This is a genomic window from Neisseria sp. P0001.S007 (assembly GCF_051963655.1).
In the GTDB taxonomy this organism is placed as follows: Bacteria; Pseudomonadota; Gammaproteobacteria; order Burkholderiales; family Neisseriaceae; genus Neisseria; species Neisseria subflava_A.
The window spans coordinates 56,315-108,710 of record NZ_JBQCUB010000008.1 but is presented as its reverse complement, the minus strand read 5'-3'; the positions used below and the strand labels follow the sequence as shown (position 1 = coordinate 108,710).

Sequence of the window (52,396 nt, the reverse complement as noted above, 5' to 3'; positions counted from 1 at the left end):
TTGGCTGGGGAGGAAGGATTCGAACCTTCGCATGCTGGAATCAAAATCCAGTGTCTTAACCGCTTGACGACTCCCCAACTTACTAAATCATATGAAACAGCGGATGAATATCTAATCCTTCCACACAATAAGCTTCATATGATTGAGAAACCTGTTGGTAAATTGTATTTGCTTCTTGATGAGATGTACTTGCTATAAACAAACAAGCCCCGGAACCGGTCATTAATGCATAACCATATTGGGATAACTCAACATAAGCCTTCCAAACTTCAGAATATTCCTGAAATACAACCGTCTGCATATCATTTTGAAACGGCTGTAATGATTGGAAAGTCGGCATTATGCTGGGTTTGGAATCCCGTGTCAAGCCTTCATGTGCAAAAATTTTAGCTGTTGCCACATGAACAGGGGGCTTAACGATAACATACCATTGTTTAGGTACATCTATTTCAGCCAATTTCTCGCCTACGCCTTTGGCAAAAGCACTTTTTCCAAAAATAAAAAAAGGAACATCTGCACCAAGACTTACGCCTAAATCAATCAGTTGCTGCCTGCTCAAGCCGCATTGCCACCATTGGTTTAAAACCATCAAGACAGTGGCTGCATCAGAGCTGCCGCCGCCCAATCCGCCTCCGGTCGGAATCACCTTATCCAACCAGATTTCGACACCATACGCCACGCTTGCATATGGCAGCAATAATTTAGCCGCCCGATAAGTCAAGTCCTGTTCGGGTTCAAGCCCTTCTACCGGCGTATGCAGAATAATCTGCCCATCAGTACGTATTTTCAGATGAACGGTATCATATAAGCCGATCAAACAGAAAATACTTTCCAAATTATGATAACCATCGCTCCTGCGGCCGGTAATCCTCAAATCCAAATTTAATTTGGCCGGGGCAGGAAAGGCTTGGATTTCCTCTGAAACATACATGGCATCCTCTATTTGCGTGCTGCGCATCGGGTTTTTCCATTCTTATCCAAAGAGTGATTTACCGTGTCAAACACCAAGCGGATATTAAACTTGGCATTCTCAAGTTGAAGCGTTTTGGGTTGTCCTGAACTATTTAAAGTACGCGATATTGTCCAGTCAAACTGCTCCAGACGGCCATCAGGCAGGATTTTGTATGGCGCATTGGCAACGCGTTTACCATCAGCCCAAATATGCAGATATTGAACCGGCAAAGCAAAGCCTAAAAGCTGTCTGCTCAATTCCTCAGCCGTTTCCGCCTGATAAACCTTACCCTTACTGTCTACTGCCAATACGCCTTCGCTATCTTGACACAGCTGGCCAACGGTATTGCCCAATGGTGTATTCACATCAATGGTTTGAACCGCGTTCTGATAAGTCCAGTCAAAATTGGCATAAGAGCCTTTTCCTTCCACTTTGACAGCCAATCGACCGTCTGCGCTAAAATCCTGCACCTGCTCTGCTGCTTGCCAACTGTTTTGCTGAGGTAAGTTTGGCTGTGCACAAGCGGCTAAAAGCAATAAGGCTGCAACCGATGATAATTGTTTTACATTCATAGATATTCCTTCATAGGCCGTCTGAAATCAAACGCTTTTCAGACGGCCTTTCGGTTTTATTTGTGTTTTTGAGTATGCGGCTTACTGGACGTTATACCGAATTTGGACATTGTCTCTTTTAATACTCGGAGATTGCTTCCGCGTTTCAAACCGTCATTCCAGATTTCTTTGGCCTTCTCTTGGTCGCCAAGTGCCCATAGGACTTCGCCCAAATGTGCGGCGACTTCGGCTTCAGGTTCTTTTTCATAGGCATATTGGATATACGGCAAAGCCATTTGGGCATCGCCTTTAAGATAATATGCCCAGCCTACACTATCATTAATTGCTGCGCTTTCCGGCTCCATTTGATAGGCCGTCTGAACCATTTTAAACGCTTCTTCCAAATCCTTGCCGTTGGACAGCAAGGTATAGCCCAAAGCATTCCAACCGTGCGGATTATCCGGATACAACTCTACCACACGGCGCAAATCGGCAATCGCCTTGCCTGGCTGATTCAGCTTCTCATAAACCATCGAACGCTGATACAACACATTAGCAAGCAACTCCGGAGAAGCTTGGGTTTTCAAGGATTTTTCGGTGGAGTTTACCAAGCTGTTCAAAGCGTTCAACGATTCTTGAAGATTGGTGTTTTTAGACAATACAAACAAAGCCGTACTCAACAAATCCTTAGCTTCAAAATAACGTCCTCTTTGCTCGGGCATTTTTTGTGCGCGTTGTACCAATGCCCAAGCCTCTTTATGGTTACCCTGTTTGGCTTCGATAGAAGCGGCCAAAATGGTTTTATCAAACGTATAAGCAGTTGCCGTTACCTTGTCCAGCCATTGTTTGGCTTTGGCCAATTCTTCAACATCATTGTAAGAAACCGCGCCAATCAACGCCGCACGGCTGCGCTGCTCCTCCGTACCGGCTTTATAAGCCTTTTCTAGATAGCTGTTTACCGCAGAAATATTTTCTGTCTTGCTGGCTGACAATAAGGCGGCCTGAATATACAAATCAGGGTTGGGATTTTCTTCTAACAACGTCTGCAAGCGCTTGAATGCCTTATCATTTTGACCATGGGCGATCAAATTGGCGATATCCAATTCCTGCCAAATCGGAGATAAGGTTTTGGTGTCTGTCTCTTTGAAAAAGCCTTCCAGAATATCAGGATGCCGTTGCGCCATCAGCCGCAGGGTAACAAAAGTCGGCGGCAGAATTTCGTTGTCCAACTTGGCCAAGCGTTGCAATGCGGCAATGGCGTGTTTCTTTTGACCGTCTTTTGCACTAAAAATTGCATCTGCAATCGCCGCTTCAGGGAAGTCTTTATAATTCAATGCTGTTTTATGTACTTGCTTGACCGCATCGCTGGTCAGATTCGGCTGTTGTGCTGCGGTTTGTGCCAAAAGCAGGAACACGCGCTTTTGCTCGTCTTCACTACCGCCGGCAATCACCTTATCCAATCCGCTCAAATTCTTATCGGCTTTGCCCAGCAGCAAATTTCGCAACCAAGTCATACGCTTTTGTGTTTCACCAGGCTCCGGCTCGATTTCGCGCCATTTTTGGTAAATGGCTTCAGCCTGTTCAAAGGCATTTAAAGAAACCGCCATCTCCAAAGCGCGTTCGGCCACTTCGGGAGATTTAGTGCGATGCAACGTTAAAATATAAGTAAACAGCGCAGAAGCCGCATCACCCTTTTGCAAGGCTAGTTCTGAATTTAACAAAGTAAAAACCTGCGAAGTGCGGTTTTGTATACCCAACAGACGTATCCGCTCCTGCTCGCGCTCTTCAGGAGAAAAACGGTCAGCACGGCTTTTCTTTTTAATAATCTTAGCCGATTCAAAAACTGCATTTGAATCGCCGGGCGCTGCAAAAGTTTGTGTAGCAAACAACATCATGACAGCCGCAGCTGCCACTCGAATACGGGATGGGGAAAACAACATAACTATCCTTTTTGAGAACCTGCCGGCATTTTCAGACGGCCTAAGCACTTGCAGAACAGATGCAAAGCTTTATTTATCATTCAGGCATAACTGTAACACACGCACCCTATTTTGTTGACACGGTAACCGTAAACCTTGTGTAATCCTCATCTGCATAAAACGATCAGCGCTAAAAATGAATACCGACCAACTTATCCACTTCCTAACTCAAGCTTCACGCTTCAGCAGCCGTATGCAAGCAGAGCGCAATCAATTAGTTACCGCCCAAACGGTCAAAGAAGCAGCCGTTTTGGTCGGCATTGCCTTGCATGAAGGTGCGTGGCAAATCTTACTGACCAAAAGGGCCGAGACCTTAAGGCAGCACACAGGACAAATCGCCTTTGCCGGCGGGCGCAAAGATGTTCAAGACGACAGCCTAACGGCAACGGCGTTAAGAGAAGCATATGAAGAAACCGCCATTCCGATTACCGCATGGCAAACTTTTGCACCGCTACCCTTTTATGACACGCCTTCCTGCTACCGTGTTACGCCTGTTCCGGCAATTTGCACCCAGCCCATCAACCCAAAAGCAAATCCCGATGAAGTAGCAGAAATTTTTTATCTGCCTTTGGACTTCACCTTAAACCTGCAAAACTACACATTCCGCCAGCTTCATCACAACAATCAAACCCTCGCCCTCCCCGCCCTGCCTTTCCGACACTACGACATTTGGGGGCTGACAGCCATCATCCTATATGGACTGGCAGAACGTTATCAGCAATATTGCCAAGCTTTTAAATAAGGCAAGGCCGTCTGAAAACCAATATTCAGACGGCCTTGTTTGATCAATCCTCTTTATGCAGCTTCTTCATAGCATTCGACAAATTCTCCAAACCATTTCATCTCATCGCGCAGGGCAACCACTTCGCCAATTACCATTAAAGCCGGACGCTCTGCTTCGGCAGCCAACAAGCCCAAATCTTTCAGACGGCCTGTCCGCACGGTTTGATTGGGTAAAGTGCCATTAGAAATCACGGCAACGGGCGTAGAAGGCTGCCTGCCATAAGCCATTAGTTTTCCCGCAATCTCAGCCGCTTTAAGCGTGCCCATATAGATTACCAGCGTTTGACGGCTTAAAGCCAAAGTCTGCCAATCAGGCTGATTGCCCTCGTGTTTGCTGTGGCCGGTCACAAATAAAGCACTTTGGGCGCAATCGCGATGGGTTAACGGAATACCGGCATAAGCAGTAGCTCCAAGTGCAGCAGTAATGCCCGGCACAATGCGGTAGGCAATTCCGGCCTGATGCAGGGTTTGCACTTCCTCCCCGCCGCGCCCGAAAACAAAAGGATCGCCGCCTTTTAACCTTACCACACGCTCGCCTTTTTGAGCGTGTTCAACCAATAGACGGTTGGTTTCTTCCTGCTGAACATGGTGCGCACCGGCGCGTTTGCCCACGCTGATTTTCACCGCATCTTTGCGTACCATCGCCAAAATCTCATCCGACACCAAAGCATCGTAAAACACCGTATCCGCAGCCTGTATCGCCTGCAAAGCATGTATGGTCAGCAAGCCCGGATCGCCCGGCCCTGCACCCACCAAAACCACTTCGCCGCCAAACGGCGTTTCCTGATTCAACTGAGTTATCAACTCGCGTTCTGCCGCTTCGATATTGTTTTGAGCCGCAAAAATACTGAAACGGCTGTCGAACAACTTTTCCCAAAAATAACGGCGTCGTTCGACATGATGAATAGTCTGTTTAACCTTTTCGCGCCATTTTCCTGCAATACGCGCCATCGTACCCGTATGCAGCGGAATCAATGTTTCAATAATCTGCCGCCATTTACGCGCCAATACAGGCGCAGTACCGCCGCTGGATATGGCTATCTTCAACGGTCCTCTATCCACCACAGCAGGCACAATAAATGAACACAAATCCGCCGTATCCACCGTATTGCACAATTTTGCCTGTCGCTCCGCTGCTTCAAAAATACGGCGGTTAAACCCATCATCATCCGTCGCCGCAATAACGAAATACACCTCGTCCAACATGGCTTCTTCAAACAAGCCGCCCAGCCAAACTATTTTTTCTTCAACCGCCCATTGCTGAAACTGCGGATTCAAAGTTTCCGCAACAACACGCACGCGCGCTCCGGCAGACAACAGACTTTCCGCCTTGCGTTCGGCAACCTTGCCCGCGCCTGCCAGTAAAACAGGACGGTCTCTCAAATCGGCAAACAAAGGATAATGGCTCATGGTCGTGCTCTTGCTTTATCAATGATTGTCCGCCGATATTAAAGGCCGTCTGAAAAAATGGGAAAGAATGGTTTCTGATTTTCTTATGGTGTTTGGTTATATACCTGCCACAACAAAATAAGTTATAGCGGCAAACATAAAACAGGAGCAGAAAATTTCAAAATAAATGATTGGAAAATAGTGTAACGATATAAAAATTCATTTTTTAACAAATATATTGCGCTCTCTTCATTTTTCAGACGGCCTTTGCCTGCGTATAATATCGGTCTATTTACAATTCAAACGAGCTTAGCCCAGCCATGACCGAATCCATCCGCCTGCCCGCTTCCACACTCAAGCCCTCCATCGTTGCCCTGCCTGGTTCCAAAAGCATCAGCAACCGCACGTTGCTCTTGGCAGCACTCTCCGACAACGTTTGCGAAATCCATTCTTTGCTCAAATCCGACGATACCGACCGAATGCTTGAAGCACTCGACAAACTCGGCGTACACATTGAATCTTTACCTGAAGGCCGTCTGAAAATTCATGGCACCGGAGGCCGCTTTCCCAACCAAACTGCCGATTTGTTTTTAGGCAACGCCGGTACGGCATTCCGCCCTTTGACTGCCGCGCTTGCCATTTTGGGAGGCGACTATCATCTGCATGGCGTGCCGCGTATGCACGAACGCCCCATCGGCGATTTGGTGGATGCGCTACGCATTGCAGGTGCAGACGTACAATATCTGGGCAATGAAAACTATCCGCCGCTTCAGATCGGCAAACACCAAGACAACGGCGAGCGCATTATTCCGATTAAAGGCAATGTGTCCAGCCAATTCCTGACCGCCCTATTGATGGCTTTGCCGTTGACCGGACAAGCATTTGAAATCCACATGGTAGGTGAGTTGATTTCCAAACCTTATATCGACATCACGCTCAAGCTGATGGCGCAGTTTGGTGTGGACATCATCAATGAAGACTACCGTGTATTTAAAATCCCGGCCGGTGCAAAATATCATGCGCCCGAACATTTATATGTAGAAGGCGATGCCTCCAGCGCGTCTTATTTCTTGGGCGCAGGCCTGATTGCGGGTACACCCATCCGCGTAACCGGTATCGGCGCACACAGCATTCAAGGCGACGTTGCCTTTGCACGCGAACTGGAGAAAATCGGTGCGGATGTCATTTGGGGCGAAAATTTTGTTGAGATTTCCCGTCCCGCCGAGCGCAAGATTCAGGCTTTTGATTTGGATGCCAACCATATTCCAGACGCGGCCATGACTCTGGCTATCGTCGCACTGGCCACTAAGCAACCATGCACCCTACGCAATATCGGTTCATGGCGCGTCAAAGAAACCGACCGTATCGCCGCCATGGCAACCGAACTGCGCAAACTGGGTGCAGAAGTCATCGAAGAAGCCGAAGCCATCCATATTATGCCGCCCGAAACGCTTACACCTGATGCCGTCATCGATACTTACGACGACCACCGCATGGCCATGTGTTTCTCTCTGGCTTCGCTTTTGGGCGCCCCCATCATCATCAACGACCCAAAATGTACGCATAAAACTTTCCCCGACTATTTCCAAGTTTTTGCATCATTAACCAACTGATTGATTATTCAACATTTCAGACGGCCTGTTGCATACAAAAAACACAGACCGTCTGAAAAATAAAAATAAAACTATACTTTTTCTTAATTTATGCGATAATAGCTAAATAAATTCTTAGCGATTCATATTTCCTTTCGGAGAGAAAACATGTCAGACGAAAAAAGCAAAGCCTTAGCCGCCGCCCTTGCCCAAATCGAAAAAAACTTCGGCAAAGGCTCCATCATGAAAATGGACGGCAGCCAACAGGAAGAAAACCTTGATGTTATTTCCACCGGCTCCCTCGGCGTGGACTTGGCACTCGGCGTTGGCGGTCTGCCCCGCGGCCGCGTGGTTGAAATTTTCGGCCCGGAATCCTCCGGTAAAACCACACTCTGTCTCGAAGCCATTGCCCAATGCCAAAAAAATGGCGGCATCTGCGCATTCATCGATGCCGAGCATGCTTTTGACCCGATTTATGCCCGCAAACTCGGCGTAAAAGTCGAAGAACTCTATCTCTCCCAACCGGATACTGGCGAACAGGCATTGGAAATCTGCGATACCTTGGTGCGCTCAGGCGGTATCGATATGGTCGTTGTCGACTCCGTAGCAGCACTTGTGCCTAAAGCCGAGATCGAAGGCGAAATGGGCGACAGCCACGTCGGCCTGCAAGCCCGCCTAATGAGCCAAGCCCTGCGCAAACTGACCGGCCACATCAAACGCACCAATACATTGGTTGTTTTCATCAACCAAATCCGTATGAAAATCGGCGTGATGTTTGGCAGCCCTGAAACCACAACCGGCGGTAACGCGCTCAAATTCTACGCCTCCGTCCGCCTCGACATCCGCCGTACCGGTCAGATTAAAAAAGGTGATGACGTCATTGGTAACGAAACCAAAGTCAAAGTCATCAAAAACAAAGTTGCGCCTCCATTCCGTCAAGCCGAATTCGATATTCTTTACGGCGAAGGCATCAGCTGGGAAGGTGAATTGATCGACTTGGGGGTCAAACATAACATCGTTGAGAAATCCGGTGCATGGTACAGCTACAACGGTGCAAAAATCGGCCAAGGTAAAGACAATGTACGCGTTTGGCTGAAAGAAAATCCTGATATCGCCAACGAAATCGATGCCAAAATCCGTGCAGCAGTCGGTATCAATGTCGATATTACCGAAGGTAAATTAGACGATACCGACGGCGAACGTCCTGAGGAATAAGCCTGTTTGAAATTAAAGGTTACAAAAAGACCAAATAAAGGCCGTCTGAAATCCGACCATTAATCGGATTTCAGACGGCCTTTTATTTAATATAGTTTAAAGCCCTAATGCCTGAGCGTGAAACTCAATATGCGAATCGATAAAACTGGCAATAAAGAAATAGTCATGCCCATAGCCCGGACGTACTTTATATTGGATATTGAAACCTTTTTCGCGTGCTGAGCGGACAAACGCTTCCGGTTGCAGGACTTCAGGATACAAAGCATCTTCACTGCCGACATCAATCAAAACAGGCAATTTATGCGAGGCCGTCTGAAGCAGCTCTGTACTGTCATAGCGTTTCCATGTTTCCACGTTTTGCCCCAAATAAGCAGAAAACGCCTGCCTGCCGCCTTCCGTATCGACGGGATGACATAAAGGCGCAAAAGCGGAAACCGCAGCATATCGACCAGAATGCTTCAAAGCCAAATGCAACGCACCATGCCCGCCCATACTGAAACCTGCAATGCTGCGCTCTTTCATTACCGGGAAATGATGCTCGATCAAATCAGGCAATTCTTGGCTGATATAGCTCTCCATTTGGTAATGCTGCGCCCAAGGTGCTTCAGTTGCATTGACATAAAATCCAGCGCCCTGTCCAAGATAATGTTCACCGCTGTCGGCAACATGCTGACCGCGTGGCGAGGTATCCGGAAAAACCACAATAATATTCCATTGCGCTGCAAAACGTTGGATTCCGCTTTGCCGAACCAATTCAGAACCATCACTATTTAAGCCGGAAAGAAAATATAAAACAGGCGCGGGATAACCTTTTAAGACTTGTGGCGGCAGATAGACATCAAATACCATATCCGTCCGGCAGGTTTGAGAAAAATGGCGGTACCGTTCCTGATACCCGTTAAACATCTTTCTGCGTTCCAGCAAATGCAATTCTGAATTTTTCATTTTATTCCTTGTAAGGAAACAACAATAAGCAGAATGTTAGCGCAAAACCTGCCCATCGTGTTGTTGCCCCATCTTTTTAAGGCAACCAAATCTGCTTTAAACAAGGCTTGCCAATCATGCGAAATCATTACGCCGACAGCATTTAAAATCTATACACAATCTCTGTGGATAAATCTGTTGATAAGCTTTGGGTAATCGTAAAATTTTCTTTAGGAACAAACCAAGTCTTAAATTGACTAAAATTTAATCAAATAAAATATAATAAAATCAAATAGTTATATTTATAATATTTTACTATAATCATACAGTGAAAATTTATAGGTAAAACAAGGTTATGCGGCTTTGTGCATAAATTAGGGTTGACATCCCTAAAAATCGCCCCGAATCAAAAGCTGCGTAAAACAACGGCCGATTTCATCAGGTGCCATTCAAAAGACACGCGGCCATACATTTTGCGTTACAATACGCACTTATTTTTAAGAAAGAAAAATACGCCATGAAAGCCTCCCAGTTCTTCATTTCTACCCTTAAAGAAGCCCCTGCCGAAGCCGTACTTGCCAGCCACAAGCTGATGATTCGTGCCGGCTTGATCAAAGCCAACGCATCAGGTCTTTATACTTGGATGCCGATGGGTCTGCGCGTATTGCGCAAAGTTGAAAATATCGTGCGCGAAGAAATGGCCCGCGCAGGTAGCGTGGAGCTGCTGATGCCGGTGGTACAACCTGCCGAACTGTGGCAGGAATCCGGCCGCTGGGAGTTTTACGGTAAAGAACTGCTGCGCCTGAAAGACCGTCATGACCGTGATTTCTGTATGGGTCCTACTTGTGAAGAAGTCATTGCCGACATCGTGCGCAAAGAAGTCAACAGCTACAAACAACTGCCGAAAAACTTTTATCACATCCAAACCAAATTCCGCGATGAAGTGCGTCCGCGCTTTGGTGTGATGCGTGCGCGCGAGTTCGTCATGAAAGACGCTTATTCCTTCCATGCCGACTATGCCTCGCTTCAGACGACCTATCAAGATATGTACGACGCTTACTGTCGTATCTTTACCCGTCTGGGCTTGGAATTCCGCCCCGTCGCCGCAGACACCGGCAGCATCGGTGGTACCGGCTCTCACGAATTCCAAGTATTGGCAGAGAGCGGCGAAGACGTTATTGCATATAGCGACACTTCTGATTACGCCGCCAATATCGAATTGGCACCTACCTTGCCACTTAAAGGCGAACGCGCCGCTGCTCATGCCGAGTTGACCAAAGTACATACACCAAACGTCAAAACCATTGAGTCTTTGGTTGAATTCCTCAATATTCCGGTTGAACAAACCCTCAAATCCATCGTGGTTGAAGGCGAAAACGAAGGCGAACTCATCCTGCTGCTGTTGCGTGGCGACCATGAATTTAACGACATCAAGGCAGAAAAACTGGCCGGCGTGAAATCACCGCTGACCATGGCAAGCCCTGCCGCGATTGTTGAACAGTTCGGTGCAAACGGCGGCTCTCTCGGCCCTGTCGGCTTCAAAGGTAAAGTCTATGCCGATTTCGCCACCGAAAAAGGCGCAGACTGGGTTATCGGCGCGAACGAAGACGACTACCACTATACCGGCTTCAACTTCGGCCGAGATGCTGCTGAGCCTGAATTTGTCGATTTGCGCAATGTCATCGAAGGCGATATCAGCCCTGACGAACAAGGCCGTCTGAAACTGGCGCGCGGTATTGAAGTCGGCCATGTCTTCCAATTGCGCGACAAATATACCCAAGCCATGAATGTCAGCTTCTTGGATAATAACGGCAAATCCCAAATCATGGAAATGGGCTGCTACGGTATCGGTATTACCCGCGTTGTTGCCGCCGCCATCGAGCAAAACAACGACGAAAAAGGCATTGTTTGGACCAAAGCAATGGCGCCGTTTGAAGTCGTTATCGTGCCGATGAACTACAAAAAATCAGAAGCTGTACGCGAAGCCGCCGACAAAATCTATGCCGAGCTTTTGGCTGCCGGTGCAGATGTATTGTTGGATGACCGCGACGAACGTGCGGGCGTATTGCTGAATGACTCCGAGCTGTTGGGTATTCCTCACCGCATCGTGATCGGCGATCGCGCCTTAAAAGAAGGCAATGTCGAATATGCCGAGCGCCGTGACAATCAGGCTCAAGCCGTTGCCGTATCAGAAGTTGTCGCCAAGGTTTTGTCCGCATTGAACGCTTAAGTTTTTTTCAATAATGAAAAGATGATATATTGACCTGTCAATTATTAAAATAAGTTAATTTATTATATCATTGTTTTTAATAGATATTTAGTTATTGCATTTTCAACAGAAACGACAAAGAACGGCTGTTTTTACAGCCGTTTTATTTTGTATAAATTCGTTAAACCGTCTGATGTCGCGCTTTATCAAACGGCTTTTTAGTCTTGTGTATATAAAAGGCGATTTTCGCCAATTTCCGCATTAGTGCAACGATGATTATCATCTTAGGCTTTTTTGCCGCTTCCAAATTGCTTACAAGTTGAGGAAATGCATTCATTCGGTAGGCAACAAGGGCAGGCATGAACAAGGCGCGTTTTAATTGGCGGTGTCCGTATCGGCTCAATCGGCCTTTTTTATTGACACTTGTCCCTGATTGTTCAATTTTTGGACTTAGACCGGCAAAGGCTACAAATTTATTCGCTGTTTCAAAATTTTTATCTGTCAGGTGTCTTAGTAGGATCACTGCGGTTTCTTTTCCTATTGCCGGTATGGTTTGCAGGTTTTGATATTCGATATTTAGACTTTCTTTCTGTTTTATCATGCCTTCTATCCGCTTTGATGTCTGATCTATTTTTTCTTCAAGTAGTTCTATGATTGATTCATGGGTTGATTTTATGTATATGTCTTTTGCGGTATGCAACCTGTTTTGTGTTTCTTTTTGCTGCTCCTTAAGTTGTTGCAACAGATTTATCAGTTTGTAGAGGGTAGGATTTTCAGACGGCCTAAACGGTGTCAGTTTGTCTAAGTGTTGATTTGCAAATTCAGCGATAAGTTTTGAATCTGATTTGTCTGTTTTGGTATGGCTAAACTGACTTTTTGCGTATTCTTTTATTTTCAAGGGATTAATAACATAAACGGTGTATAGTGCGCTCAAATATTCTGCCGCCTGTTCGTAGTAAATGCCTGTTGCTTCCATACTTATGGCAATTTTTCTAATTCGTTTTGTTTTTATCCAATTAATCAGATTCTCAAATCCTTCTGTACTATTGGATATTTTTATATAGTCTTTGCTTCCTTTAGTTGTAATCAATGTTGCGTCCATGGTGTCTTTTGATACGTCTAAACCTATTACATTCATTTCATTTTCCTTATTTATTCAGCCTGTAATGGCTATGATGATATTCAATCTTTAAGGTAATTGGACGGTTCGACATATCTTTTCTTCAGTTTTTAACTTTGGCTGTTATACTGTCTAAACCGCCCAGGCTTTTGTTTTGCGCTTAAACAAAAACCTGTAAACCGTCTTAATTAAAACGATTTACAGGTTTCAATTTAATTTACCCAATTTCAAAAAGGCGGGAGTTCCCGCACCCCATTGATATTTATTTAACCGTTGATTCCGCTTAGGCTACATCAACAATTAAATAAATATCTCTTAACTGCCGACCTTAGCACCGTTTTGAAATCCTGTTTTTTCACCTGCTTCAACATAGCCGTCATACATCAGGTTTTGAGGGCTTTTACCGCCCATCGTAAGAACTTGTCCATTTTCAGGTGCGTAGGCTGTCTGCGATGCTGTTTGTGGCTGTTGCGCTGTTTGATGCTCATCCTTATATGGGTTGAACGGAAGGCCGTTTTTCACGTAGTCCTTGCACATGGTTTTAGAAACTTCTTTTAGCGGCGTGCCTTGGGTGCTATAACAAGTACAACCACTATTACCACCTTCAACGCAACCGGCGATGTATTCAAACGTTTTAACTTGTCTTACATTGTCATAAATGGGTTTACTTTCAGGTTTTTCGGCTAGGGTAGGTACAAAATCTTCAGGCTTAAGATTTGAATTTATATCTTGTGTACTTTTAGATTGATCAGTTTCATTTATTGCCTGCGGTTCACTTGCAGAGGAATCAGAAACAGATTGAACCACTTCAGATTGGCCGCTACCCTGTTTATAAATCTGATAGACGTTGAAACCTTTCCAAGCCATAAAAGCAAAAATAGCTACCAAAGCCCAAACAGCAAGCGGAATATTCTTTTTAAACTTCTGATGCTGGCTGGATGATTTGTAATACTTGAAAGCATCTTTAGGCGGCTTCCAACTAGCTGATTCAACACCGCTGACACCGGCGGGATTATCAAGGTTTGTAACACATTTATACCAAGAATACTGCTTCATGCCCACGGCTTTGCGTTCAAGATGAGTATGTTTTGAAACAAGATTACGTACAAATACGTCAAGCTGACTTGGGTGTTGGGTCATCAAGATAACTGTATGGCCGTAATGGCGAAGTTCGGTTAATTCTTGGATATAGGGAGGAACGGGGCGACCGGCAGCACGAACAGGATAGGTATAGTGCGCTTCATCTACAATCAAGACGGCGCCTTGCGGAATAATATCTCGCAACGGTGCAGACATGATTTCTTCTTCAGTAAGTTCATGCGCGTTAAATTTACGTTTATCCAAGCCGTCGATATGGCAGAAGTAAAGCGGACGATCTACTTCCGTACCGTCTTCAAGCTTCATTTTGAATAAGCCGTCTTCGTTATTCAGAATCATGGATACTACTGTAAGGCGGCGGCGGCTTTTGCACAATTTCGCGCCAGCTTTTGCACTTTGTGAGATTTTAAAATTCTGTCAGCTTTTGCACAAGAAAGCCCGTTTAAAGATGATTTAAACGGGCTTTAAATTTAACTAACCATTCCACTCTTCGACATACAAGTAAACGGAATAGGATACGTCGATTTTAGGCTTATCATATATAAGGCGGCGCGAACTTTAGCACCTTTTCGGAAAATCTTTGACACCTAGTTAGGCCGCGCTATAAGGTGGAACTTTGATACCGCCCGCCGTTTAGGCGGGTTAATCTATTTTATAAATCATATTGTCCTGATACTCGATTCCTTTACCCATCTTGGCATCTAGTGAAACGATATTGTAGCCGCTGAAGCGCCGGTATTTGTCCGGTTCGCACTCTTGCAAAAATTGGAAGTAGTCCAGCGCCTCGCTACGGGTGGAGCTAAATAGGATAAACGGTGGGCGCATATACTGAATCATACGCAGGAAGCTAACCATATTAAAGTATTTATCAGCGGCATACGCACCCTGAGCAGTGGACACATAAGGCGGGTCTAATACCAGCAGAGTATTGGGGTTATGCTGATGCTCAGCCATCAAAAGATTATAGTCTTGCCGGGTGATTTCGAGGCCGTCTAAATAGTCGGCAGCGATGGAGTACGGGGATTGGCGTACCTTATTGTAGAACTCAATCCCCAGCAATTGTTCAAGCGAATTTGCCTGTTTGGCACTAAATAAAAGCCATGATGAAAGTACGCGCACATCAATGTGGCCTTGGAAATTAGTGATTGTTTGTTGCACTGATCGGGTGCGTTCAGGGTCTAGCCTTGAGCCTTTGGGGATGCCGCCAACTATCTGCGCGATTTGTTCACGCAAACGGTTGTAATCTGGGATGTGCCGCAGGCGGTCTGAGTAGTTGTCATAGTCGTTGTAAATTACCCGCGCCTGCGGTTTGATACGTTTTGCAACGTGTGCCAACAAGCCGCTGCCGCCGAATACGTCTACAATTGTCCAATGTTTGCCGTCAGCGGGAATTTGCGACAATACTTTAGTGAAGTGTTTAATGAAATATCGCTTCTGTCCGACAAATGGCAGCGGGGCCGTTGAGTGGTATTTTTGCATCATTTTTACTTACTCTCCGACACTCTCGCTGGTGTTCTGAAATCAGTTTTAAAATGATGCTCGACGACATTCTTAGTAATGGTTGTCTAGCTGAAAGTATTAACCGTTTTACAACGGTTACACTTGATTTGTACGTTACCGCTGCCCTTGGCCAACAGTTTTTTGCAGTAGACACAACGTAATTCACGATAATAAACCATGTCGCATTAACTCCGTTTAGGTTAGAATTACCGCCGCCTAGCTAGGCAAAGCGGCCTTGAAGTCAATGCAGGGTACATCTGCTTGGCTGGCGTGCCGGTGCTCGCAACACAGACACGTCGCCGCTCCTCTTTATTATTTAAAACTTTCTAAATTACTTTGTTTCCTCCATTTTCTCAGACGGCCTATCTTTAGTTGATACCGCGGCATACAGGGTTTGCGGGCTGTATCGGCACGGGTTAGTGTAGCCTATTACATATGTGCACCATTCGCTGCAAAACCAGCGGCTTTTGCTGTGTGGTGATTTGAGTACTACGCCAATCGCACCTAGCCAGTCGTAACCTGCCCCGTGTGTACGGTGGAACAAGCGGCTGGCCGATATGGCAACAGATTGCGGCAGCGGGATTAAGTCCCATTTATCAGCAGGCAGCGGCATAGTTTTAATGCGCACCCCGCCGTCTCTCGCGCTAGACGAATAACAATCAAACAGGCCGTCGCGTGGGTGCTTAACAGCGATTTCACAATGGCTGTACGGGCTGCATGTTGCCAATCGTACAACGCTGTCGGCAATGCGTTTAACCACATCGCGCGGGGTGTTGATTGTATAGAGTGCCAAATAGACTTGAACCATTCAGACGGCCTCCGGCAGTGTGAATACGACTGCAATCTTATCAAGCGCGGCCTGAGTTTTCGCTGCTTCGATTTTGCTTTGCAGCGCTTGTCGTTGACCTGCCACATGTGCAGCGAGTTGTTCGTAAGCCAGCGTTTTACGCAAAGCCGCTGCTTTAAGCGTGTCTGCTGACATACCGCGGGCGGTGGCAATGCCGTCAAGCACTGGCGTTGGCGCGGCTTTATCTTCCTGCCAAGCCTTCGCTTCAGCGGCTTGAATTGCCCAGCTTGCAAACTCAAAGTCTGGAACTAGGTTTGCTCCTGAATTTGTGTCGATAAAAGCTTGGGCAGAATTATTCAGGTCTTTTAATTTTTGTTTTTTAGCAGCCGATAAAATCATTTCGGTATGATTTTCAGGCAATACCCATTCTCCATTTTGGAGGATGTAATCCACAGAAGGAGGCGGGACATCTGTCGACAAGACGGCGCGGCCATCTGAGAATAGGTACTCTCCCATCTCTTTCGAATCAGCTACTTCCAAATAAAAATATTCGGCCGGCAATACTTGTGGCTTGAATGCCATTTGCTCCACAAAATGGCCATTACTACTAAAAATATAAAACATAATTCCCTCTGAATCTTGTATTAATCACTTACTGTTTTTTGCATGCCACGTCGAATATCCATATGCATAAGGGGTGTCTGACAATGGCTTAATGCTGATGTATGTACCACTCCACCAAGGAACGATCGCACCGCCAAAACCGCAAGCGATATCTCGAATCGGACGGTAGTCTTGATTTCGGTATCGTTTAGGGATCTCTTCTGTTGTAACAATTGTCTCAACACCTGCCTTAAACCCATAAACTGCATCAATTCTCAGTTCAATATCACCACCAACTTGTCGATATGCAATTGCAGCTCCGTCTTGACCATCGCTACCAGCAGTCAATCCATTAATGACAGACACTGGAATCCACCCAGTGTTATAAGGTTCAACCACATCGGCAATAATTTCAATTGCCGAGGGAATTGCCCGACCAGTTTGAAAATTGCCATCAGAAGACGGACATGCGTAGGCATCACCGTACCAAACTTGTGATGAGCCTCCTGCATCTAAGGCAATGGCAGTTACACATTGTTCATCCGCCATAATTTGGGCAGACTCCTGAAGGGTTGCCCCATAAGAGCCACTAACGCCTTCAAGATTCAGGAATACAAGGCTGCGGTCGGCTCGCTGGCCGATTGCGGCTCGCGCGCTTAAATAAGTGTCTGCATTTGGAACAACACGACCATCCTCTACAAGCACGGGGCCACGGGCGAAACTAGCCGTCCACTCTGCCCCTTCATCGACCCATTTTGCTGCACTTTTCCCATCCTTACTTTTCGCAGCCTGCAGCTTGCCGTTACGCAGCCAAACTGCTGCCGCGTTAGTATCGAAATCGGAGGTTGCCCAGTCTCTATGCACTTTACCATCGACAATTTGCAACCCTTGCAAAGCTGCCTTTCCGTCAGCAGGCGGAGTTGTCCACCCGTCGCAACTCAATAGGATGCGGGACTGGCTTTTACCGACATACTCATGCAGTTTTTCCAATTTAATTTTTTTCTGTTCATCTGGGGTACCAAGCAGAATTTTCTTGACACAACCCGGGCGTGGGTTGATAACTTCCGTGATATTCCAACGCTTCCCACCCTCCGTACGGTAACGGCATCGAACAACTGTCGGCAGGTTAGACTCAGTATAAGTATCATCGAAATGCCCGAATGACTCGTTGATTGGCAACCAGCCGGGCAGGTCCGGAATATAACGGCTGCCAGCTTTCTTTTGATAGATATAACCTTGCACCACAGCCACCGCACCATCAGGAAGGCCTTTGATTTCTTTAGTTTGTTGCTTGGCGATAAAATCTGCCCTTGTAACTGCATAAATTACCATAGGTGCATTTTTAACAATTTCACTGCTACCTTCTTTGCTAATCTTGCGAATGGCCTGCAATAGCTGCGTATCATCGTCTTTATCTGGCTCAATTCCAGCAGCTTTAATAACGTTTAAGGGCTCCGCCTGTTGTTGATTAAGCCACCAGGCAGGCACTGGAGTGCCGGGAATACGGCGCGTACCGTCAACGAATTGGCCGTCGTGGGTTTCGATTTGCTTCATATCATTCCTCGTATTCAAAGCGGCACAATGTCCATGCCGGTTTTAATTCTTCAAACATAGTTTCGATGATTGGATCCATATAGACACTGATGCGGTCGCCTGCACGGCTTTGTCCGGCTCTGAAAATATAAGCGGTGGCTTTCCCGTCGGCGATGTCGACGCACCAACGCCAAATAGCATCTTCAGTATTCAAACAATCTCCGGCACAGCTTTCTCCGGCACGGAATTGGTCTTCTTCATAAATGTTTACGGTGTAGCCCGCCGATTCGGCGATGGCGGTAAAGTAGGCAATGCTCAAACCACCCAAGGCGTTGAGTTTGGCCAGCACAGCATCAGTACGTTGTTGGGTATTGGCTCCGGCAGGCGGGGTGATGGCCAGCAGCTCTTCCCAGCGGTACAGGTAATCGTTTTCCGCGTCAGGGAACGGCGCATTTTTCACTCCTTCCGCATGATCGGCCACAATATCAAACACACCCGCTTCAGCTTTGATTTCTGCCGTATCTCCTACGGTGTCGTAGCTGACAGGCGGGCGCATAGCGGCAAGTAAGGCTTGATGGCTCACGTGGTGTACTCCACGCTAATACTGCCAGGACGCAGCCAGTAAATGTCTTCGGCACTTTCCTGGGGCTTGATATTGCCTACGGGTGTGGTTAAGACACGGTCATGCACGCCGTACACTTCGCTTATTAAGGTTTCCAACTGGCTTTTAATTAGGGCGTCACCAGGCTTTAAAGCATCAAAATAGGCGTTCACAGCTGATTTGATGGCGGCAGTGGCCGTATCGGTATCCGTGCCGTTGCTTAAGGTAATGGTGACGGTCACATTTACAGTCTGGATACTGGGCGCAAGGGCTAGAAAGCCGTTTTTACGGGTAACAGGTCGTACCGCATCGACATGAGCTTGTACGGCGGCCAGTGTTTCCGCGCTGGGAATACCGTTTTCACCCAAAATAACAGCATCGACAAAGCCGTTGCCACGACGTAACGGGTAAATGAATGCATCAATCACACCCGGCACTTCCAAGCACCAATTGCGGAAATCGTATTGGTTACCGCCCGCAGCTGGTCGGCGCAGGCGTTCTTCATATCGTGCCAACAGGCTCTCATCGCTTTCGGCATCTGTACCGCCAACCATCGTTAGCAAGACGGCAGAACTGTCAATCCCCGCAGGTACGCTTTGCAGCGTAGCCGCGGTTTCGGCGGTTTGATTTTGAGCACTACCCGAAATAGTGGCGATAACGGCTATCTCGGTGCTTCCAAGCGTACCGATAACGGCAGATTCGGCGGCTAAATACACCTTATCGCCCACATTGATTTGTTGGCCAACAGGCACCGTTGCACCGACCGCGCCGCGAACACGCACCTTACCGCCCGCAAAGGTGGCAGTTTTTCGGTAAATCCCATATTTGGCAGCGTGTTTTTCGAGGTAGGCACTGTCGGCGGTATCGGCAAACGCTTGACGCAAAATCCACTCTTGATGCTGGTATTGGCCTTCACCCACAGCAGCAATAGCGGTAGCACGTACATGGTTGTCGCTGCCTGCGTGCACATGGGCGGCAGGGTTTTGGTTTTGTAGGTCGCGCAGATAATTGGCGCGGATTTGCTCGAAATTAAGTGCTTGCGTCATATCACGGCCACTTTGTGACTAAGGGTTACGGTATCGCCTGCGGCATCGACAGCTTCAATATGCAATTTCAGCCAGCCACGCTGCGGCGTGGATGTGGTTACTTGGATGGATTGGGCGCGTTTAGACTGAAGCACAGGCTGTAATGCTTGCTCGGCGTATTGCTTGGCCAGCACTTCAATGCGCTTTAAATGCTTTTGGCGGCGCAATTCGTGTAGGCGGCTGCCGAGCGTGCGATCTGCCCAATAACTGCCCAAGGGTGTTACCAAGCGGATATACAGCTCGTTTTCGATGGATTGGGCGGATTGGTTGACCACATAGCCGCCCGTTTGTGGGTTGAGTAAAGCGTCCATACCTGAATTTTCGGATATGGACGCTCTTTCTTTGAGTGGATTGATGTCAGACAAATATAGAAAGGCCGTCTAAAAACCCAATAAGGATTCTGTTTCAGACGGCCTTTAAAAGCAGTTTAAATGACTTCACCGGTTTCCGAACCGTTGGTCTCAGTGTGTTTGTGATTACTGCCGACATCTTTACCGTTGTTGGTTAATGCGCCGGTAGTATTCAAATCGCCGATCATATCCACGTTGCCGATAAATGTCGTACCGCTACCGCCTTGCACGGCCATACCCCCATTGCCGTTGATTTGGCCTTGCGCGGTTACTTGAGCAGAGCATTTCACATTATCTGCTGTAATATCTACACCGGCAGCAGCTTTAATATTTACACCGCTTGGGGCTTGGATATTCAGCATTTCGCAGTCTATTTCGATAACCCGGCCTTTCTTTAACACCATCTTAGCACCGTCAGCGTTATAAACAGCCGTTTCGCCATCAGACAAACCGGTAATGCGGTACGCGCCGTTTGTCGTGGTAACGATAATACCGTGGCTGGTTTTACCCCCCAACGGCACAACAACGCAATCACTCCCGGCAGGCGGATTGCTGGTAAAGCCGAAGTTTTCGGCATGCTCCAAGTCTTGCACGGTTTCGCCGTCCAAGCCTTCGACTTGGATTTTTTGCACACCGCCACCTGCCTGGACTCTGGCAACCTTTCCGCGAAAGGCTTGCCGGACTGTGTTAAACGCCTGTTTGATACGCTTATCTATGGTTTTAATATCCATTTAAATAACCTGCAATTCCTGTTTTGGCTTTTTAGCCTGACGGCGTTTCTTCGGCTTGACTGGCGTTTGGCCGTTGGCTTTTCTATTTTCAGACGGCTTGTGTGCAGTTTTCTTGCCATCTTTTTTGCCTGCGCCTTGTTTTTTCTTAGGCGGATCGGCATCCAACACCCATGCACCGTCTTCTTTAAGCGTTAATACAGTTTCCGTGCATTGGCCTCTGCCTCCGACAAAGGTACGCGCCATCAGGAAATACACCGAATCGATGCCGTCCGGTTCGCTCAATACGTTGATTCGTTGACCCGGTTGCCACAATGTACCGTCATCGGTTCGGTGTCCCTGTACCACCGCCGTGATGGTCAAGCCTTCCAAGCGGCTGTCCGCCAGGCGTTTCTTTGCTTTACGTTCCGCTTCCGCCTGACTGTCAACATCAGGCTCTGTCACAATTAAAGGCCGGCTCAGCTTAAGGGATTCATCTTTCACCGTCGCTTTGATATTGTGCTTGCCGGTATGACTTTACCCCAATACCGTGACCTCACTGTACCGAGCGGCCATATTGCGCTCGACTTCCAAGCTCTTGATATTGTTATTGTCGCCACTGACCCGTAAGACCAACTCGGCAACAGGTGCCGTGGTGTAGTCAGGACCACCGACAACCAACGTGCCGTCAGGCTCCACCCAAGGCCATACACCGTTGGCTTCGGCATATTGCGTCAAGGCATCCCATGCACGGCTTCCGGGCTCGATTTGAACTTTATGGGTTTTATTGGTTTTGGCTGCATCGATACGGATTTTTGACAAACCCAAAGGCTTGACGATTTTTTCAATAATTTGGTTTAAATCCATATCCTGCGCATTAAACAACGGTGCAGAACAGTCCAACAGGATACCGGCATCATCGCGGCCCTGAATGGTCAGCGTTTTATTGCCTTTCTCCGTCGTAGTGTGCACACGGTCGATACGGCCGCTCAATACCGTATCCCCACCGACACGGACTTCTACTTTATCGCCTTCTTTCACAGCAGTTGGAACAGCATCCACAGGACGGCCTAGAGTGACTGAAAAGTCATCGGCGGGGGTGAGCAGGTCAGAAACGATGTCGTAATTCGTCCACTGCCCATGAGTTTTGCCGTTAATCATCAGAGTGACAGTATTATTTGGCGTAGGCATTTAACACCTCTCCTTTACTGAGAAAGTTCGGATGCCGGATTTGCGGATTCAGACGCAACAACTCGCCAAAACGGCTGTAATCGCCATACCATTCAAAAGCCAACAGATGCAGGCTGGTATCACGTCCTACAATTTTCTGTACTAACGGAGGGCGCATATTCAAAACGGCAAAAGCCTGTTTTTGCAGCTTGTGCGCCGTATCACGCAAACTTTCAGTCAGTTCGGCGGCAGTTTCAAGATATGGTGTTTTCGGCAACAGACCGGCCGCTTCGATACGTTGGTACACGTCGTCGGCGCTGTCTGCCGGTGTTTGGTATAACCTTAGCAGGGAATAAGCCATCTTCTCGGCCTTTGCCTCATCCGCCGACATCATCGCCAAAATACGGTTTGCGGCCAGCGTGCGTTGCAAAGCAGCATGGGTATCGGATAATAGGCGTGAGATTTCCACGGGCGTCAAAGTTGGCGCATCAATTTGTGTTGCCAGAATATCTGCGGCCTGTTCTGCCAAAGCACACGCTCCAACAGTTGCGGTGAACACTGTGAAAGCAGCGACATCTTCAACCTTTGCACGCTGAATCAAATCGATTGCCGAAACGCTGCCTTCTGTCCCGCGACTTACCTGCCACGGCGTAGTGGCGGCTTTTGACACTCCGCCAACCATATCGCGCCAGCCATCCAGCCCACTTTTACCTACGACGTGCATATTTGCCAACACACCGAATACTGATTTCAACTCAGCCACCAATACGCGCGGGTTGTTAAGAAGATTCATGGAGCCGGTGAATACGCCGTTTACCTGACCATACATAACGCCGACTGCCGTCAATACTGTGGCATGAAATGCGTTCCAACGGCTTTGTGCCTTTTGAATCTTGCCCAAGGCCGTCTGAAACACCTCAAAACCCTGCCATGAGGCCAAATCTGCCAGCCAATCGATTTCGTCGGCCAGTGCAGACGGCAATTCACGGTCAAAGAACGGGGCGGCTTTGACACTTTGCTTAAAGGTCATCCGCACCGTACAGTAATCGGGATTTTCTTCATTATGAGCGGCTTCAAAATCAGCCACCACGCAATCGGGCACGCTGCCGTAAATCGGGTGGATCAATTCGCCCGCACCAGTCTCCCGCAAAATACCTAACAGGCTTTGCAGCCTGCTTTCATAATCATCCCCCCATAATACCGTCGTCAGGCTCATATCCATTGCCGATACGCCCGTGTCCTCAATATCCGAACCCTGAACAAACGGGTATTCGTGTTCGGCTAAGGCGTGCGTGCCACGCAACGTATCATCGATTACATCAAAGCCGACACCCTTGAAACTGGCATCAAGCAAAGTATCTTTCCAACTCATCACGGATCCTTAATTTTTAGCTGCCGCACGCGCCGCTGCTTGATTGATATAGGCCATAATATTGCCGTTTTGAACGGTGACTGTAACGGGTATCGGCTTACCTGCCGCCGCCCGCATTTGCGCCGCCGCCGCAGTCATCTGGGTGGCCGCATTGGTAAGCTGGGCAGTTGCAGCCTGATTTTCAGTTGCCGCTGTGACATACTGTTGGCTGGCTTGCTGATTGGTTTGTGCAGATTGACTGAGCTGCGCCATACTCTCTTTGAGAACAGGGCTGTCGAGCGGAGAGTTATTCCCACCCAATTCCTCCCGTTTTCTCATGTATTCGTTTTTGGCAGACGACATAAAATCAGGCAAAAACGACTGCAAGCGGTCGGCGAAGGCCACCAACGGTTTACTCCAGTCGTCATATTTATCCCGTTGCGCCGCCAAATGTGTTACGCCGCCCATAGCGGCCAACGGAGCAGCACCTAAAGTAAAGGCACCCATTGAGCCTGCAGAAGGCAGAAAACGGCCGGCACTGGCAACACCTTGACCGCCTTGGAAGAACCGCCATCCGCCGCTTACCATTGAGCTTGTCCCCACAGTTGCGGATACTGCCGCAGCCCCTTGACCCGCCGCCACCGCTGTCTGCGCGGCTTCCTGATTACCTCTGGCCCAGTCGGCAATACCTTTAAGCTTATTGGCCACCATGTCGGTAAAGCTTGAGAATGCGCCATATTCAGCTTCGCTGTATGCCGTTTTGAGCTGTTCTTTTTTGAATCCGGAGCCATCGGCCACAAATTGATAAGCCCCATCTACTGCACCGGCGGCGTTGGCTTGTCCTTGCTGCAGTCGTGCGGCTTCTTGCTTGTTGTTGATGAGCGAGAGCAACGCCATTAAGGCTTGGCGGTCTGAAACCAACTGGCCGACAGCCGTACCGTCAACCAAAGCTTTCTGGTTTTCCAGTAAAGCAAACTTAGCCTCATCGCCTTGAGCAGCGGCCATTTGTTTCATTAATGCCGCACTCTTTTCATCCTTGCTCACGATTTCACTGACAATATCGACCAATGCGTCCAGCGAGTTCATGCCTGCAGCCTGACGCTTATTCATACTGGCCGTGAAGTCAAAACCCTCTTGGCCGTTAATGTCGATTTTCTTTGCCTTAGTAACGATGTCCTGACTGCTGATTTTCGCCAGCAGGTTGACCAGGTTGTTACCGGCTTCGTCTGTACTGCCTGCAGTCATAAACGCCAGTTGGTTTGCATTTAACAAACTGCTGAAATTATCCAGTGTCGCGCCCATACCTGCGGACTTCATTGCTGCCAACTGTTGCGGCAACCATCGCGCCATGTCTTTCAGCTCAAAACCGCCATCCGCGCCCGATTGCATGGCTCGGTCAAGCAAAGCAGGAATATCGGCTTCTTTAAACCCTGCCTGCTTCGCCTTGGTCACAATATTGGCAATATCATCGGCATCGGCATTGGCGGCCAGTGCTGTTTTCATTACGGTTGGCAACATCTGCTTCACGGCAGCATCACTCAACGAACCGCTGGCCACCATGGTATTCATTGCCTGCAAGGCTGCTTCCTTAGATGTTCCGCCAAGATAAGCGGCATCGTTTACCGTTTTATTAATTTCCTCCATGCCGGCACGTTTTTCCGCCAAAGTCTTGCCTGCATACATGGTATTGGTCGCGTGACGCAGCTCCGTGTCATAGTCCATTGTCCGGTTGACCGGCTGGGCCAACACATAACCGCCGGCCATGACACCGGCGGCAACCGAAGTCGCACCGCGCGCCAAACTTTTACCTCCTTGGATCATTCGGTTGAAACGGCTGCCGCTGTTCATTTCGGCATTTAACTCACGAATACGGCTGCGCGTCTGTTGAGCGGCTCGCGCCAGTTCATTGTGCGAAGCACGGCCGCTTTTGGCCATTGCGTTGTAGGCCGCTTGAGTACGTTGGATTTCACGGCGGATTTCACGCTCTGTGCGAATGCCCAAACGGGCGGCAGCTGCATACATCAGCTGTTGTTGCCTGCCGGAAGATGATGCCGCACGGCTTTGAATCTGCATCGTACGGTTGGCCTCGGTCGCCAAGCGGCGCAGGCCGACACTTGCGTCATCTCGGAACTTGGCAACTAATTCGATTGTATTACGGCTCATTTTTTCTTCCGTTTACTGATAAAGGTTTGAGTGTGTCCGCCAGATGCAGATGGGGTTGAAGTTTTGGCAGACGGCGCAAACCAGGGCAGCACCACGGGAGCGGCACGGCCACGGTCAATCAAATCGGCCTGTTTGAGCCATCCATCAAGCTCCGGCTGAGTCATCTTGCCGATATCGTCGGCAGAGATACCGTAGCTCCCCAGCTTCAAGACTGCGTATCGGTAGCGGTCGGCACGGGCTGAACGGACAGACGCTTTTTTGCTAACAGCTCTTGGGCGAAATAAAGCGCGTCAAAATCGGTGGCGACCAACTCATCGGCCAAGAAGTCTAGCGTTAAGGCATCAGGTTGAATCGTACCGATATGGTCGAGAGAGGCTGAATAGGCTGCCAACATACGCGCCTGACCCTCCAGCGTTGGGTCAATAGCCATATCTTCGCGCACGGTCAGCAGATGCATGGAAAAATCACGATGGACAGCGCCGTCAACAGAGATACCGTACTTCAGACGGCCTGAAACGGTTTTCAGGTCGGGAGAAACAACCAGCTCATACTCTTTTGCGGCATGTTCGAGTTCTTTGGAAATTGAAGACATAATAAAAGCCTCTAAACGGTTAATCGGATAAAAATCCAATTATCGTTTAAAGGCTATTTAAACCGTCTTTAACAGGTGTCAGTTTCGGATGGCTTACTCAATCACTTTACGGGTTGCAAAGCCGGTCACATCAATGACCAATTCGTTGTCCACCGTATAGCTTTCACCGGCTTCCTTCGCGCAAAAACCAAGATAGGAGGTTGGGCGCGCACCATTGATATCAGGGACCAGCGAGATTTTTGCGTCTTCGATTTTGTCCCAATCGATAACCGTACCGTCTGTCGGCACGACGGCGGTAAAAGAAATATCATACTGGCCGACACCGCGCGTAAAGCCTTTGACGCGGCGTGTGCGGTTCATGGTTTTCACTTCTTTTTTGCCTGTGATGTTTTTCACATCAATCTTGGTGACTTCCACCTCGGTCGCACCGACATACAGCGTTACGCTGCCTACATATTCTGTACTCATGTTCTTTCCTTTTTACAAATACAGGTCGATAACCATGCCTACTTGGTGCAGGCCGTTAACCACATCGGACGGCACGCGGCAGTTGAGCATGCCGGTGTTTTGCGCATCGCGTTCCACAATCAGGTTGGCCAAATTGTTTTCAACGTTTTCGACGATTTCCAACTCTTCGCATTTCATCAACACGTCAATCAACTCAGAGCGGACACGGGCAATGGTGCGCTCGGTCATTTTGTCACGCGGGAAACGCAACGCGATACGGTCGGCACACGCGCCCGATACATAAATCAATGTGCGCACGGTAGTCATGTCGAGCAGGCTTTCATCTGCCGTACCGTTGCCTGACTTGGTATAAGTCGAAATGGCGCGGACGATTTGAGCGGATGTGCCGTCGGGACTGGTTTCAATCGGGGTAACGCCGTTGTAGAGCGCGTTTTCCTGTTCGGTACGCATAGTCTTGTCTGCGCTGTCGCACACACCGATGCCGTTGAGTTTCAGGGTATTGAGCGGACGAGCCGGATCTTCCTCACTGGCCACGACGGCTGCAAACGCGGCTGCCAGCTCACATGGCAGGCTGGGTGTTTTGCGATACCAGGCCGAATACAGATAACCGCTGTTCAGACGGCCTGCCTGTGTCGTTGTTTGCGCCAATGCACCGGTTTGGCCATAAATACCCAATGCCCAGCGTTTTTCTTCAGGCGCGCCGACAGTTTCCAAATGTGTGCGCAACTTTAAGAGGTTCGCCTCATCGGTACAGCCTACCGCAATCAAATTATGACCTTCGGCGATCACGGCATTTAATGCGGGGCCGATATCGGCATCGGCATCGCCGCCGCTCATCGCTTTGACTGCAACGGTAATCCCTTCGGCGGTATTGCCGGTACGGATACGGATATGGTTGCCGTGCGTGCCTTTATTTTTAGCCGTCAGCGTTACCAAGCCTTCAGAGGCTGTCGCCGTTACCGGCAATGATGTTTCGGCATCAATAGCGGCTTTGACGGCAGCGGCTACGGTTGCGGCGGTTGCATTGGCGGCGACACCGACGGTCAGCGTATCGGCATTGCCGATGTTGACGCGTAAAACGCCTTGCGTATCGGCAGTGCCTGTAATCGTGATATTGCCGGTGGCCGCAACGCCTGCTTCATTGTCGGCAACGGTAATCAGGCTCAAATCTGCATATGCGTAAGCCTTGATAGCGGCCAATGCCATCAAATGCGCCTGAGAGCCTGCACCATACGCAGCGGCGACATCGGCCGCAGAATAGATATTTGCCAGCGCAGTCAGCTTGCCCGCCTTGGGATTGCTGTGTTGCGCAATGAGCAGCACACGTTGCTTGTTGGTTGGCAGGTTGCGCACGGCAAGCTTGGTGTTCCATTCGACGTAAACGCCCGGCTTACGCGTACTGGTCTGAATTTTGTCGAAACTGACGTTTGCGGAAGTCATGATTTGTTGCCTTTCGGTTTGTCCTCAACAATAACCAAGTCGCCGTAGTGAATACAGCGCAGGTAATACGCGGCATTCGGCACTTCGACCGTTTCTTGGTCGGTAATATATTCATGGGGCTTGCCGGCCATAGGTACTTGCAGACCTGCGGCGGCACGAACTTTAATAGTTTCAGTCATGTTTTACCTCGGTTTTAACGGTGGCCGCCATATCGGCGGGTTGGTTTGGTTTTTTGGGCGGGATACGCAGCTCAAGGTTTGCGCCTTTCAAGTCAGGATGTTCTGGATCGGTACGGCCTTGGTATTCGGATACGTCGGCATATACTTGCGCCTGTTGAGCATCTGAAACCGTAGGCCGTGGCCAATCGCCGTCTCGCAGTGCGTCTTCGAACCAATGCGTTTCAAAATCCAGCGCAAATACGCTGATTGCGTCCAACTCCATTTGCTTAGAAAACAGGCTTTTTGCTTTGCCCGGCTTCAGACGGCCTATACACAAACCCATAGTCTGATTGATCAGCAACAGGCGCACGGCCTGCATCAGCCGGTAAGTGCCGACATCGTTTCGGTGTAAACCGCCGAAGCGGCTGTCCGCCTCGCTGCCGCTGGCACGGTCGCCGACCAAGACAGTAAAGTGACCAGTGACTTGGTAGCGTGTTCGGCGCGTATCATGGGGCTCGCTGTCGGTAATGCCGGCAAACATGACCCAAACGGCGGGGAACTGGTTGACCACTTGAGCCAAGCCTTCACCGTCAAATTCGCCACCGTAGGTATGCACACCGCTGACCATTTGGCCAAGGCCGTCTGAAAGACGCTGTTTGATGGCTTGTTCAATAGACGCTATCACGGCCGAACACCTTTTCCTTGGCGGCAAACATTACCGCATCACCTTGCACGGTCGGCTTGGGGTCGGCATTTTCAGCCACACCCAAACCAGCCTTGCCTGATGCCACCAATTTGAGATACGCAATCGCCGCCTCATATCGGTGCACCATATCTTCCGTCATTTGGCGCTTGCCCGTTGCCAAACGGTAAACGGCAATGTCGCAGCAATAAAGGCTCAACAGGCGCACAGGGGCAGGCAACGGCAATTCATAACGTGATGCCAGATAGCCGTCGATTTCGGCGGAGGCATCATCCAAACCTTGTTGCGCAATTTCGGCATTCACGCTTCCCAAGCGCGTCAGGTCGGTCAGACCTGCAATCGTCGGCTCGGTATAACGCGCCACCAAATCGGCAACCGTTGCGTAAGCCATTAATCCTGCTCCACAGGCAAGGCTTCACAAACAACAGCCATCGGTTCGGCCAGCAGGCGCTCCCACGCTTCGGGCTCAAAATCGGCACGTTTCACAAAGGTAAAATGCGGTTGAACGTGATACCCGCTGCGCCAAAACGCATGGCCATGTTTGGATTTGATGGCAACCACTTCAGCATCGGCCGCCGCTTCACCGCCCGCCTGATAGCGTTCTTGCGCTTCTGCCGCTTCAACGGCACCTCTTGCGGCCTGTTCCAATTGAGCTTCCAATTCGGCGATACGCACACGTGCAGCTTCAAGCTCGGCGTTCAATTTTTCGACTTCAGCCTCAAAGGAAGCCTGCAACTTAACGTCTTCGGGATTTACATCCACAGTTGCGCCAACCGTTTGCTCGGTTTTTTCATCTTCGTTTTTTACTTTCGCCATTTTTTATCCTTTCGGCGGGCAAAGCCCGCCTATCTAAAGGGTTACAGCAACCAAGGAGATACGATTACCTTGCATTTGCCTTTATTCGGGTTGTACGCACCATTCGCCAGGCGGTCGCCTTCCACCAACTCTTTGGCGGCGTTTTCCAAAGAAGGAGGAACCAGCAGCACATTCGGGCGGATACCCAGCGGTCGGCCGCTGTCGCCTTTCAGGCTAACCATTGCGTTGTAAGCCTTTTCAAAACCTGTAGCATCCAGTTTTTCTTGCGACTTAGCCGCCATTTGCCAGAAGCCCAAACCAACATTACAACGGCCGTCCACGCCGTAGCGGTATTCGTTGCGCATGAACACGCCTTCGTCGGTAGCGGCGGTCATGGCGGTGAACTGTTTAGGTTTGCGTTCTTGATAAATCAGAGGTTTCAGGGCGCGTGATGTATCCAGCAAATACCAAGCGGCTTCAGTACCGGTGAAAATATTGGATACAGTACCGGATGGAATGTCGCCACTGGCTTGGTCATATACCGGGTGGTCGTTGTCGAAGAAGTTCTGACCGTCATAACACAACGTAGCGTGCGCGTTTTTCAGCAGGGCGAATACCAATTCGTCAGGATGAACGGCGGAAGCACGGCCCATTTCGGTCATCATCGGCGCGTAAATACCGACATTGTCGTCTTCGATATCGTTGCGGTTGACCTTGACCGAACTTTCAAAATGTTTGTTGGTGATGGCATAGCCGTGTGCCTTCATATCTTTGAATACTCGGTCGCCCACCCATTCGCGGAAGGCAGGCCATTGACCGAGCCAGCCGTAAGTATTGGAAGCAGTAGAGGACGGGATAACAGTGGCGATTTCCTTGTATTGGCTGTCCGCCATTTGCAAGCCGTCTTGGAAGTTTTTCTTAAAGCCGGTAAACAGCGCCTTCAGGGTATCTGGAGTGATAATCATGGTTTAATCCTTGTTTAAAGCCTTATTTGGCTTTTTGATAATCTTCAGCCGAAATACCCAATTGCTTGGCTACTTCGATTTCTTCCGGAGTCAGCGCAGGCTCACCGCCTTCCGCGCCTTTGCCGCCGGTTTGCGTTTTACTCAACGCGGCCAACTTCAAACTGCCTTCCATCAGATTCTTAAACGCTTCAGGGTCTTTGGCGGCCAGTTGGCGCGCCGATGCTTCTTGATGCGGCAACAGGCGGCCGTCTGAAAGCGCGGCACGGATCAGGCCGTCTGAAGTGCCGCCCACTTCCATTGCAATCACTTTCTTGCTCAACGCGGCCACTTGCGCTTTGAGTTCGGCTACCTCGCCGTCGTCGGCATTGCCGCCTTGCGGCTTGTCTTCGGGCTTGCCGGCATCGCCTTTACCACCTTCGCCGCCTTGCGGTTCTTCTTTGGGTGCGGCCAGTGCTTCGGCGAGCGTTTTACCGCCCAGCTTTTCCTGTGCTTCGGCCAAAGCCGCTTCGATGGCTTTGTCGTCGGCATCCGCCGCCAAGCCCAAGAGCTTGATTAAAGCTTCCTTGTTCATACTTGTTTCCTGTTTGGGGTTGATAGAGTTTTGGCGGCTCAATGCAGCCAGAGCCATGCCGTCCAGTGCGGGCGAATTGGTCAACGCCACACTGTGCAGCCCGCGTACATTGCCCAGCGTGTCGTATTCGAGTACCGGCGACAGATAGCGGTATTCGCCGCTGTCTATCATGTCTTTGGCGCGCTGCGTCCATTTCACTTCGCCCATCAGGCCGCGCTCGTCATCCCACACATATTTGCTGATCCAGCCGGCGGCAGGGTTTTGCTGCCCCGTTTCGGCGGCTTTCAGCGTGGCGTGTTCGTAGTCGACCACAAGGTCGGTTTGCGCGGCGTCAAAGGCGGCAATGATTTGCTGCGCCAAGTCGGCGGACATCGTCCAGTGCGGCACACCCGTATCGGTGCGGCCGTCAACCGGTGCAAATTGGCCTTTGGGTACGATTTTGATTAAGCCGTCCGTATTTCCGACTTTGGCGGCAGATAAGGCGGCAAGAAAGGTTTTGGTATCCATTGCCGAATCATGCGCCATCAAGCCGGCACAAGAGGCTGAATCACTGTCAGTAAGGAACGAAAATGAGAAATATTGGAGAATGGGAAAGAGAGTATGTTTAAAACCGTTTCAGAAGCCTTTTAAGCCCCTCACAGATTGATTTAAACATTTCGGGAAAGGGTAGATAAGGGAAAGGTGTATAAAAGCCGTCTGTGTGTAATTTCAGACGGCTTTTGTTTTAATTGCCAAGAGCGGCATCCAAGTAATCATTTACCGCATCGACTAAAGCCTGTTCGTCGTCAGGTTGAAGAACCATAAACGGACGTGCAGGAATCTTACTGCCGGGGTGATTAACACGTTTGGCAAACCGTCCGCCAAATTTTAAGGCTTTGCCGTTTTTCGGCAATATCGTATGCGGTGCAGTTTGTCCGCCGAAATTATGAATGGCCGCATATTCCACATTGGTACCAACCACCGCTTCCGTGGCCGTACTGTTCTGCGTAATCGAATTGCGCAAACGCCCACTGGCCTGCAACAGCCCCGATCCTTCACGCGCGGACGGATACTTGCGCGGAGCCCACGCGGGGCGGCCGCCTGCCTCGAAGTTGTCCAGCACGGCATTGCGCATGATGCGGGCAAGCTGCGTCATCAATGGCTGGGTGTTGCTTGTACGTTGCGCAATGGCGTTTAAGCTGTTTTGCAACGTGTCTGTGTTGATTTTTATCTCAATCATCAGTATATTGTCCCTAACAAAGCCGTAAAGCGTGGGTTACCAAATGGAAAGGGAGCGGTGGCGTAAGCCCCCGTGTGATCCTGTTCGAATCAGGCAAAACGCTTTACGGCTTTTTCCATAACAGTTCAATTGCATTCAAACTGATTATCCGGTTTGGGTCATCAACAACAGCGCCTGTATTCACCATATTGGTTAAGAATTTCTCTTTTTTACCGGTAAGCAGATTTCGTGCCGCCGCTTTATAATCCATCGTAACAACCAGCTTGCCCTTGCTATTTGGTAAATCATAAACAAACAACAGCGCATCTTTTTGTGCCGGGTCATTCGAACGTGACAACCTGATTTCATCCGGCGCATTCAAATGCTCAGGCAAACGTTCCCAAAAATCTATCGGCAACTGTCGCACTTTCTTATCGCGCCAAGAATGCCAAAGCCTGTCATCATTTACCGAAATTAAGGCCGACGGTGTGAAACCTTTGGCCTCCAATGTTTCTAAGACCGCCAACGGCAACACACCTACATGAAGAAACTGACCTGTCTGAAAACCGTCTGCCTGTGCTTTGCGTACCATATTGGTCATTGCCTTAATGGTTGAGCGCATAATCATTGGGTCTTTTAAAGCAGCACCAACCGCCACACTTGCCAGCTTCGGCGGTAAATCTACCGCACGCTGCATCTGCAACTGCCCCAAGTTGGCCAAATGGCTTTTACCCACATTGTTCTGAAAACCTGCATCAGTATAAAAGCGGCTGCCGTCGGCCAGCTTCACCGCCTTGGCCGGGCGGGTATCGCCCTTGCGGTTGACCACCACTTCCGTATCTTCCAGTTGCGCTTTTTGTGGCAAAAGATTTCGACGCTTCAAGTCACGGTCTGAAAATGCCCGCACGGTACAGCGGCAGTTGAAGCCGTTGGGAGGGTAGAAGTAATTCCAAAACGGGTCGTCGATGTGATACACCGCGCCATGCGCCGCAGCGTGGCTTTGTCGGGTACGGCTGTCAAGAATGGCCGAATACTGCAACCAGGGCGCAGAGTCTCGACCATCTTCAAGAGCCTGCCAATGCCCGGACATATAGGCTGACTGCATTTGCGTACGGAAAATGGTTTCCAGTCGATGCCGCGTGATGCCTTTACCATCTACTTCGCCGGTGTTTATATGCACAATGTCGCCATCTTTCAGCAGCTGCCAATCATGCTGTTTCAGACGGCCTACCACATCATCACGGAATTTCTCAAATGACGTACCGTTTTTCAGGCTTTCATACAAAGCACCGTGGATTTGCGCGACAATATCCTGCTTGTGAATGCCCGCAATCGCCCGTGCCTTAGCCTGCGCTTCGTTCCACGTTACTTTCCAATCGGACGGCACATTAAAGCCCAGCCCCTCAAAATACTTGACGGCCTGTTCAGGCTCAAGGCCGAATGCGTAGCTCAAATCAGCCATTCATCCGTCCCCATAAGTCCGACACAAAAACCACACGCGCCAAGGCCGTCTGAAATTGCTCGGCAGTCAGGTCGGGATAAACGCGCAGTAAACGCTCCTGCACATCCTCATAACTATCACCCTCGGCCAAAGCCTGGCCTAAGCCGCGTAAAAACGGCTCAATCATTTCTGGCAAGGCCACTTTGCTCAAGTCCGCATTATCCAAATCCGCCTGCGCCGCGCCGACAATCTCGCCAGTTTTACTCAAAGCCACACGGCGGTAGCTTAGAGAAGCGTTTTTTAAATCCGTTTTAACGTCGGTTTGAAAAGCCAATACCGGCTCGTCTTCGGAAGCCAAAGGAATAGCTAATTTTTCCTGCGCCCACGACAACGGAATCTTCATGCCGATTTTCACCAATTTAGGCAAAGAGTCGGAGTACACCGTCAAATCTTCAGGCAATTGCGTATCGAACACAAAGCGCGGCAGACGTGAAACATCGACATTGCCTTTATTGAGCTGCAACAATGGCAGGATCAATTGGCGCGTCAATGTGCCGGCCAGTTGTTTGGCATCGGACACCAGCAAATCATGGCGCACCTCGTTATGGATTTGCCCCAGCGCATTGGTAGCAGTCTTGCCGTCAGCCTGGCTGGTCAGCGTGCCGCCTAAAATCGCTTTTGAAGACGTTTTATCCGCCCAATCAATCATTGCCTGAAACGGATCCGCGCTGCCGTTGGCCGCGTTGAGCAGCTCAATCTGCATGGTTTCAGGGATAATGCCCGCCGCGTTATGGCCGATTTCGCGCACCGCATTCAAAAGGGTGAGCTTATCTTTGTCGTCTGCCCCGGAGGCATATTTGCCGATTCGGGTCGGCAGGCCGTAAATCTCCAAAAACTCGGCCAAATCACGCACCGAGTAATTCTTGAACAAATAAGGCCACACCAGCGTGCGCATCAAACCGCTTCTTGCCAAAATGCCCGAACGGCTGCGGTGCTTATGGACAATCCAGCCTAAATCCCACAGCTTTTCGCCATCTGGGCTGCCGTCTTTGCGCAATAACACCTCACCCATTGCATTGACCTTAAACCAAGCCTGCGGACGATGATGGAATGCCTTGGGCAACCATAACGAACCAAGGTTTTCCCATTCGATTTCCACGCAGGAGAAGCCGTGTCCGACCGCGTCCAAAAGGTCAAACATCATATCCTCTAAATCGGTCATCTGATTGAGCCAGCCACCAACCTCTTCGGCCAGCTTCCGTTCCGCTTCGCTGCTGTTCGGGGGCGGAACAATATTCCAATCCAAGCCGATTACCGCGCGCTTGCGTTTGCTCATCTCCGAAAAGATATGGCCGTCCTTCTCCTCAATATCGACAAAGAGTTCGGACTGCGCCTGAATATCGCCGTTTTCCGCATCTTCCAAAATCCGATGAAGCGACTGCGGAGTCAGCCCTTTGCTCGGATGCTCATGGGTAGTGCGGTTTTTAACGATATCCGCCGTTTGGGATTGTTTATCGGGCGTTTTAGGTGCGGCTTTACTAAACAACGCACGGAGTAGGTTTTTCATGACGTAAAAAAGGGCAAGTTAAACTTGCCCCATTTTCAGCCGTGCCACTCCTTAGCAGGCTGTATCCCGTGTCAGTTTTACCATGCGCCGCTCCCCATCCGTCCGGACAAACCGTGCTCTCTAGGCACGGCAATATAGCCGCCGACAGTCGCGCTGCTTTGAACCAAGCCCCACAGCATATGCACCGCATCAGGACCGTCGTCATGGTCTGCCATCGGAAAATGGCGGAATTGGTCAATCAGTGTGCTTTGACTGGCGTGCAAACGGATTTGACCGTTTTGCATATACGGCTGCAGGCTTTCAATACGGAGCAACTTGTCCGCACTCGGCTTGATACCGCGTGCCGGAATCGGGATACCGGCAGCCGCGCCGCGTTTGACCAGCTCAGTCTTTAAAAACTCCTGAAACTGCACCGTCTCAATACCCCACAACACACAACGGTACCGCCGTTGCAATTCGATAATGTCGGAAATAATCTTGTCCGGCAGGCGTTTCTTAATCAGAGCCTCCACCACATCCAACACACCCGTGCGGCGGTTGTACCCGCCGATACACAACGCAGACGGGTCACGGCTGTTGCCGGCCTTGCCCAAACTCGGGTCGCACGCACCATAAAAAATCCAATCCGAATCACGATTGACCCAAAAATTCAGGCTGTTCGCAAACGGCGCGGCCTCACCGGCAACCGGATCATTCTGATATTCCGAATCGAACGTCGCATGGCCGTCACGCGCACGGATTTTCATCAATGCCAATACGCCGCGAGCCGCCCAGCTTGTTTGCGCGCCACGCTCCATCTCGTCTTTGTGCGCCTGATAAAACGCTTCGGCTACCTCCGCGCCATCGTTGCGGTACAGTTCTTCCCATCTGTCCCACAAATCCATGCGATCAGGCCATTCAAGCATGGCTTTAAACTTAGTCGCGTGCCAAAACGGGTTATTCAGGGTACGGTTCAAGACGCTGTCGTAGTGCAGGATGGTGCCGATATAAATCACGTCAAACTTCTGCCCCGCACCACCCAATGCGAGGACGGCTTTTTTCAGCCAAGTTTCGAGTTTGTCGCGTTGCTCTGGGTTGCGCACCTGTTCGTCGTTCTCGATATCGTCAAGGACGGCAAGGTCGGGGCGGTATGGACCGTGGCGCAGACCGCGCAACTTTTTGCCACTGCCCGCCACTTGGATTTTGACTTCGTTTGCCGTTACCGCAGTCCCCGCCTGCCAAACGCGCCCCTGTCCGCAAGCCGCCGGAAAGTCGGTTTTCAATCGTGGGTTAAACTCAAGTTCTGCCTTGATTGCCTCCAGCATGGGATAGGCTTGGTCGATACTGTCCATCACGATGACCGCGTAATGCTTGCGCCCCGTTACCACACACCAAAGCGTAAACAGTTGCGTAACCAGCGTTGATTTCGCCTCGCCGCGCGGGGCGGCGGTTGCCTCGTTGATGCCTTCAGACGACCTCAAGATTTCGGGCAGTCGGGAAAATAAAAACTTGTGCAGCATCGACTTTTCGGGCGAGCGGACATAGTGCGGAAAATATGTGTTTACGAAATATTCGTAACCGTTGACCGGGTCTAATACCTTCGCCCGACGCTCGGCAATGGCGGCAGTCGACGCGTCGAAGCCGTCCACCTCTGCCTCAATGATTTGGCGGAGTTGGGTGGCGTATTCGGCAAGCGACTTTAAAAACTCTTTGGACTTCATTTTTCAGACGACCTTCATCGGTATTTCTTTTCAATTTCCACGCCCAGCGGCTCAACCAACTCGACAAAAGCCTGCAAGTGTTGCGGGTATCGCTCTTTGACTACTTCGCCAAACAATTCCAACACCTCAATCGCCGTCGCCAATTTTGACGTTTCCGGCATCACTTTGGCGTTTGCGGCTACGGTCTTTGTAAACGCATCCGACAGGCTCGCCAACAATTTGGCGCGCTCGGACGGCATCAGCTCCTCGACCGACGTGTCTTGCAACATCGTCATCGTCGATTGGTACTGCACCAAAAACCCCGCCAACAGCGAGCGGCTCAAGTCTTCGATACCTCCGCCCGCCAGCGTGTAGGCGGCGCGTACTTTGTCCCAATCGTCGCCGGTCTCTTTGGCGGCGCGTTTCCAGCTACGGGCGGTCGTAGTCGGGATTTCACACATCATCGCCGCGATTTCGAGCGTCTGACCGTCGCTGACGTACAGTCGGCGCAGCTTTTCGCGGGTTTCTTTCGGGTGTGCCATATCAGCCTCCGAACTTGGCTCGCAGCAGTTCCCAACCCGTCGTTACAATCACGCCGCCGAGACCGCCATAAACCGCAGCAGATTTCTTGCAGTCTTTCTTAATTTGCTGCAATTCCTCGTCCATGCGCGCCTGATTGGCAAGCAGGTCATCCTGCTTGGCTTCGATACGCGCCAAGGCTTCTAAAATCGGGTCGCTCATTTGTCCGCTTTCCTGTCTAATTTTTCATTCATTTTTTCAAGTTTGTCTTCGATACGCCCCAAAGAGGCCGCAATACTGTCGCGGTCTTCCTTGGCATCCTGCTTGGTGTGATAAGAGAGCTTGACCGCGTGCAGCTCCTCTTTAAGGTCGTTGATACGCTTGTCCGCTTCTTTCAGACGGCCTGAAATGCCGTTGACCCAAAACCAAAACGCCGCCGTCGCAATCGGCCACAGGGTTTTAAACCCAAATTCAAAGTCCATTTAAAACCCCTTTAAACCGGCACGTCGCCGAATACGATACGCACCGCATAGCCTTCGGGATTTCGGCTCGCCGCCTCGACCTTTTGGCCGTCAAAAAAGACTGAGTAATATTTCCGCAAAATACCAATCACATCAGCAGGAGCGGTCGCGGAAAACTCCACACAAAAGGTCGTCTGGAAATCCTTATCCATACGCACTGCGTACTCAATGCCTGCCTTATCCAACAGGTCGGAAACATGAATGACAAACGGCTCTTGCTCGCGTGCGCGGCTCAATCCCAGCTCTAAATCCGCATGGCGGCAGGCGACCGTGCGTTGTACCAAATCACGATAAGTCGTCATCGTTCGCCCTCCGAACCGTCAACTTCCGCTTGACTGTTGACCCAGTCGCGCCAAGCCTGATTTTGGTTTTCCAGTTCGGCAACATAGCCGCCAAACTCAGCAGCGTGTTCCAACAGCGTGGCCGTCTTGCCGTCCTTCGGCGGATTCGGGCGCACCGGCGCGACCATCAGCGCGGCAGGCGGGGTCGGCATGACCGCCTTTTCGACAACCTTAATTTCCGTAGCCGAGGGCGCGGTTGTAGAGCTGCAGGCCGTGATGGCCAAAGCCGTCAATACAACCGCCGCCTGCTTTTTGGCGGTCTTGAGTAAGCGCATTTTCGATTTCCTTTTTGTTTTGCGTTTTCAGGCGGCTTACTTCCGCCTGCTTTTGTGCCAAAGCCACACCGACGGCGTGCGCCTTGGCTTCAGATTTTTTAGCTTCCGCACGCGCCTGTTCCAATTCGCGCGCATAGTTTTGAGCCGACAACAGCAGGGCTTGCGCCTTATCGTGCTCCATCTTGTCGATGACCGCTTGCTGTTTGGCAAAGGCTGCCTTGTAGCCTTGATGGTGCGACACCGCCAAACCCGTGCCGATAAGTGCGATGATGGCAATCGGTTGCCAGTTATTCGTCAGCAGTTTCACGAGATTCATTCTCGACCTCCTGACGTTTGACGCTGACAAACGAGCGCGCCACCGCATAGCCGCCGACAATGCCCAAATACACCGCCCAGATCTCCGCCGACGGGTCGGGCAACATCACAAACTTAAACGTCCCCGCAGCGCAGGCAACGTTTGCCCACAGTTTCGAGTGCGACACATTGCCTGTCGCGGGGTTTTTAAAAATATCCAAAATACGCATTGCTATTCCACACTTTTGGTTTGCAGGTGCCGTTTCAGCATTTACCGATAATTGGCCAGTTCTCCCTCCGTAAAATCAAACGCAGGCAAGTCCGCCTGTTCGCTTGCCTCACGGCTTTTGCGCGACCATAGCTCAATCATCTTTTCGTAAAACTCAACCTGTCCCATGATTAACGACGATTCTTGCGTTTACGCGCCGCACGTTTGGCTGCTGCCACACCCGACTTACCCATGCGCATAGACGGATGTTGTTTCAAATAGCCTACCCGAACAGGGCTTGGCGTGATTTTGATTTCAGATAACGGTGGTACGCCAAAACCGTTTTTCAACTTTGCCCAACAGGCAATAGATAAAGCAATCAAAGACTTTTTCATACCTTAGCCGCTCCCAATTCCATCGCAATCGCGTCCGCAATCGCGCGGCAGATGCCCCATTTTGTAGCCTTAAACAAGGCTAAATCAGCATCGTTGCTGATAAAAAACGGCTCAAACACAATGCCGCCGGCTTGTGCATAAGCCAGGCGCGAATGCTGGCCCCCATTGTCGGGTTTAAAGCCGTCTTCGCCGCGCAGTTTCCAGCCGGTAGCCTTCGCAACAGCCTTGCTCAGCACCTGACACCAGCGTTTGTTTTTGACGGTACTCAACGCCTCAATGCCCGTAGCTGCTTTGCTGACGGCCGCATTGGTATGGAACTCAATCGCCACATCCGAGCCGCGAATCAGTTTTACAGCCTCGCGCAGCGGCATATTGCCTTTGCCCGTGCCGTCGGTTTTAACGGTCAAGCCGTAGTCATCGCGCAAAATAGATGCCACGATGTTGCGCATATCCTGCGCCAAGTCCGCCTCACGGTCGGAGCCGTTGACCGCGCCTGGGTCGGTGTTACTGTGTCCGGCAGTCAGACAAATAATTTTGCTCATTAAAGCCTCCCTCAAAATCAGATTAAAATGCACTTTCAGAGGCTTACATTTTCAAACGGCATGGCTTTTGCAGCGGTCGAAACAGTGTCAGTAGGCAACAAAAAGGCCGCCTGAAATTTCAGACGGCCTTGGCATGATTCAACCTTATTTGATTTTCATCGGACAAGTAAATGTGTCAAATGGTTCATCTCCGGTCAACACGGCTAAACAATCATTTATAGGCAGATTAATACCTTTACGGGCATAGACAGTTGCCTCAGCTTCAGGAGGATGTTTAATTTGCTCTTTACAAGCGGCCATAGCGTTGTCGTAGTTTTGTTTATAATTGGCAACCATAGCATTTTGGTTTTGTCTGGCGGTAAAGTAGTCATATGCAGCATTGGCGGCATTGGTACACTGATACAATCCAGCCTTATCTTCCAAAAATGGCCCGCCGAAAGTTTCATCGGCTGATTTGGCGACAGCAATAAAAGCCTCGTTAAATGTCTTGACCTCCGCCAAATTGCTACCGTTTAACACCATGCCGCGGCTCTCCTTTTCAGCTTGAGTAAGCAATGCCACCAATTTTTCCGCATGGCTTTTCAGTTCGCCGTGCCGGCGGATTTTGTCTAAATTATTCTCCCCTATAAAGTATTCTTCGTTTTTCAGGCGCTCCACGATTTTCACTTTCGGGTCAGGCTGAGTTTCTTGCTGTGCTGGGGCTGTCGGTTTGACTTCCTCTGATACTTGCCCACACGCTGCCAAACCCAACGCCAGCAGCACAAAATAAAACGTTTTCATATTTTTCTCCAAAATAAAATGCCATACATCTGCATGGCATTCCATTCTAAAACAAATTTTCCTGCTCCGCTTCCTTATCCGCCTGTTTCAGGATCCGCCACACATGGCGGTCGCTTAGGCGGTGTGCCAAGGCCAAATCGTTAACGGCCTCATATGCGGGGGTGCCACCCGCCGTCTGTCGGTCAAACTGACTGCGGATTTTACGGTTTCGCAACTCATACAAGGCCGTCTCGCAACGGGGTATAAACAGATTGCACGGAGCCATCGCTTCCACCAGCCGACCGGCCGCCTCACTGCCGATAATCTCCTCCAAGTACGCAACACGGGATTGACTGTTTTTCGTATAACCCTGCCGCAACGGATAAGTCGTACCGCCCATCAGGCGCACCAACTCCAGCGTTTCATTAAACCCGATGACCGTAATCAACGCCTGTACACTATCAGGAAGCAGATGCTTGACCGCGCCAAAATCTGCCGTCTCATACATCACACAGCCCCTTTCTTACGGCGGTTCGCCGCAATCTGCAACGCCGCCACCAGCTTGTGCATATTGCCGTCGGACAACCATTCCACACGATCAACCTTAAACATCTTTTTCGCCGTACCGTGCGCATAATTCCAGCTCCAGCCGTTATCCAGCAGCAGGGCTTCAATTTTACGCATCATCGGGTCGGCAGAGCTTCGGCGGTTCGGGCGACGGCCTGCCGTCTTTTTCGGCGTAAACCCATGTTGTCGCAAATCCTCGACCACGCGCTCCAGCTCAGGGATGCTGCACTCGGTACACGACCGCTTGCCCGTCACGCGCTCCAACACCGCGCGATAGGTACCGTCATCCAAGCCCAGCTCCTTTTGAGCAATCTTAATTTTCGCAATCAACGCTCGGCGCATTATCTCTCCAATACAATATATAGTATAAATTAGCGAATATTATACCAATAAAATACAATATATAGTATTAAGTCGATGTTTTTTTTTGCGAAACTGACAGACATAAAAAAGGCCGTCTGAAACAGGTTTTAAACCCCATTTCAGACGGCCTTTAATCAAGCTTTAAACGCCAAAGAAAAATAAAATCAACGCAAGAAAAAACCAAACCACCCCGAAGCAGTAATAAATAAAGGCTTTTTTTCGGGCGCGCATAGCCTCTTTTTCTCCTTCTTTCACTTTTCCCCACACGAGAAAAGCGGTTTCTAATTTTCGGTTGGCGTTTTCGACTTGAGCGTGGATGTAGAAGGAATCGCGTGCGGCAGTTCTTAAAAATTCCAGCTCATCGGTATTTAAATTTCCGTTTTCCATCACGACATCTCCCGCTTTGACATACCTTGTATAGCCCCAATCTTTCCAAGCATATCAATAACATCTTGCACAGCAATCCAAGTTAATTGAGCAGGAGTGCCGCCATCTCGGATAAGGAGATCTCCATGAGGTACATAGCTAACTTTACCATTAGGCAAATCTTCAATTTCAATCACAATTTTCGCCATCACGCCAACTCCTGCTCAGTAGGCTCAATCACAAAATCCTCAAGCCCCGACACAATCTTAATTCCCGGCACTTGGCCGTCTGAAAAACGCTCTTTTTGATTCAGGATGGCGTCTTTGTCGATTTCCTTTTTAGTGCGGACAAACTCAGCAAAGGCGGATTTCTCGGAGAGCCACGCCAAGACGGCGGCCACGCCCGTTACCTTGACGGATGGCGGACGGATACGCCATTTAATCAGGCCGGTAGTAAAGTCCACGGTTTTGGTTTTACCGTTTTCCGTCAGCTCGTCCTTATGTGCCTCGCAGTATGCGGCCACACGTTCGGTCAGGCTCATGATTTCGGCACACATCGGCGCGGCTTTGGCGGCATATTCTTCTTCGATGACCGCTTTTTTGTCTCCGGCTTCGGTTTCCAGGCGTTTGACTTCGCGCTGCAAGTCGCCGATTTGGCGGATAAATGCGGTAACTTCCGCTTTGTCTTGTGCCGCTTCGATAGCGGGTTGTTTGATTCGGGTTTTAGCCATTTGCTTTTTCCTCCAGTTTGTTGAGTAGTTGATATACTTCGCTTGCTTCAAATCCTTTAGTTTCAGCAAAACTGATAAAGGCATCCCAGTCTTGCTCTAAATATTCGTCCAATAGACGGTACTCGTGCGGTTCAATCATGATTTTTTCCTTTTAAACTATAAAATTCTTAAGACCTTTAAATCACCGACTTGGTGTGTCCCAATACGATAAGCCAATATTCTTTCGCGTTTTTCCTTCGGTCTGATATAGGCAACCTTAACCTCTGTTAAATCAATATCTCTAACTCCTCCTCGTAAATAATTGTGGGTTATTACCAAATCGCCGTGCTCTGCCTTCAACTTTTCTAGTTGACTGATTAAGTCCGATATTCGGTTATTACTTGTAAAATATACATTTTCCATTTCAATGACCTTTCTTGTTTAAAACATCTTTCACTTCCGCCATTTTCTGACGGCCTTTTTCCTTATCCGGCGCGGGCTTTGCCAGCATCGCCCTTGGTATCAACCGTGGCGGCAGGTTGCGGAGCAGTTCGGCGGGGTGCGGCCATGTTTCCGCCGCCTGCAATACCTTAAACCCCGTCTGAATCCGTATCGGGTCATACTCCGGCGAGACGATTTCTTTTTTCTCCATCAGTTTCCGATACCAAATTTCCGCAACTACCGGCATATCCTGCGCTGCCGGTCGGTTGGGCAGATTGAGCGCGGCGAGCAATGCAAATCCTGCCGCGATTTCCAGTTTCGCCCAATCATTCCCCGCCCATTCGCCCAAGGCTGCCACACCCTGCCGCAGTTTTGACGGCGCGCCGCCTTCGCCCACTCTCCCTGTTGGAGAGGACTGGGGAGAGGGCAACCCCGAACCCTGCCACTGGCTCACAATCTCCAGCAAATAACCATGCGACTTTAAGGGCAGTTTCAGACGGCCTTGGTCGCGGGCATTAACGGTTTCATTAAAACCGTGAATCCAAGCCTCGGTAGGGGCAGGAAAACAAACCCCGTCACGCGCCGCCTCCTGCGCCTTAATCATCGGCAGCAACTCATTCAGCAGTTTCGCGGTACGCGCCCAAGAGAGCTGGGATTTCGCAGGACGGAACAAACCGATATACCGTATCGCCGCCTTGCCCAATTCCGCATCCATCTCCAATACAGCCTTTAATACCGCTGATGCGTCTGCGTCATTGATTAAGCTATCCAGGCTATGCACCGCCCCGCAGTTCGGGCATTTGATGTTCATGACTCGCTCTCCCATAATGTTCGACGTTCAACCGTCTTAACGGTCTTGACGACTTTCCGTTCCCATCTTCCGCAGTGTCGGCATTTGCGTGTTTGTTTATTGGCATAGACCCATTTGTGATGCCATTCAGTTAATGCACACCCTCCGATACGTTCGTATTCGTCCCATTTGACTTCGGCAACCACCTCTGTTTCAGGGGTTTTAATAAAACAAAATGTCTCATCCATTAGTTCTGAGTCGTAACAAATCCTGCTGCCAATAAAGTCCCCAAGACCGTTTTCAATAAACCAGCCGATACACCAGCCGAATCCATCTTTAAATTTAACAATTCGCGGATAAGCTCCTAAAGCTTCACGCAACTTGGATTTTTTCTTCAAAAATCGGAAAATATAGCCAATGTATTTAGGGTCTTTTTTCGGGTTGAATTTTTCGATGTTCATTGTTTATCCTTCCAAACATCGCCACCAGCCTGTACATTTCCATTGCCTTTTACGATTTGAACATTGCCTGCCAAGTGATTTTCAAGTTCAGCTTGTTTATCGATCCATGTCTTAAACTCTGACCAAGTTTCAAACTTAGTTTGCTTGTCACGCATCAACCTGCCCAACTTAATGCCCAGATAAGACAAAAACATTAAACCGCTGATAAATGTCCAAAACACTGAGGCTGACCAATGGCTGATATACACACAAAACCCTAACATCGCCCCCGTGAAAACATCCTTGATGATGCTTTCCAAAACACTTTCACTTGCGTTGTACGCGATAAAGTTTTTACTTCTGATTTCAATCATTTAACTACTCCAATAATTTCCAAAAACGCTATAAAGACAACAACCTGTTGGCCGCTCCGCAGTTAGGACAACGGCAAATCATGATTCAATCTCCCAAATATCGCGGCGGCGAATAACTTTCTCGGTTTTAACTTTCCGTCGTATCCATTGGCCGCAGTATTCGCAGCACCGACTGTTTTTATTAACTTCACGCCATTTATGCGCATACCCGTCAATAGCACAGGCTCCAATACGTTTGTAATCACACCATTCGACTTTTTCGACAACTTGTCCGCCTGGCTTAAATGCATAAATCTCTACCTTTCCATCGGGTAAAAAACTGATGGGAGCACCGGTAAACCATCCGTCACTGTCATGCCATCCGATACGCCAGATACCCAGCGTGTCAAACTTTTCGATAACCGGCATTCCTCTATGCGGTATATTTTTTTTGTTCTTTTTCAAAAATCTATAAATAAAATTGCTATATTTCGGACTCTTTTTAGGGTTGTATTGCTCAATGTCCATCACGCTTCCTCCCATAAAGTTATCGCCTGAGCCAAAGTTCCCGCCTCGGCAGTCTTCCACATCCCGTCCGGCGACCGCGCAGCGATTACAAAGCCTTCGCCGTCCTTCTTCATGATCATCAGCTCGCCACGGTCTTCGATCCATTCTGCAATTTCTTTTCCATTCATTTCTTAAATCCTTTTAAATCAATACCTTACATTTTCAATAAGGCAAAAAAATATAGAGCAACATCAACGGCTTACCGTTTTAATTGTCGTCATAACCGTCATGGCCTTCGCCGATCATGTGCAACACGACGATTCGGGCCAACATTTCAAGCCAAATCCCCAGCAATACCAACACCGCCAATCCGACAACAAACCAAATCATTTTTTCTCCTCCTTCTTCTCGGCAGGCCGTTTAAAACGCGCCTGATATTCTTCGATTTCACGCTCTCTGTTTTTTTGCGCCATTCGCGCCGTCGTACGCCTGCGGTGTTGTCCCCAAGCCTGCCAATCCGTATTACGTCGTCCGAAACTCATTTCACACATCCTTTCACAATCGCCTTATCGCCATATTTCGCGCGGATTTCCTTTACCGCCCGTGCCAAAGCCTCTTGTTTCGCCGTAGGGCTCAATGGCTTATCGCTCATAAACAATCCCTTTCATTTTTTCCTCCGTACTCATCGCCTCGTATTGCTCGCCTAAAGCTTGAGCCTCCAAGTCCGCCAGACGCTCGCGGCGTGACATTTCCAACTTCGCCGCCGACACCACCGGCTTAGAGCAGCTGTGAAGCATCGTTCCCACCAAAACCGCCCAAAACAACAACCAAAAAGCCAAACCGATCCACTTGGTTTTTCGTTCGCAAAACAAATTAGACATTTTCCTATTTCCTTATAAATCAATTACTTAATATTTTCTCAAGGCAAAAAAATTATTGCGCACCCAATCCGCCTTAACCTGCGCCGCCCATTCCCTGGCTTCCTCTTTGCTTTCAAAGCGTTTCCGCAGTCGGCGGATTTGCAACCATGCGAAGCCTTCTTTGCGCTTGCCGCGCACATCCGCCCGCCAAATCTTGCGACGTTTATGGGTTTCATAATCGTGCCAAGTGTCCTCATAGACTCCGGCGTGTACCGCATATTCGTGTCTCATTTCAGACGGCCTTTCTTATCGGATAATCAGGGAGCTGTATTTCTTAACGATACCGGCCTGCATCTTGATACCGTTCTTGTTCGCCGTGCGTACCGCGCCGCGCATCAATTTGCTCATCCGGCGTGTATTGCCGTTACTATGCTTAACCAGTTCCAAGAGCGTCTCCTCGTCCGCATCAGGCAAAGCCGCTTTCGCAATCTCAAAGAGTTCGTCATCCGGCAAAGATTCGCCTAAATTCAGCGCAACAGACACGCGGCTATAAAGTTGCACCAGCTCGCCATGCTTACCGCGCAGGTTGGCCACCAGTCGGGGCATACCGCTCAACACTAAGCCGCAGCCAGTCTCATCGTGCAGACGGCGTACAATTTCAAGGGCGCGTAACGGCAGGTTTTCCGCTTCATCGACCACAATCAGACGGCCTGAATCGCGCAGGCGGTCAGATACAGACTCAAACAAATCATTCAAACTGCCCATCGCCGATACCTTCGCCGCCGTCGCCAACTTGCGCATCAGGACAAGTGCCGTGAAGCTCGGATTAGCCTCAATCAAGATAGCCGCAGGGTTTTTCTCGCAGTAGTTTTTGACCGCCTGCGTCTTGCCCAAGCCAGCCTGACCGTAGATCACCACCGTTTCGCCGCCTTCGTGCGCATCGCGCATCACTTCCGCAATGCGGCGTGTCGTCTTAGTCGATACAAATCCCAACACCAGCTCTTCACGTTGCGCTTTGCTGTCCTGCATCTCCAAAAACGCCTCGATTTTCGGCTCGATGGTTTCATAATTGCCGCCTTTTTCCGCATAAGTACCATTGAGATACATACTGATGGATGCCGGCGAAGTACCGATACCGCGTGCCAGTTGGGTTTGGTTCATACCTGATTTGGCTTTAAATTCAGCCAGTTTTTGTTGCAATGCTTGATTAATTTGTTTCATTTTTTTTAGTCCTTTTAAAAGAGGTTTAAAACCGTTTTAACTTCTATCCGCCTCAAACAACACAAAATCGTCTGTGCCCGTTTTCGGCAATACCGCATACTCCGCCTCGATGACGTTTCCGCCCAAATGTCCCAGCTCGTCCCAAACCGCAGCCTGTTCCAAAGCCGGATTGACTTCCGCGTTTGCGAGCTTGATTGCATTTTCCGCCCGCTTGATTTTGCCTTTTCGGCGTTTTTCCGCCAGTTGGTCGATACGAGCCGTCGGGAAAGCCTCGCGGGTATTGCCGTTGGCCTGCGCCTTAGTGATAAACTTGCCGTCCATATCAAACACATTGACCGCCGACGCATCGCTCAAATCGTAGCTGACCCGTACCTCGTCTTTGTGATACTCCGCCAGCTCAGTTGAGAAATAAGAGTTGTTGAACAAATCCAGCCAACCGCGCTGTACCTTTCGCACCTCTTGCGGCATAAACATCGTCGCCAGCTCTTCTGCCGACAACATATCCGGCGCGATACCGTCCTGTTCCAGCCTCATTTCCCGATAAGCCTTCGGCGTATAATGCCCGCCGTCAGGATGTCGTGGCAGCTCCCCGTGCGGGCGGTTGTTGTATTCGTCGATACACTTGACCACATCCGCTATAAAACGCGACCAGCTCGGCAGTTTTTTCAAATATTTCTGTTGTTCCTCCGTCAAATCCTTGCCTTTTTCCAAAGCATTAAAAGCACTTTCCATCTTGCGGTACATCAGGTTCTTCGTGCTGCTGTCCATCCCCGCGCCCGCAAACGTCTCATACTGTCGCGCCATCTCAATCAGATTGTCTTTCCACCATCGCTCAATGATGCCGCGCCCTTGCGGGTTGCCCGCGATACCCGTTTCATGCCGGATACCCAGTCGGGACGTAATACCCGTGATTTCATGGTCTATCGTCTTGCCGGTTTGGCCGCCGCCGTTATCCGAGTAATAGATAATCGGCAAACCAAAATGCTTGACCCCGATACGCAGAGCGTCCGATACCGCCACACAACTTTCAGCAAGAGATACCGAAAACCCGACCACAAACCGCGTACAACCATCAATAATCACCGTCACTTCCGGCTTAAACGGCCTGCCGTGTACCGGATGCGCCACCTTCGCCTTAAAGCTGTGGCCGTCGCCGATCCAAACATCGTTCGGCTTCAAAGCCCCCCAATCACGTTTCACATAAGGCAGCAGCGATTTATAAGCCGCCCCCGTTTTCCTGCCGCGCTCCTGCATAATCAACGGGAGCTTGTCCCAAACGCGCCGCACCATACTCAAGTTAGGCACATCGTTAACCGGCATATTTTCCGCTTCTGCCCACTGCACAAACCGGCGGTAGCTGTGTGCCAGTTTCGGCGCGGACGGGATATTGTGAAACTGCATAAACATCGGCAACCAACCGTAGCTCTCAATCGGCTTAACCGCCTTCGTCGTCTTCGGAGCCAAAGCAACCAACCGCTCCGTCGCGTTTTCCGCTTTCAAATAAGCAGAAATCCAGCCGTCTAAAGTACGTTCGCCAATCTTCGCCGACCGGCTGCGGTCATTGGCCTTTTCCAAGTTCCCAAGCGTGACCGCGTCCAATTTACCTTCTGCCAGCAAGCCCAAAAACTGAGCCACCGCAGCCTTCGCAGAGCAACCGTATTGATATTTGATACCCAACACCGCCGCCACCACCGCACATCGCGCATCCGCCACCGACCGTTGTTTCTCGTTCAACAGCTTGGCCGTTTCGGCCAGTGCCTGAGCCGACATCGCCGTCCCCGGTCTGACTTGGGGCAGGGTTTTCGGCATCTTCTCCGCCAGCTCGTCCGACTGCCGTTTCATGATGGCTGCTCGGATTTCGGCAGGGAGGGAAGCGATTAAGTATTTTTTCAGACGGCCTCCACGCGCTTTGCCAACTTCTTCGATGTACGGCCAGCCTTGTGTCTTGGCTCGCTTCTCAATCGCCTGTCTTGATACTTGTAGATTTGGCAACCGTAAATTTGCGAGTTCTGATGATGAAAGACTATCTGTTTGCATATAAAACTCCACTTATCCCGCTTTTAGTTCATTTGTAATCATTTGCATGATTTCTCTTAAACATCTGCGTATAATTAGTGCGAAGCACTTAATACTGGCTTGAAATTACGTTCTTCATAGCGTGTCGGCCAAATTACTTCAGGTGGGACGCCTATTGCATCTGCAATGATTTTTTCTCCTTTCAAATAAGGGAATTGCAATGCGCCTTTCAATGTATTTGGCGACAAGCCGGATGCAACACTAAGAGCTCTTACTGACCAACCACGTTTTTTGAGTGCTGCAACAATATCTGCGCGGTGCCAATCTGCGTTTTTTTGTACCATTTCACTTACTCCATACGTTAAACCGTTTTTCTAACCGTTTGTTCTTGGTTGATTGAATAATATATGCAACCAGATAATATGTAAAGCGGTTGCATAGAGAAAAATATAAGCTTTCGCTTAGGTTTTCTGTATGTTTTTGTTTATTAAATGAATTAATTTTATGCAACCAAATACATTTAGTTGCATAGAAAGTTGCATAGATATTTTTATGTATGCAACCACATATAGAGATAGCTTATGAATACTTTTAAAGAAAGATTGACCTACTTATGGCGCGATAACCCAAAGCCTGCGGTTATTGCAAGAGATATTGGAATGAGCCCGCCTGGATTTAACCGGATTTGGTATAACGACGGCCTTCCAAACACTGAAACCCTTATAAAGATTCAAGAATCTACTGGGTGTGATTTAAACTGGCTGCTGACCGGCAAAGGCTTACCGTATCTTGATAAAGCTAGGCCGGAAAACGCCGGAGCATTCTCTGTAAGCAGAAATTCTGATGGAATTACCGACACTATGGGCAACCCTGTCGACTTGTCAGAGTTTGTATTCGTGCCGCGCTACAACGTAGCCGCAGCAGCAGGGTATGGCGCACCGGTCTTCGGCGAAGAACCTTTGTTCTGCTTGGCTTTCCGGAAATATTGGATTGACAACTATGTGACCAAACAGCCGGAAAAGCTGTCTGTAATTACCGTAAAAGGCGATTCAATGGAGGGAGTGCTCAATCATGGGGATTCCATTCTCATCAATCATGCCGAAACCGACCCGCGTGACGGCCTATATGTCTTGCGTATAGGCAATGACCTCTTTGTCAAACGTGTGCAACGTATACCGGGCAAACTGCTTGTAACGTCTGAAAATCCACGTTACGCACCATTTGAAATAGATTTGAGCAATACCCAAGACGACATCGCCATCATAGGCCGTGTTGAGTGGTATGGCCGGAGTATCGATTAAATCCATTTTAAAAACCTCTTAAAATAGTTTTAAAAATTTCCCAATCCCGTCAGCTTTCAACAAAAAACCGCGCATTCCGGCGCGGTTTTGTGAAAAAGCTGGCGTAACTTTTCCGGATACAAAAAAACGCCGAAATCCACGTCTTTCCGAGATTTCAGCGTTTTTTTACTCTATTTGTTCCTTGTGCAAAAACTAACAGTCCCCCACACTACTCGTGATGTTTTGCCAGTACCCATGTTCCCTGTAAACAAATAAATCATAAAGCTACCTTGGCATAATAAAAGTTAATTTATTTAATGTATTCATTCCAATATAAAAGCTGAATGCGCCGAATAAATAACCGAGACCTTGTCCAAAACCACCTATTAAAAGTAAATTTAGAATATCAGACGGCATAGAATTTATGGCATTCAAGGTGTAATCTTTAAATTTATTTAGCGCAATAATATAGCCTGCATATGTTACAAACGTCATGCCAGTAGCAATAATTATTCTGACAATTAGCATTTTGAGCAAAATTGCCAATAAAGGTATAAGACCTGCAAGTAATTGCATAAGTACCTCTTATTTCCTCAAAGACCCAAAAACAATAAAAGCTGACATGATGATGAATCCGAGCAGAACGGCAAAACGGACTTTTTCCATGAAAACGCAGAGCGGTTCATAGCTGATTTGTACCGGCTTTCCCCAAATACTAAAACTTTTTGGCTGAGGACAAACGCCATTTGGCGGTAGGAAGTTGTCACTGTTCCATGTGTTTTCATCGGTTACCCGAGGAATATTAATGTCATCAAACATACCTTCTTCTGGTTTGCCCATTTTGTCACAGGCTAAAATGTCTGGGAAAAAATCACAAAGTAAGCCTTTTGATTCTTCTTTCTTGTCATCTTTTTTATCTTCTTTTCTTTTATCTTTATCTTTATCAGATGGATCATCATCCGGATCAGGTTTATCATCTGGACGTTTATCAGGCTTATCATCGGAATCAGGATTATCATCAGGTTTTTTATCAGGCTTTCCATCGGGATTACCGTCAGGTTTTCCGTCAGGGTTACCGTCAGGTTTGGATTTAGGTGCTTCTGAACTACCCGGATCAAGATCAGGACGCTGCGTTGTTTCAACTTTTGCAGTTGAGTTGCCATTTGAATCTTGGCCGAAAGTAATGGTAATTTGCACCGGCTTGCCATTTTCGGGGGTAACAGGGCCAATGGTTACAACAGTACCGGCAGGGACTGATACTTTTTCGTTATATTCTGGTTTGCCTGTGCCTTCGACGAAGGGGGTAGGGTTGCTATCTATTGAATGGGTTGACATTTTTAGAAATGTTTCTTGATCAAGGACTTGTGTATCTCGCATTTTTAAACGAAAA

68 protein-coding genes, 1 tRNA gene and 1 pseudogene (1 of these 70 only partly in view) are annotated in these 52,396 nt (G+C 49.2%); 5 read left to right on the top strand and 65 right to left on the bottom strand.

From position 1 onward, the window contains the following. Nucleotide 1: 1 nt before the first annotated feature. The 4 genes from ACTHRE_RS08415 to ACTHRE_RS08400 form a co-directional block, all read right to left on the bottom strand. A tRNA-Gln gene (locus tag ACTHRE_RS08415) sits at nt 2-77 on the bottom strand. A gap of 5 nt (nt 78-82) precedes the next feature. Beyond that, complete coding sequence (gene ispE, locus ACTHRE_RS08410) at nt 83-931, bottom strand: 4-(cytidine 5'-diphospho)-2-C-methyl-D-erythritol kinase (RefSeq protein ID WP_440344989.1); 849 nt, start codon at nt 929-931, stop codon at nt 83-85. 8 nt (nt 932-939) lie between these two features. Next, nucleotides 940-1,524 (bottom strand): lipoprotein insertase outer membrane protein LolB, encoded by a 585-nt coding sequence (gene lolB / locus ACTHRE_RS08405; RefSeq protein ID WP_377073808.1) that lies wholly within the window; start codon nt 1,522-1,524, stop codon nt 940-942. 56 nt (nt 1,525-1,580) lie between these two features. After that, complete coding sequence (locus ACTHRE_RS08400) at nt 1,581-3,443, bottom strand: tetratricopeptide repeat protein (RefSeq protein ID WP_377073809.1); 1,863 nt, start codon at nt 3,441-3,443, stop codon at nt 1,581-1,583. A gap of 175 nt (nt 3,444-3,618) precedes the next feature. Here ACTHRE_RS08400 and ACTHRE_RS08395 point away from each other — a divergent pair, with 175 nt between their 5' ends. Beyond that, nucleotides 3,619-4,224 (top strand): CoA pyrophosphatase, encoded by a 606-nt coding sequence (locus ACTHRE_RS08395; RefSeq protein WP_070645732.1) that lies wholly within the window; start codon nt 3,619-3,621, stop codon nt 4,222-4,224. A 53-nt stretch (nt 4,225-4,277) separates the two neighbouring features. On the opposite strand, the gene cysG is transcribed toward ACTHRE_RS08395, so the two are convergent. Then, nucleotides 4,278-5,675, bottom strand: a complete 1,398-nt coding sequence (gene cysG, locus ACTHRE_RS08390; RefSeq protein WP_440344951.1) for a siroheme synthase CysG — start codon at nt 5,673-5,675, stop codon at nt 4,278-4,280. A 299-nt stretch (nt 5,676-5,974) separates the two neighbouring features. Between cysG and aroA the strand changes: the two genes are divergently transcribed. Continuing rightward, on the top strand, nt 5,975-7,267 hold the full coding sequence (aroA, locus tag ACTHRE_RS08385; protein WP_440344952.1) for a 3-phosphoshikimate 1-carboxyvinyltransferase: 1,293 nt from the start codon (nt 5,975-5,977) through the stop codon (nt 7,265-7,267). A gap of 147 nt (nt 7,268-7,414) precedes the next feature. Further along, nucleotides 7,415-8,461 (top strand): recombinase RecA, encoded by a 1,047-nt coding sequence (gene recA, locus ACTHRE_RS08380; RefSeq protein WP_070713923.1) that lies wholly within the window; start codon nt 7,415-7,417, stop codon nt 8,459-8,461. A 96-nt stretch (nt 8,462-8,557) separates the two neighbouring features. On the opposite strand, the gene fghA is transcribed toward recA, so the two are convergent. Next, the gene (gene fghA / locus ACTHRE_RS08375; RefSeq protein WP_070645724.1) at nt 8,558-9,406 is read right to left on the bottom strand and encodes an S-formylglutathione hydrolase; all 849 of its coding nucleotides are present in this window, start codon (nt 9,404-9,406) and stop codon (nt 8,558-8,560) included. Between the two features lie 496 nt (nt 9,407-9,902). Between fghA and ACTHRE_RS08370 the strand changes: the two genes are divergently transcribed. After that, on the top strand, nt 9,903-11,615 hold the full coding sequence (locus tag ACTHRE_RS08370; RefSeq protein WP_070645722.1) for a proline--tRNA ligase: 1,713 nt from the start codon (nt 9,903-9,905) through the stop codon (nt 11,613-11,615). Between the two features lie 160 nt (nt 11,616-11,775). Here ACTHRE_RS08370 and ACTHRE_RS08365 read toward each other — a convergent pair whose 3' ends face one another. The 56 genes and pseudogenes from ACTHRE_RS08365 to ACTHRE_RS08090 all read right to left on the bottom strand — a co-directional run bounded on the left by ACTHRE_RS08365 (nt 11,776) and on the right by ACTHRE_RS08090 (nt 50,070). Further along, the gene (locus ACTHRE_RS08365; protein ID WP_377073811.1) at nt 11,776-12,732 is read right to left on the bottom strand and encodes an IS110 family transposase; all 957 of its coding nucleotides are present in this window, start codon (nt 12,730-12,732) and stop codon (nt 11,776-11,778) included. A 297-nt stretch (nt 12,733-13,029) separates the two neighbouring features. Next, nucleotides 13,030-14,151, bottom strand: a complete 1,122-nt coding sequence (locus ACTHRE_RS08360) for a zonular occludens toxin domain-containing protein (protein WP_440344953.1) — start codon at nt 14,149-14,151, stop codon at nt 13,030-13,032. Between the two features lie 303 nt (nt 14,152-14,454). Next, nucleotides 14,455-15,294 (bottom strand): hypothetical protein, encoded by an 840-nt coding sequence (locus ACTHRE_RS08355; protein ID WP_440344954.1) that lies wholly within the window; start codon nt 15,292-15,294, stop codon nt 14,455-14,457. 83 nt (nt 15,295-15,377) lie between these two features. Beyond that, the gene (locus ACTHRE_RS08350; RefSeq protein ID WP_083774570.1) at nt 15,378-15,491 is read right to left on the bottom strand and encodes a zinc finger domain-containing protein; all 114 of its coding nucleotides are present in this window, start codon (nt 15,489-15,491) and stop codon (nt 15,378-15,380) included. Between the two features lie 152 nt (nt 15,492-15,643). After that, nucleotides 15,644-16,120 (bottom strand): hypothetical protein, encoded by a 477-nt coding sequence (locus ACTHRE_RS08345; RefSeq protein WP_440344955.1) that lies wholly within the window; start codon nt 16,118-16,120, stop codon nt 15,644-15,646. After that, complete coding sequence (locus ACTHRE_RS08340) at nt 16,121-16,723, bottom strand: hypothetical protein (RefSeq protein WP_440344956.1); 603 nt, start codon at nt 16,721-16,723, stop codon at nt 16,121-16,123. It abuts the gene before it with no gap. A gap of 24 nt (nt 16,724-16,747) precedes the next feature. Continuing rightward, a complete protein-coding gene (locus ACTHRE_RS08335; protein ID WP_440344957.1) occupies nt 16,748-18,256 on the bottom strand; it encodes a phosphodiester glycosidase family protein in 1,509 nt (502 codons plus the stop codon). 1 nt (nt 18,257) lies between these two features. After that, complete coding sequence (locus ACTHRE_RS08330; protein ID WP_440344958.1) at nt 18,258-18,818, bottom strand: putative phage tail protein; 561 nt, start codon at nt 18,816-18,818, stop codon at nt 18,258-18,260. Continuing rightward, a complete protein-coding gene (locus ACTHRE_RS08325) occupies nt 18,815-19,882 on the bottom strand; it encodes a baseplate J/gp47 family protein (RefSeq protein ID WP_440344959.1) in 1,068 nt (355 codons plus the stop codon). The genes ACTHRE_RS08330 and ACTHRE_RS08325 overlap by 4 nt, the downstream gene beginning before the upstream one ends. Then, nucleotides 19,879-20,232: a phage GP46 family protein gene (locus tag ACTHRE_RS08320; RefSeq protein WP_004520436.1), complete on the bottom strand. Its 354-nt coding sequence runs from the start codon at nt 20,230-20,232 to the stop codon at nt 19,879-19,881. Before ACTHRE_RS08320 ends, ACTHRE_RS08325 begins: the two co-directional genes overlap by 4 nt. A 116-nt stretch (nt 20,233-20,348) precedes the next feature. Continuing rightward, nucleotides 20,349-21,002: a phage baseplate assembly protein V gene (locus ACTHRE_RS08315; RefSeq protein WP_440344960.1), complete on the bottom strand. Its 654-nt coding sequence runs from the start codon at nt 21,000-21,002 to the stop codon at nt 20,349-20,351. Then, nucleotides 21,003-22,169 (bottom strand): annotated as a pseudogene (locus ACTHRE_RS08310) (phage baseplate assembly protein). It lies immediately after the preceding gene. Next, the gene (locus ACTHRE_RS08305) at nt 22,153-23,520 is read right to left on the bottom strand and encodes a DNA circularization protein (RefSeq protein ID WP_440344961.1); all 1,368 of its coding nucleotides are present in this window, start codon (nt 23,518-23,520) and stop codon (nt 22,153-22,155) included. The pseudogene ACTHRE_RS08310 and the gene ACTHRE_RS08305 overlap by 17 nt, the downstream one beginning before the upstream one ends. Nucleotides 23,521-23,529: 9 nt before the next feature. Next, a complete protein-coding gene (locus ACTHRE_RS08300; RefSeq protein WP_440344962.1) occupies nt 23,530-25,662 on the bottom strand; it encodes a phage tail tape measure protein in 2,133 nt (710 codons plus the stop codon). Then, nucleotides 25,659-25,871: a hypothetical protein gene (locus ACTHRE_RS08295; RefSeq protein WP_049335913.1), complete on the bottom strand. Its 213-nt coding sequence runs from the start codon at nt 25,869-25,871 to the stop codon at nt 25,659-25,661. Before ACTHRE_RS08295 ends, ACTHRE_RS08300 begins: the two co-directional genes overlap by 4 nt. Then, nucleotides 25,868-26,254, bottom strand: coding sequence for a hypothetical protein (locus ACTHRE_RS08290; RefSeq protein ID WP_128581828.1), 387 nt, complete (start codon nt 26,252-26,254; stop codon nt 25,868-25,870). Before ACTHRE_RS08290 ends, ACTHRE_RS08295 begins: the two co-directional genes overlap by 4 nt. Nucleotides 26,255-26,347: 93 nt before the next feature. Next, nucleotides 26,348-26,722, bottom strand: a complete 375-nt coding sequence (locus tag ACTHRE_RS08285; protein WP_004520443.1) for a hypothetical protein — start codon at nt 26,720-26,722, stop codon at nt 26,348-26,350. Between the two features lie 12 nt (nt 26,723-26,734). Then, on the bottom strand, nt 26,735-28,162 hold the full coding sequence (locus tag ACTHRE_RS08280) for a phage tail sheath subtilisin-like domain-containing protein (protein ID WP_440344963.1): 1,428 nt from the start codon (nt 28,160-28,162) through the stop codon (nt 26,735-26,737). After that, complete coding sequence (locus tag ACTHRE_RS08275; protein ID WP_019273002.1) at nt 28,159-28,341, bottom strand: DUF2635 domain-containing protein; 183 nt, start codon at nt 28,339-28,341, stop codon at nt 28,159-28,161. The genes ACTHRE_RS08280 and ACTHRE_RS08275 overlap by 4 nt, the downstream gene beginning before the upstream one ends. Next, nucleotides 28,334-29,005, bottom strand: coding sequence for a phage protein Gp37 (locus ACTHRE_RS08270; protein ID WP_440344964.1), 672 nt, complete (start codon nt 29,003-29,005; stop codon nt 28,334-28,336). The genes ACTHRE_RS08275 and ACTHRE_RS08270 overlap by 8 nt, the downstream gene beginning before the upstream one ends. Next, a complete protein-coding gene (locus ACTHRE_RS08265) occupies nt 28,989-29,414 on the bottom strand; it encodes a gp436 family protein (protein ID WP_440344965.1) in 426 nt (141 codons plus the stop codon). Before ACTHRE_RS08265 ends, ACTHRE_RS08270 begins: the two co-directional genes overlap by 17 nt. Further along, entirely contained in the window at nt 29,414-29,839 is a 426-nt protein-coding gene (locus ACTHRE_RS08260) for a hypothetical protein (RefSeq protein ID WP_440344966.1), read from the bottom strand. Before ACTHRE_RS08260 ends, ACTHRE_RS08265 begins: the two co-directional genes overlap by 1 nt. Nucleotides 29,840-29,880: 41 nt before the next feature. Beyond that, nucleotides 29,881-30,783 carry a Mu-like prophage major head subunit gpT family protein gene (locus tag ACTHRE_RS08255; RefSeq protein WP_440344967.1) on the bottom strand — a complete coding sequence of 301 codons (903 nt, stop codon included), beginning with the start codon at nt 30,781-30,783 and terminating at the stop codon, nt 29,881-29,883. A gap of 22 nt (nt 30,784-30,805) precedes the next feature. Beyond that, complete coding sequence (locus tag ACTHRE_RS08250; RefSeq protein ID WP_440344968.1) at nt 30,806-31,861, bottom strand: phage protease; 1,056 nt, start codon at nt 31,859-31,861, stop codon at nt 30,806-30,808. 217 nt (nt 31,862-32,078) lie between these two features. Continuing rightward, complete coding sequence (locus ACTHRE_RS08245; protein ID WP_049335907.1) at nt 32,079-32,573, bottom strand: phage virion morphogenesis protein; 495 nt, start codon at nt 32,571-32,573, stop codon at nt 32,079-32,081. A gap of 103 nt (nt 32,574-32,676) precedes the next feature. Next, the gene (locus ACTHRE_RS08240; protein WP_440344969.1) at nt 32,677-34,014 is read right to left on the bottom strand and encodes a phage head morphogenesis protein; all 1,338 of its coding nucleotides are present in this window, start codon (nt 34,012-34,014) and stop codon (nt 32,677-32,679) included. Beyond that, a complete protein-coding gene (locus tag ACTHRE_RS08235; protein ID WP_440344970.1) occupies nt 34,007-35,560 on the bottom strand; it encodes a DUF935 domain-containing protein in 1,554 nt (517 codons plus the stop codon). Before ACTHRE_RS08235 ends, ACTHRE_RS08240 begins: the two co-directional genes overlap by 8 nt. Nucleotides 35,561-35,637: 77 nt before the next feature. Then, on the bottom strand, nt 35,638-37,260 hold the full coding sequence (terL, locus tag ACTHRE_RS08230; RefSeq protein ID WP_440344971.1) for a phage terminase large subunit: 1,623 nt from the start codon (nt 37,258-37,260) through the stop codon (nt 35,638-35,640). A gap of 14 nt (nt 37,261-37,274) precedes the next feature. Further along, a complete protein-coding gene (locus tag ACTHRE_RS08225) occupies nt 37,275-37,781 on the bottom strand; it encodes a DUF1804 family protein (RefSeq protein ID WP_440344972.1) in 507 nt (168 codons plus the stop codon). Between the two features lies 1 nt (nt 37,782). Beyond that, nucleotides 37,783-37,980 carry a hypothetical protein gene (locus ACTHRE_RS08220; protein WP_049227001.1) on the bottom strand — a complete coding sequence of 66 codons (198 nt, stop codon included), beginning with the start codon at nt 37,978-37,980 and terminating at the stop codon, nt 37,783-37,785. After that, nucleotides 37,977-38,240, bottom strand: a complete 264-nt coding sequence (locus ACTHRE_RS08215) for a hypothetical protein (protein WP_440344973.1) — start codon at nt 38,238-38,240, stop codon at nt 37,977-37,979. The genes ACTHRE_RS08220 and ACTHRE_RS08215 overlap by 4 nt, the downstream gene beginning before the upstream one ends. Nucleotides 38,241-38,251: 11 nt before the next feature. Continuing rightward, nucleotides 38,252-38,581 carry a hypothetical protein gene (locus ACTHRE_RS08210; protein ID WP_063076057.1) on the bottom strand — a complete coding sequence of 110 codons (330 nt, stop codon included), beginning with the start codon at nt 38,579-38,581 and terminating at the stop codon, nt 38,252-38,254. Beyond that, nucleotides 38,578-38,895, bottom strand: coding sequence for a hypothetical protein (locus ACTHRE_RS08205; protein ID WP_440344974.1), 318 nt, complete (start codon nt 38,893-38,895; stop codon nt 38,578-38,580). The genes ACTHRE_RS08210 and ACTHRE_RS08205 overlap by 4 nt, the downstream gene beginning before the upstream one ends. After that, nucleotides 38,792-39,211, bottom strand: coding sequence for a hypothetical protein (locus tag ACTHRE_RS08200; protein WP_440344975.1), 420 nt, complete (start codon nt 39,209-39,211; stop codon nt 38,792-38,794). The genes ACTHRE_RS08205 and ACTHRE_RS08200 overlap by 104 nt, the downstream gene beginning before the upstream one ends. Then, nucleotides 39,183-39,419: a hypothetical protein gene (locus ACTHRE_RS08195; RefSeq protein WP_285070076.1), complete on the bottom strand. Its 237-nt coding sequence runs from the start codon at nt 39,417-39,419 to the stop codon at nt 39,183-39,185. The genes ACTHRE_RS08200 and ACTHRE_RS08195 overlap by 29 nt, the downstream gene beginning before the upstream one ends. A 169-nt stretch (nt 39,420-39,588) precedes the next feature. After that, nucleotides 39,589-39,792, bottom strand: a complete 204-nt coding sequence (locus ACTHRE_RS08190; RefSeq protein ID WP_285070078.1) for a hypothetical protein — start codon at nt 39,790-39,792, stop codon at nt 39,589-39,591. Then, the gene (locus ACTHRE_RS08185) at nt 39,789-40,334 is read right to left on the bottom strand and encodes an N-acetylmuramoyl-L-alanine amidase (RefSeq protein ID WP_440344976.1); all 546 of its coding nucleotides are present in this window, start codon (nt 40,332-40,334) and stop codon (nt 39,789-39,791) included. Before ACTHRE_RS08185 ends, ACTHRE_RS08190 begins: the two co-directional genes overlap by 4 nt. A 144-nt stretch (nt 40,335-40,478) precedes the next feature. Continuing rightward, nucleotides 40,479-41,159: a hypothetical protein gene (locus ACTHRE_RS08180; protein ID WP_083325566.1), complete on the bottom strand. Its 681-nt coding sequence runs from the start codon at nt 41,157-41,159 to the stop codon at nt 40,479-40,481. 1 nt (nt 41,160) lies between these two features. Continuing rightward, a complete protein-coding gene (locus ACTHRE_RS08175) occupies nt 41,161-41,601 on the bottom strand; it encodes a Mor transcription activator family protein (protein WP_002233845.1) in 441 nt (146 codons plus the stop codon). Beyond that, nucleotides 41,601-42,002, bottom strand: coding sequence for a gp16 family protein (locus ACTHRE_RS08170; RefSeq protein WP_108700385.1), 402 nt, complete (start codon nt 42,000-42,002; stop codon nt 41,601-41,603). The genes ACTHRE_RS08175 and ACTHRE_RS08170 overlap by 1 nt, the downstream gene beginning before the upstream one ends. Before the next feature lie 162 nt (nt 42,003-42,164). Next, nucleotides 42,165-42,410, bottom strand: coding sequence for a hypothetical protein (locus ACTHRE_RS08165; protein ID WP_440344977.1), 246 nt, complete (start codon nt 42,408-42,410; stop codon nt 42,165-42,167). After that, nucleotides 42,410-42,598, bottom strand: coding sequence for a hypothetical protein (locus tag ACTHRE_RS08160; RefSeq protein WP_049343834.1), 189 nt, complete (start codon nt 42,596-42,598; stop codon nt 42,410-42,412). Before ACTHRE_RS08160 ends, ACTHRE_RS08165 begins: the two co-directional genes overlap by 1 nt. Continuing rightward, complete coding sequence (locus tag ACTHRE_RS08155; RefSeq protein ID WP_070630701.1) at nt 42,598-43,119, bottom strand: host-nuclease inhibitor Gam family protein; 522 nt, start codon at nt 43,117-43,119, stop codon at nt 42,598-42,600. Before ACTHRE_RS08155 ends, ACTHRE_RS08160 begins: the two co-directional genes overlap by 1 nt. Then, nucleotides 43,112-43,258 carry a hypothetical protein gene (locus ACTHRE_RS08150; RefSeq protein ID WP_168162674.1) on the bottom strand — a complete coding sequence of 49 codons (147 nt, stop codon included), beginning with the start codon at nt 43,256-43,258 and terminating at the stop codon, nt 43,112-43,114. The genes ACTHRE_RS08155 and ACTHRE_RS08150 overlap by 8 nt, the downstream gene beginning before the upstream one ends. Nucleotides 43,259-43,522: 264 nt before the next feature. Further along, nucleotides 43,523-44,350: a hypothetical protein gene (locus tag ACTHRE_RS08145; protein ID WP_440344978.1), complete on the bottom strand. Its 828-nt coding sequence runs from the start codon at nt 44,348-44,350 to the stop codon at nt 43,523-43,525. Then, complete coding sequence (locus ACTHRE_RS08140) at nt 44,347-44,790, bottom strand: hypothetical protein (protein ID WP_440344979.1); 444 nt, start codon at nt 44,788-44,790, stop codon at nt 44,347-44,349. Before ACTHRE_RS08140 ends, ACTHRE_RS08145 begins: the two co-directional genes overlap by 4 nt. Beyond that, nucleotides 44,787-45,143 (bottom strand): hypothetical protein, encoded by a 357-nt coding sequence (locus ACTHRE_RS08135; protein ID WP_440344980.1) that lies wholly within the window; start codon nt 45,141-45,143, stop codon nt 44,787-44,789. Before ACTHRE_RS08135 ends, ACTHRE_RS08140 begins: the two co-directional genes overlap by 4 nt. Nucleotides 45,144-45,221: 78 nt before the next feature. Further along, on the bottom strand, nt 45,222-45,650 hold the full coding sequence (locus ACTHRE_RS08130) for a hypothetical protein (protein WP_440344981.1): 429 nt from the start codon (nt 45,648-45,650) through the stop codon (nt 45,222-45,224). Beyond that, nucleotides 45,650-45,817, bottom strand: coding sequence for a hypothetical protein (locus ACTHRE_RS08125; RefSeq protein WP_254324486.1), 168 nt, complete (start codon nt 45,815-45,817; stop codon nt 45,650-45,652). The genes ACTHRE_RS08130 and ACTHRE_RS08125 overlap by 1 nt, the downstream gene beginning before the upstream one ends. Nucleotides 45,818-45,896: 79 nt before the next feature. Then, a complete protein-coding gene (locus ACTHRE_RS08120; RefSeq protein ID WP_256388733.1) occupies nt 45,897-46,019 on the bottom strand; it encodes a hypothetical protein in 123 nt (40 codons plus the stop codon). Next, the gene (locus ACTHRE_RS08115; RefSeq protein WP_440344982.1) at nt 46,016-46,171 is read right to left on the bottom strand and encodes a hypothetical protein; all 156 of its coding nucleotides are present in this window, start codon (nt 46,169-46,171) and stop codon (nt 46,016-46,018) included. The genes ACTHRE_RS08120 and ACTHRE_RS08115 overlap by 4 nt, the downstream gene beginning before the upstream one ends. Before the next feature lie 99 nt (nt 46,172-46,270). Beyond that, nucleotides 46,271-46,510 (bottom strand): hypothetical protein, encoded by a 240-nt coding sequence (locus tag ACTHRE_RS08110; RefSeq protein WP_188213213.1) that lies wholly within the window; start codon nt 46,508-46,510, stop codon nt 46,271-46,273. A 27-nt stretch (nt 46,511-46,537) separates the two neighbouring features. Then, a complete protein-coding gene (locus ACTHRE_RS08105; protein WP_440344983.1) occupies nt 46,538-46,780 on the bottom strand; it encodes a toxin PIN in 243 nt (80 codons plus the stop codon). Nucleotides 46,781-46,795: 15 nt separating this feature from the next. After that, the gene (locus tag ACTHRE_RS08100; RefSeq protein WP_219198622.1) at nt 46,796-47,710 is read right to left on the bottom strand and encodes an AAA family ATPase; all 915 of its coding nucleotides are present in this window, start codon (nt 47,708-47,710) and stop codon (nt 46,796-46,798) included. A 36-nt stretch (nt 47,711-47,746) separates the two neighbouring features. After that, nucleotides 47,747-49,747: a Mu transposase C-terminal domain-containing protein gene (locus tag ACTHRE_RS08095; protein WP_440344984.1), complete on the bottom strand. Its 2,001-nt coding sequence runs from the start codon at nt 49,745-49,747 to the stop codon at nt 47,747-47,749. 74 nt (nt 49,748-49,821) lie between these two features. Then, a complete protein-coding gene (locus ACTHRE_RS08090) occupies nt 49,822-50,070 on the bottom strand; it encodes a helix-turn-helix domain-containing protein (protein WP_039862369.1) in 249 nt (82 codons plus the stop codon). A gap of 237 nt (nt 50,071-50,307) precedes the next feature. On the opposite strand from ACTHRE_RS08090, the gene ACTHRE_RS08085 reads away from it, so the two are divergent. After that, entirely contained in the window at nt 50,308-51,027 is a 720-nt protein-coding gene (locus ACTHRE_RS08085) for a S24 family peptidase (RefSeq protein ID WP_070713288.1), read from the top strand. Nucleotides 51,028-51,197: 170 nt separating this feature from the next. Here the strand turns inward: ACTHRE_RS08085 and ACTHRE_RS08080 are convergent, their stop codons facing one another. The 3 genes in view from ACTHRE_RS08080 to ACTHRE_RS08070 are tightly spaced (at most 9 nt apart) and all read right to left on the bottom strand, a layout consistent with a single transcriptional unit that may run on beyond the window. Further along, entirely contained in the window at nt 51,198-51,287 is a 90-nt protein-coding gene (locus ACTHRE_RS08080; protein ID WP_440344985.1) for a zonular occludens toxin domain-containing protein, read from the bottom strand. A gap of 4 nt (nt 51,288-51,291) precedes the next feature. Continuing rightward, nucleotides 51,292-51,582, bottom strand: coding sequence for a DUF2523 domain-containing protein (locus ACTHRE_RS08075; RefSeq protein ID WP_377073813.1), 291 nt, complete (start codon nt 51,580-51,582; stop codon nt 51,292-51,294). A gap of 9 nt (nt 51,583-51,591) precedes the next feature. Further along, nucleotides 51,592-52,396, bottom strand: partial view of an IgG-binding virulence factor TspB family protein gene (locus ACTHRE_RS08070; RefSeq protein ID WP_377073814.1) — the 3' portion only. It continues 782 nt past the right edge of the window; 805 of the gene's 1,587 nt are visible here — the last part of the coding sequence; the start codon falls outside the window, past its right edge; it ends in the stop codon at nt 51,592-51,594.

Coding starts and splice junctions, on each gene's coding strand:
- ACTHRE_RS08275 (WP_019273002.1), bottom strand. CDS start 28,341: ATGACTGAAACTATTAAAGTTCGTGCCGCCGCAGGTCTGCAAGTACCT.
- ACTHRE_RS08160 (WP_049343834.1), bottom strand. CDS start 42,598: ATGGCGAAAATTGTGATTGAAATTGAAGATTTGCCTAATGGTAAAGTT.
- ACTHRE_RS08195 (WP_285070076.1), bottom strand. CDS start 39,419: ATGCGTATTTTGGATATTTTTAAAAACCCCGCGACAGGCAATGTGTCG.
- ACTHRE_RS08335 (WP_440344957.1), bottom strand. CDS start 18,256: ATGAAGCAAATCGAAACCCACGACGGCCAATTCGTTGACGGTACGCGC.
- ACTHRE_RS08400 (WP_377073809.1), bottom strand. CDS start 3,443: ATGTTGTTTTCCCCATCCCGTATTCGAGTGGCAGCTGCGGCTGTCATG.
- ACTHRE_RS08135 (WP_440344980.1), bottom strand. CDS start 45,143: ATGATTGAAATCAGAAGTAAAAACTTTATCGCGTACAACGCAAGTGAA.
- ACTHRE_RS08250 (WP_440344968.1), bottom strand. CDS start 31,861: ATGGATACCAAAACCTTTCTTGCCGCCTTATCTGCCGCCAAAGTCGGA.
- ACTHRE_RS08225 (WP_440344972.1), bottom strand. CDS start 37,781: ATGGCACACCCGAAAGAAACCCGCGAAAAGCTGCGCCGACTGTACGTC.
- recA (WP_070713923.1), top strand. CDS start 7,415: ATGTCAGACGAAAAAAGCAAAGCCTTAGCCGCCGCCCTTGCCCAAATC.
- ACTHRE_RS08205 (WP_440344974.1), bottom strand. CDS start 38,895: ATGCGCTTACTCAAGACCGCCAAAAAGCAGGCGGCGGTTGTATTGACG.
- ACTHRE_RS08080 (WP_440344985.1), bottom strand. CDS start 51,287: ATGATTTATTTGTTTACAGGGAACATGGGTACTGGCAAAACATCACGA.
- ACTHRE_RS08200 (WP_440344975.1), bottom strand. CDS start 39,211: ATGAATCTCGTGAAACTGCTGACGAATAACTGGCAACCGATTGCCATC.
- ACTHRE_RS08240 (WP_440344969.1), bottom strand. CDS start 34,014: ATGGCTGATTTGAGCTACGCATTCGGCCTTGAGCCTGAACAGGCCGTC.
- cysG (WP_440344951.1), bottom strand. CDS start 5,675: ATGAGCCATTATCCTTTGTTTGCCGATTTGAGAGACCGTCCTGTTTTA.
- ACTHRE_RS08095 (WP_440344984.1), bottom strand. CDS start 49,747: ATGCAAACAGATAGTCTTTCATCATCAGAACTCGCAAATTTACGGTTG.
- ACTHRE_RS08320 (WP_004520436.1), bottom strand. CDS start 20,232: ATGGACGCTTTACTCAACCCACAAACGGGCGGCTATGTGGTCAACCAA.
- ACTHRE_RS08395 (WP_070645732.1), top strand. CDS start 3,619: ATGAATACCGACCAACTTATCCACTTCCTAACTCAAGCTTCACGCTTC.
- ACTHRE_RS08140 (WP_440344979.1), bottom strand. CDS start 44,790: ATGAACATCGAAAAATTCAACCCGAAAAAAGACCCTAAATACATTGGC.
- ACTHRE_RS08315 (WP_440344960.1), bottom strand. CDS start 21,002: ATGGATATTAAAACCATAGATAAGCGTATCAAACAGGCGTTTAACACA.
- ACTHRE_RS08120 (WP_256388733.1), bottom strand. CDS start 46,019: ATGATTTGGTTTGTTGTCGGATTGGCGGTGTTGGTATTGCTGGGGATT.
- ACTHRE_RS08130 (WP_440344981.1), bottom strand. CDS start 45,650: ATGGACATTGAGCAATACAACCCTAAAAAGAGTCCGAAATATAGCAAT.
- lolB (WP_377073808.1), bottom strand. CDS start 1,524: ATGAATGTAAAACAATTATCATCGGTTGCAGCCTTATTGCTTTTAGCC.
- ACTHRE_RS08180 (WP_083325566.1), bottom strand. CDS start 41,159: ATGGAATGCCATGCAGATGTATGGCATTTTATTTTGGAGAAAAATATG.
- ACTHRE_RS08325 (WP_440344959.1), bottom strand. CDS start 19,882: ATGACGCAAGCACTTAATTTCGAGCAAATCCGCGCCAATTATCTGCGC.
- ACTHRE_RS08350 (WP_083774570.1), bottom strand. CDS start 15,491: ATGGTTTATTATCGTGAATTACGTTGTGTCTACTGCAAAAAACTGTTG.
- ACTHRE_RS08100 (WP_219198622.1), bottom strand. CDS start 47,710: ATGAAACAAATTAATCAAGCATTGCAACAAAAACTGGCTGAATTTAAA.
- ACTHRE_RS08355 (WP_440344954.1), bottom strand. CDS start 15,294: ATGATGCAAAAATACCACTCAACGGCCCCGCTGCCATTTGTCGGACAG.
- ACTHRE_RS08260 (WP_440344966.1), bottom strand. CDS start 29,839: ATGGCGAAAGTAAAAAACGAAGATGAAAAAACCGAGCAAACGGTTGGC.
- ACTHRE_RS08370 (WP_070645722.1), top strand. CDS start 9,903: ATGAAAGCCTCCCAGTTCTTCATTTCTACCCTTAAAGAAGCCCCTGCC.
- ACTHRE_RS08365 (WP_377073811.1), bottom strand. CDS start 12,732: ATGAATGTAATAGGTTTAGACGTATCAAAAGACACCATGGACGCAACA.
- ACTHRE_RS08220 (WP_049227001.1), bottom strand. CDS start 37,980: ATGAGCGACCCGATTTTAGAAGCCTTGGCGCGTATCGAAGCCAAGCAG.
- fghA (WP_070645724.1), bottom strand. CDS start 9,406: ATGAAAAATTCAGAATTGCATTTGCTGGAACGCAGAAAGATGTTTAAC.
- ACTHRE_RS08075 (WP_377073813.1), bottom strand. CDS start 51,582: ATGCAATTACTTGCAGGTCTTATACCTTTATTGGCAATTTTGCTCAAA.
- ACTHRE_RS08175 (WP_002233845.1), bottom strand. CDS start 41,601: ATGTATGAGACGGCAGATTTTGGCGCGGTCAAGCATCTGCTTCCTGAT.
- ACTHRE_RS08170 (WP_108700385.1), bottom strand. CDS start 42,002: ATGCGCCGAGCGTTGATTGCGAAAATTAAGATTGCTCAAAAGGAGCTG.
- ACTHRE_RS08105 (WP_440344983.1), bottom strand. CDS start 46,780: ATGAGACACGAATATGCGGTACACGCCGGAGTCTATGAGGACACTTGG.
- ACTHRE_RS08290 (WP_128581828.1), bottom strand. CDS start 26,254: ATGTCTTCAATTTCCAAAGAACTCGAACATGCCGCAAAAGAGTATGAG.
- ACTHRE_RS08190 (WP_285070078.1), bottom strand. CDS start 39,792: ATGAAAAAGTCTTTGATTGCTTTATCTATTGCCTGTTGGGCAAAGTTG.
- ACTHRE_RS08255 (WP_440344967.1), bottom strand. CDS start 30,783: ATGATTATCACTCCAGATACCCTGAAGGCGCTGTTTACCGGCTTTAAG.
- ACTHRE_RS08235 (WP_440344970.1), bottom strand. CDS start 35,560: ATGAAAAACCTACTCCGTGCGTTGTTTAGTAAAGCCGCACCTAAAACG.
- ACTHRE_RS08280 (WP_440344963.1), bottom strand. CDS start 28,162: ATGACTTCCGCAAACGTCAGTTTCGACAAAATTCAGACCAGTACGCGT.
- aroA (WP_440344952.1), top strand. CDS start 5,975: ATGACCGAATCCATCCGCCTGCCCGCTTCCACACTCAAGCCCTCCATC.
- ACTHRE_RS08265 (WP_440344965.1), bottom strand. CDS start 29,414: ATGGCTTACGCAACGGTTGCCGATTTGGTGGCGCGTTATACCGAGCCG.
- ACTHRE_RS08090 (WP_039862369.1), bottom strand. CDS start 50,070: ATGGTACAAAAAAACGCAGATTGGCACCGCGCAGATATTGTTGCAGCA.
- ACTHRE_RS08115 (WP_440344982.1), bottom strand. CDS start 46,171: ATGAGTTTCGGACGACGTAATACGGATTGGCAGGCTTGGGGACAACAC.
- ACTHRE_RS08155 (WP_070630701.1), bottom strand. CDS start 43,119: ATGGCTAAAACCCGAATCAAACAACCCGCTATCGAAGCGGCACAAGAC.
- ACTHRE_RS08215 (WP_440344973.1), bottom strand. CDS start 38,240: ATGGACTTTGAATTTGGGTTTAAAACCCTGTGGCCGATTGCGACGGCG.
- ACTHRE_RS08165 (WP_440344977.1), bottom strand. CDS start 42,410: ATGGAAAACGGAAATTTAAATACCGATGAGCTGGAATTTTTAAGAACT.
- ACTHRE_RS08210 (WP_063076057.1), bottom strand. CDS start 38,581: ATGACGACTTATCGTGATTTGGTACAACGCACGGTCGCCTGCCGCCAT.
- ACTHRE_RS08300 (WP_440344962.1), bottom strand. CDS start 25,662: ATGAGCCGTAATACAATCGAATTAGTTGCCAAGTTCCGAGATGACGCA.
- ACTHRE_RS08360 (WP_440344953.1), bottom strand. CDS start 14,151: ATGATTCTGAATAACGAAGACGGCTTATTCAAAATGAAGCTTGAAGAC.
- ACTHRE_RS08145 (WP_440344978.1), bottom strand. CDS start 44,350: ATGAACATCAAATGCCCGAACTGCGGGGCGGTGCATAGCCTGGATAGC.
- terL (WP_440344971.1), bottom strand. CDS start 37,260: ATGAAGTCCAAAGAGTTTTTAAAGTCGCTTGCCGAATACGCCACCCAA.
- ACTHRE_RS08245 (WP_049335907.1), bottom strand. CDS start 32,573: ATGATTGAGATAAAAATCAACACAGACACGTTGCAAAACAGCTTAAAC.
- ispE (WP_440344989.1), bottom strand. CDS start 931: ATGTATGTTTCAGAGGAAATCCAAGCCTTTCCTGCCCCGGCCAAATTA.
- ACTHRE_RS08340 (WP_440344956.1), bottom strand. CDS start 16,723: ATGTTTTATATTTTTAGTAGTAATGGCCATTTTGTGGAGCAAATGGCA.
- ACTHRE_RS08110 (WP_188213213.1), bottom strand. CDS start 46,510: ATGTCTAATTTGTTTTGCGAACGAAAAACCAAGTGGATCGGTTTGGCT.
- ACTHRE_RS08085 (WP_070713288.1), top strand. CDS start 50,308: ATGAATACTTTTAAAGAAAGATTGACCTACTTATGGCGCGATAACCCA.
- ACTHRE_RS08150 (WP_168162674.1), bottom strand. CDS start 43,258: ATGATTGAACCGCACGAGTACCGTCTATTGGACGAATATTTAGAGCAA.
- ACTHRE_RS08185 (WP_440344976.1), bottom strand. CDS start 40,334: ATGAGCAAAATTATTTGTCTGACTGCCGGACACAGTAACACCGACCCA.
- ACTHRE_RS08125 (WP_254324486.1), bottom strand. CDS start 45,817: ATGAATGGAAAAGAAATTGCAGAATGGATCGAAGACCGTGGCGAGCTG.
- ACTHRE_RS08345 (WP_440344955.1), bottom strand. CDS start 16,120: ATGGTTCAAGTCTATTTGGCACTCTATACAATCAACACCCCGCGCGAT.
- ACTHRE_RS08305 (WP_440344961.1), bottom strand. CDS start 23,520: ATGAGTTGGAAAGATACTTTGCTTGATGCCAGTTTCAAGGGTGTCGGC.
- ACTHRE_RS08285 (WP_004520443.1), bottom strand. CDS start 26,722: ATGAGTACAGAATATGTAGGCAGCGTAACGCTGTATGTCGGTGCGACC.